The sequence below is a fragment of the Methylohalomonas lacus genome, assembly GCF_024808875.1.
Classification (GTDB): Bacteria; Pseudomonadota; Gammaproteobacteria; order Methylohalomonadales; family Methylohalomonadaceae; genus Methylohalomonas; species Methylohalomonas lacus.
Window position 1 is genome coordinate 1 of sequence record NZ_JANUCT010000017.1, and the last position, 54710, is coordinate 54710.

Annotated in this window: 61 protein-coding genes and 1 tRNA gene; 39 read left to right on the top strand and 23 right to left on the bottom strand. The window is 61.9% G+C overall.

The window, feature by feature from the left end:
• Positions 1 to 105: 105 nt before the first annotated feature.
• Positions 106 to 181, bottom strand: a tRNA-Lys gene (locus J2T55_RS10860).
• A gap of 321 nt (positions 182 to 502) precedes the next feature.
• Between J2T55_RS10860 and J2T55_RS10865 the strand changes: the two genes are divergently transcribed.
• The 7 genes from J2T55_RS10865 (at position 503) to J2T55_RS10895 (ending at position 6673) form a co-directional block, all read left to right on the top strand.
• Positions 503 to 889 carry an FmdB family zinc ribbon protein gene (locus J2T55_RS10865; RefSeq protein ID WP_259056550.1) on the top strand — a complete coding sequence of 129 codons (387 nt, stop codon included), beginning with the start codon at positions 503 to 505 and terminating at the stop codon, positions 887 to 889.
• A 9-nt stretch (positions 890 to 898) separates the two neighbouring features.
• A complete protein-coding gene (locus tag J2T55_RS10870; protein WP_259056552.1) occupies positions 899 to 1558 on the top strand; it encodes a DUF502 domain-containing protein in 660 nt (219 codons plus the stop codon).
• A gap of 90 nt (positions 1559 to 1648) precedes the next feature.
• Positions 1649 to 3430, top strand: a complete 1782-nt coding sequence (gene aspS / locus J2T55_RS10875) for an aspartate--tRNA ligase (RefSeq protein WP_259056553.1) — start codon at positions 1649 to 1651, stop codon at positions 3428 to 3430.
• Positions 3431 to 3466: 36 nt separating this feature from the next.
• Positions 3467 to 3871: a GNAT family N-acetyltransferase gene (locus J2T55_RS10880; protein ID WP_259056555.1), complete on the top strand. Its 405-nt coding sequence runs from the start codon at positions 3467 to 3469 to the stop codon at positions 3869 to 3871.
• 393 nt (positions 3872 to 4264) lie between these two features.
• A complete protein-coding gene (locus tag J2T55_RS10885; RefSeq protein ID WP_259056558.1) occupies positions 4265 to 4930 on the top strand; it encodes an NUDIX hydrolase in 666 nt (221 codons plus the stop codon).
• Between the two features lie 25 nt (positions 4931 to 4955).
• Positions 4956 to 6038 carry a quinolinate synthase NadA gene (gene nadA / locus J2T55_RS10890; protein ID WP_259056560.1) on the top strand — a complete coding sequence of 361 codons (1083 nt, stop codon included), beginning with the start codon at positions 4956 to 4958 and terminating at the stop codon, positions 6036 to 6038.
• A 113-nt stretch (positions 6039 to 6151) separates the two neighbouring features.
• Positions 6152 to 6673, top strand: coding sequence for a DUF1269 domain-containing protein (locus J2T55_RS10895; protein WP_259056561.1), 522 nt, complete (start codon positions 6152 to 6154; stop codon positions 6671 to 6673).
• 63 nt (positions 6674 to 6736) lie between these two features.
• Here the strand turns inward: J2T55_RS10895 and J2T55_RS10900 are convergent, their stop codons facing one another.
• Complete coding sequence (locus tag J2T55_RS10900) at positions 6737 to 6946, bottom strand: dodecin (protein ID WP_259056563.1); 210 nt, start codon at positions 6944 to 6946, stop codon at positions 6737 to 6739.
• 209 nt (positions 6947 to 7155) lie between these two features.
• On the opposite strand from J2T55_RS10900, the gene J2T55_RS10905 reads away from it, so the two are divergent.
• Positions 7156 to 7671: a hypothetical protein gene (locus J2T55_RS10905; protein ID WP_259056565.1), complete on the top strand. Its 516-nt coding sequence runs from the start codon at positions 7156 to 7158 to the stop codon at positions 7669 to 7671.
• Between the two features lie 12 nt (positions 7672 to 7683).
• Here J2T55_RS10905 and J2T55_RS10910 read toward each other — a convergent pair whose 3' ends face one another.
• From J2T55_RS10910 to J2T55_RS10950, 9 genes are read right to left on the bottom strand one after another with little or no spacing between them, the layout of a single operon-like run.
• Positions 7684 to 8742, bottom strand: coding sequence for a formate dehydrogenase subunit gamma (locus tag J2T55_RS10910; RefSeq protein WP_259056567.1), 1059 nt, complete (start codon positions 8740 to 8742; stop codon positions 7684 to 7686).
• Between the two features lie 10 nt (positions 8743 to 8752).
• Positions 8753 to 8923 (bottom strand): hypothetical protein, encoded by a 171-nt coding sequence (locus J2T55_RS10915; RefSeq protein ID WP_259056569.1) that lies wholly within the window; start codon positions 8921 to 8923, stop codon positions 8753 to 8755.
• Positions 8920 to 9120 (bottom strand): hypothetical protein, encoded by a 201-nt coding sequence (locus J2T55_RS10920; RefSeq protein WP_259056570.1) that lies wholly within the window; start codon positions 9118 to 9120, stop codon positions 8920 to 8922. The genes J2T55_RS10915 and J2T55_RS10920 overlap by 4 nt, the downstream gene beginning before the upstream one ends.
• Positions 9120 to 9713, bottom strand: coding sequence for a formate dehydrogenase FDH3 subunit beta (fdh3B, locus tag J2T55_RS10925; protein ID WP_259056572.1), 594 nt, complete (start codon positions 9711 to 9713; stop codon positions 9120 to 9122). Before fdh3B ends, J2T55_RS10920 begins: the two co-directional genes overlap by 1 nt.
• A 13-nt stretch (positions 9714 to 9726) precedes the next feature.
• Positions 9727 to 12591: a formate dehydrogenase subunit alpha gene (locus tag J2T55_RS10930; RefSeq protein WP_259056574.1), complete on the bottom strand. Its 2865-nt coding sequence runs from the start codon at positions 12589 to 12591 to the stop codon at positions 9727 to 9729.
• Between the two features lie 15 nt (positions 12592 to 12606).
• The gene (locus J2T55_RS10935) at positions 12607 to 12816 is read right to left on the bottom strand and encodes a formate dehydrogenase (protein ID WP_259056584.1); all 210 of its coding nucleotides are present in this window, start codon (positions 12814 to 12816) and stop codon (positions 12607 to 12609) included.
• A complete protein-coding gene (locus J2T55_RS10940) occupies positions 12803 to 13432 on the bottom strand; it encodes a TorD/DmsD family molecular chaperone (protein ID WP_259056593.1) in 630 nt (209 codons plus the stop codon). The genes J2T55_RS10935 and J2T55_RS10940 overlap by 14 nt, the downstream gene beginning before the upstream one ends.
• On the bottom strand, positions 13429 to 15081 hold the full coding sequence (locus tag J2T55_RS10945) for a 4Fe-4S binding protein (protein WP_259056604.1): 1653 nt from the start codon (positions 15079 to 15081) through the stop codon (positions 13429 to 13431). Before J2T55_RS10945 ends, J2T55_RS10940 begins: the two co-directional genes overlap by 4 nt.
• Positions 15078 to 15344 carry a DUF3306 domain-containing protein gene (locus J2T55_RS10950; RefSeq protein ID WP_259056605.1) on the bottom strand — a complete coding sequence of 89 codons (267 nt, stop codon included), beginning with the start codon at positions 15342 to 15344 and terminating at the stop codon, positions 15078 to 15080. The genes J2T55_RS10945 and J2T55_RS10950 overlap by 4 nt, the downstream gene beginning before the upstream one ends.
• A gap of 403 nt (positions 15345 to 15747) precedes the next feature.
• Between J2T55_RS10950 and J2T55_RS10955 the strand changes: the two genes are divergently transcribed.
• The 4 genes from J2T55_RS10955 (at position 15748) to ruvA (ending at position 18547) form a co-directional block, all read left to right on the top strand.
• Positions 15748 to 16431: an esterase/lipase family protein gene (locus J2T55_RS10955; protein ID WP_259056606.1), complete on the top strand. Its 684-nt coding sequence runs from the start codon at positions 15748 to 15750 to the stop codon at positions 16429 to 16431.
• Between the two features lie 167 nt (positions 16432 to 16598).
• Positions 16599 to 17345 carry a YebC/PmpR family DNA-binding transcriptional regulator gene (locus tag J2T55_RS10960; RefSeq protein WP_259056613.1) on the top strand — a complete coding sequence of 249 codons (747 nt, stop codon included), beginning with the start codon at positions 16599 to 16601 and terminating at the stop codon, positions 17343 to 17345.
• 93 nt (positions 17346 to 17438) lie between these two features.
• Positions 17439 to 17954: a crossover junction endodeoxyribonuclease RuvC gene (gene ruvC, locus J2T55_RS10965; RefSeq protein WP_259056616.1), complete on the top strand. Its 516-nt coding sequence runs from the start codon at positions 17439 to 17441 to the stop codon at positions 17952 to 17954.
• Positions 17951 to 18547 carry a Holliday junction branch migration protein RuvA gene (ruvA, locus tag J2T55_RS10970; protein ID WP_259056622.1) on the top strand — a complete coding sequence of 199 codons (597 nt, stop codon included), beginning with the start codon at positions 17951 to 17953 and terminating at the stop codon, positions 18545 to 18547. Before ruvC ends, ruvA begins: the two co-directional genes overlap by 4 nt.
• Before the next feature lie 522 nt (positions 18548 to 19069).
• Here the strand turns inward: ruvA and J2T55_RS10975 are convergent.
• Together J2T55_RS10975 and J2T55_RS10980 are read right to left on the bottom strand one after the other, a co-directional pair.
• A complete protein-coding gene (locus J2T55_RS10975) occupies positions 19070 to 19591 on the bottom strand; it encodes a type 1 glutamine amidotransferase domain-containing protein (RefSeq protein WP_259056625.1) in 522 nt (173 codons plus the stop codon).
• A 120-nt stretch (positions 19592 to 19711) separates the two neighbouring features.
• Positions 19712 to 19927: a hypothetical protein gene (locus J2T55_RS10980; RefSeq protein ID WP_259056634.1), complete on the bottom strand. Its 216-nt coding sequence runs from the start codon at positions 19925 to 19927 to the stop codon at positions 19712 to 19714.
• 38 nt (positions 19928 to 19965) lie between these two features.
• Here J2T55_RS10980 and ruvB point away from each other — a divergent pair, with 38 nt between their 5' ends.
• From ruvB to J2T55_RS11035, 11 genes are all read left to right on the top strand, one after another.
• A complete protein-coding gene (ruvB, locus tag J2T55_RS10985; RefSeq protein WP_259056637.1) occupies positions 19966 to 21012 on the top strand; it encodes a Holliday junction branch migration DNA helicase RuvB in 1047 nt (348 codons plus the stop codon).
• 32 nt (positions 21013 to 21044) lie between these two features.
• A complete protein-coding gene (gene ybgC, locus J2T55_RS10990) occupies positions 21045 to 21461 on the top strand; it encodes a tol-pal system-associated acyl-CoA thioesterase (protein ID WP_407660082.1) in 417 nt (138 codons plus the stop codon).
• Positions 21451 to 22128 (top strand): protein TolQ, encoded by a 678-nt coding sequence (tolQ, locus tag J2T55_RS10995; RefSeq protein WP_259056652.1) that lies wholly within the window; start codon positions 21451 to 21453, stop codon positions 22126 to 22128. The genes ybgC and tolQ overlap by 11 nt, the downstream gene beginning before the upstream one ends.
• A gap of 6 nt (positions 22129 to 22134) precedes the next feature.
• Positions 22135 to 22569, top strand: a complete 435-nt coding sequence (tolR, locus tag J2T55_RS11000) for a protein TolR (RefSeq protein ID WP_259056654.1) — start codon at positions 22135 to 22137, stop codon at positions 22567 to 22569.
• A gap of 17 nt (positions 22570 to 22586) precedes the next feature.
• Positions 22587 to 23648, top strand: coding sequence for a cell envelope integrity protein TolA (gene tolA, locus J2T55_RS11005; RefSeq protein WP_259056655.1), 1062 nt, complete (start codon positions 22587 to 22589; stop codon positions 23646 to 23648).
• Between the two features lie 11 nt (positions 23649 to 23659).
• Positions 23660 to 24961 carry a Tol-Pal system beta propeller repeat protein TolB gene (tolB, locus tag J2T55_RS11010; protein ID WP_259056657.1) on the top strand — a complete coding sequence of 434 codons (1302 nt, stop codon included), beginning with the start codon at positions 23660 to 23662 and terminating at the stop codon, positions 24959 to 24961.
• A 340-nt stretch (positions 24962 to 25301) separates the two neighbouring features.
• Entirely contained in the window at positions 25302 to 25850 is a 549-nt protein-coding gene (gene pal / locus J2T55_RS11015; protein ID WP_259056659.1) for a peptidoglycan-associated lipoprotein Pal, read from the top strand.
• The gene (gene ybgF, locus J2T55_RS11020) at positions 25850 to 26668 is read left to right on the top strand and encodes a tol-pal system protein YbgF (RefSeq protein WP_259056661.1); all 819 of its coding nucleotides are present in this window, start codon (positions 25850 to 25852) and stop codon (positions 26666 to 26668) included. The genes pal and ybgF overlap by 1 nt, the downstream gene beginning before the upstream one ends.
• 29 nt (positions 26669 to 26697) lie before the next feature.
• Positions 26698 to 27387: a 7-carboxy-7-deazaguanine synthase QueE gene (gene queE, locus J2T55_RS11025; RefSeq protein WP_259056663.1), complete on the top strand. Its 690-nt coding sequence runs from the start codon at positions 26698 to 26700 to the stop codon at positions 27385 to 27387.
• Complete coding sequence (gene queC, locus J2T55_RS11030; protein WP_259056664.1) at positions 27371 to 28063, top strand: 7-cyano-7-deazaguanine synthase QueC; 693 nt, start codon at positions 27371 to 27373, stop codon at positions 28061 to 28063. Before queE ends, queC begins: the two co-directional genes overlap by 17 nt.
• An 83-nt stretch (positions 28064 to 28146) precedes the next feature.
• On the top strand, positions 28147 to 28773 hold the full coding sequence (locus J2T55_RS11035) for a LysE family translocator (protein WP_259056667.1): 627 nt from the start codon (positions 28147 to 28149) through the stop codon (positions 28771 to 28773).
• 16 nt (positions 28774 to 28789) lie between these two features.
• On the opposite strand, the gene J2T55_RS11040 is transcribed toward J2T55_RS11035, so the two are convergent.
• From J2T55_RS11040 to J2T55_RS11065, 6 genes are all read right to left on the bottom strand, one after another.
• The gene (locus J2T55_RS11040; RefSeq protein ID WP_259056670.1) at positions 28790 to 29161 is read right to left on the bottom strand and encodes a hypothetical protein; all 372 of its coding nucleotides are present in this window, start codon (positions 29159 to 29161) and stop codon (positions 28790 to 28792) included.
• Between the two features lie 77 nt (positions 29162 to 29238).
• The gene (locus J2T55_RS11045; RefSeq protein ID WP_310521985.1) at positions 29239 to 30297 is read right to left on the bottom strand and encodes a M14 family metallopeptidase; all 1059 of its coding nucleotides are present in this window, start codon (positions 30295 to 30297) and stop codon (positions 29239 to 29241) included.
• On the bottom strand, positions 30294 to 31706 hold the full coding sequence (locus J2T55_RS11050; protein ID WP_259056672.1) for a glutamate-cysteine ligase family protein: 1413 nt from the start codon (positions 31704 to 31706) through the stop codon (positions 30294 to 30296). Before J2T55_RS11050 ends, J2T55_RS11045 begins: the two co-directional genes overlap by 4 nt.
• Positions 31707 to 31762: 56 nt before the next feature.
• Positions 31763 to 34009 carry a transglycosylase SLT domain-containing protein gene (locus J2T55_RS11055; protein WP_259056681.1) on the bottom strand — a complete coding sequence of 749 codons (2247 nt, stop codon included), beginning with the start codon at positions 34007 to 34009 and terminating at the stop codon, positions 31763 to 31765.
• 237 nt (positions 34010 to 34246) lie between these two features.
• Positions 34247 to 34933: an N-acetylmuramate alpha-1-phosphate uridylyltransferase MurU gene (murU, locus tag J2T55_RS11060; RefSeq protein ID WP_259056684.1), complete on the bottom strand. Its 687-nt coding sequence runs from the start codon at positions 34931 to 34933 to the stop codon at positions 34247 to 34249.
• On the bottom strand, positions 34933 to 35946 hold the full coding sequence (locus J2T55_RS11065; RefSeq protein ID WP_310521986.1) for an aminoglycoside phosphotransferase family protein: 1014 nt from the start codon (positions 35944 to 35946) through the stop codon (positions 34933 to 34935). The genes murU and J2T55_RS11065 overlap by 1 nt, the downstream gene beginning before the upstream one ends.
• A 104-nt stretch (positions 35947 to 36050) precedes the next feature.
• Here J2T55_RS11065 and J2T55_RS11070 point away from each other — a divergent pair, with 104 nt between their 5' ends.
• From J2T55_RS11070 to mgtE, 15 genes are all read left to right on the top strand, one after another.
• A complete protein-coding gene (locus J2T55_RS11070; protein ID WP_259056686.1) occupies positions 36051 to 37031 on the top strand; it encodes a calcium/sodium antiporter in 981 nt (326 codons plus the stop codon).
• 4 nt (positions 37032 to 37035) lie between these two features.
• Positions 37036 to 38046 carry a KpsF/GutQ family sugar-phosphate isomerase gene (locus J2T55_RS11075; protein ID WP_259056688.1) on the top strand — a complete coding sequence of 337 codons (1011 nt, stop codon included), beginning with the start codon at positions 37036 to 37038 and terminating at the stop codon, positions 38044 to 38046.
• Positions 38043 to 38576 (top strand): 3-deoxy-manno-octulosonate-8-phosphatase KdsC, encoded by a 534-nt coding sequence (kdsC, locus tag J2T55_RS11080; RefSeq protein WP_259056689.1) that lies wholly within the window; start codon positions 38043 to 38045, stop codon positions 38574 to 38576. Before J2T55_RS11075 ends, kdsC begins: the two co-directional genes overlap by 4 nt.
• Positions 38577 to 38593: 17 nt before the next feature.
• A complete protein-coding gene (lptC, locus tag J2T55_RS11085) occupies positions 38594 to 39205 on the top strand; it encodes an LPS export ABC transporter periplasmic protein LptC (RefSeq protein WP_259056690.1) in 612 nt (203 codons plus the stop codon).
• 3 nt (positions 39206 to 39208) lie between these two features.
• Positions 39209 to 39772, top strand: a complete 564-nt coding sequence (gene lptA / locus J2T55_RS11090; protein ID WP_259056691.1) for a lipopolysaccharide transport periplasmic protein LptA — start codon at positions 39209 to 39211, stop codon at positions 39770 to 39772.
• 18 nt (positions 39773 to 39790) lie between these two features.
• Entirely contained in the window at positions 39791 to 40555 is a 765-nt protein-coding gene (gene lptB, locus J2T55_RS11095) for an LPS export ABC transporter ATP-binding protein (protein WP_259056692.1), read from the top strand.
• A 43-nt stretch (positions 40556 to 40598) separates the two neighbouring features.
• Positions 40599 to 42092, top strand: a complete 1494-nt coding sequence (locus J2T55_RS11100) for an RNA polymerase factor sigma-54 (RefSeq protein ID WP_259056693.1) — start codon at positions 40599 to 40601, stop codon at positions 42090 to 42092.
• Positions 42093 to 42115: 23 nt separating this feature from the next.
• Entirely contained in the window at positions 42116 to 42439 is a 324-nt protein-coding gene (gene hpf / locus J2T55_RS11105; RefSeq protein ID WP_259056694.1) for a ribosome hibernation-promoting factor, HPF/YfiA family, read from the top strand.
• Between the two features lie 72 nt (positions 42440 to 42511).
• A complete protein-coding gene (ptsN, locus tag J2T55_RS11110) occupies positions 42512 to 42958 on the top strand; it encodes a PTS IIA-like nitrogen regulatory protein PtsN (RefSeq protein WP_259056701.1) in 447 nt (148 codons plus the stop codon).
• Between the two features lie 12 nt (positions 42959 to 42970).
• Complete coding sequence (gene hprK / locus J2T55_RS11115) at positions 42971 to 43993, top strand: HPr(Ser) kinase/phosphatase (RefSeq protein WP_259056702.1); 1023 nt, start codon at positions 42971 to 42973, stop codon at positions 43991 to 43993.
• Positions 43994 to 44002: 9 nt separating this feature from the next.
• The gene (rapZ, locus tag J2T55_RS11120) at positions 44003 to 44875 is read left to right on the top strand and encodes an RNase adapter RapZ (protein ID WP_259056704.1); all 873 of its coding nucleotides are present in this window, start codon (positions 44003 to 44005) and stop codon (positions 44873 to 44875) included.
• Positions 44876 to 44942: 67 nt separating this feature from the next.
• Positions 44943 to 45344 carry a PTS sugar transporter subunit IIA gene (locus tag J2T55_RS11125; protein WP_259056706.1) on the top strand — a complete coding sequence of 134 codons (402 nt, stop codon included), beginning with the start codon at positions 44943 to 44945 and terminating at the stop codon, positions 45342 to 45344.
• Positions 45341 to 45613, top strand: a complete 273-nt coding sequence (locus J2T55_RS11130) for an HPr family phosphocarrier protein (protein WP_259056708.1) — start codon at positions 45341 to 45343, stop codon at positions 45611 to 45613. The genes J2T55_RS11125 and J2T55_RS11130 overlap by 4 nt, the downstream gene beginning before the upstream one ends.
• Entirely contained in the window at positions 45610 to 47337 is a 1728-nt protein-coding gene (gene ptsP / locus J2T55_RS11135) for a phosphoenolpyruvate--protein phosphotransferase (protein WP_259056717.1), read from the top strand. The genes J2T55_RS11130 and ptsP overlap by 4 nt, the downstream gene beginning before the upstream one ends.
• A gap of 112 nt (positions 47338 to 47449) precedes the next feature.
• Positions 47450 to 48820: a magnesium transporter gene (gene mgtE, locus J2T55_RS11140; RefSeq protein ID WP_259056719.1), complete on the top strand. Its 1371-nt coding sequence runs from the start codon at positions 47450 to 47452 to the stop codon at positions 48818 to 48820.
• Here the strand turns inward: mgtE and J2T55_RS11145 are convergent.
• The 4 genes from J2T55_RS11145 to J2T55_RS11160 form a co-directional block, all read right to left on the bottom strand.
• Positions 48817 to 49236 (bottom strand): gamma-glutamylcyclotransferase family protein, encoded by a 420-nt coding sequence (locus J2T55_RS11145; RefSeq protein WP_259056721.1) that lies wholly within the window; start codon positions 49234 to 49236, stop codon positions 48817 to 48819. The genes mgtE and J2T55_RS11145 overlap by 4 nt on opposite strands.
• On the bottom strand, positions 49212 to 50177 hold the full coding sequence (thrB, locus tag J2T55_RS11150) for a homoserine kinase (protein WP_259056722.1): 966 nt from the start codon (positions 50175 to 50177) through the stop codon (positions 49212 to 49214). Before thrB ends, J2T55_RS11145 begins: the two co-directional genes overlap by 25 nt.
• 179 nt (positions 50178 to 50356) lie before the next feature.
• Positions 50357 to 50827: a DUF2782 domain-containing protein gene (locus tag J2T55_RS11155; protein ID WP_259056724.1), complete on the bottom strand. Its 471-nt coding sequence runs from the start codon at positions 50825 to 50827 to the stop codon at positions 50357 to 50359.
• 49 nt (positions 50828 to 50876) lie between these two features.
• On the bottom strand, positions 50877 to 51602 hold the full coding sequence (locus J2T55_RS11160) for an LOG family protein (protein ID WP_259056726.1): 726 nt from the start codon (positions 51600 to 51602) through the stop codon (positions 50877 to 50879).
• Positions 51603 to 51717: 115 nt separating this feature from the next.
• Between J2T55_RS11160 and polA the strand changes: the two genes are divergently transcribed.
• A complete protein-coding gene (gene polA, locus J2T55_RS11165) occupies positions 51718 to 54516 on the top strand; it encodes a DNA polymerase I (protein WP_259056731.1) in 2799 nt (932 codons plus the stop codon).
• Positions 54517 to 54710: the final 194 nt, after the last annotated feature.

A 54710-nucleotide genomic window follows, 5' to 3' on the forward strand; every position in this document is an offset into this window, starting at 1 on the left:
GGACCGGGTCGAGCCCGTCGGCTTCAACCCGTTCGCATCAAAAGTGTTACCCATGTCCTCGGAATAAAGTGTTACCGATGTGTCCGGTAAGCACCTATGGAGAAATGGTGGGTCGTGTAGGATTCGAACCTACGACCAATGGATTAAAAGTCCACTGCTCTACCGACTGAGCTAACGACCCGTTTTTCTGTCGGCAGCGGACGTCCTGTCCGCTGCCTGATACACTCAGCCCGAAGTGAATTCGGGCTTCGCTTCGCAAAGGCTGAGAGCCTTTGCGCCGTGCCTCCTGCACGGGTGAGCTTTGCGCTACACGAGCTGCTCCGGACGGGCGTCCGGACAAGGCGGGGAAGTTTACCCAACTCGAGCGCCGACGAAAACCCGGATTTGCCGCCTGATCGGTATTTTTGGCGGTTTGCCGGTATTTTTGCCGCCGGCGGGCTTGAAATTCCTCTTGTTGCACCGCATATTCCCTGCATTCTTAAGTATTTATGGGGACTCTACTGTGCCAATTTACGAATATCGTTGTTCCGACTGCGGCCATGAGCTTGAGGCGCTGCAGAAAATCAGCGATCCGAAACTCACCACCTGCCCGCAATGCGGTGCTGAGGCGCTGAGCAAGCTGGTTTCGGCCTCGGCCTTTGTGCTCAAGGGTACGGGCTGGTACGCGACCGATTTCCGCGACAAGGACAAGGGCAGCAACGCCAAGAGCAAGTCCGCCGGCGAGTCCGGCGACGGCGCCAAGGCGGATGCCGGCGAGTCGAAGTCCGAAAACAAGGCCGACAAGTCGGGCGACAGTAAGCCGGAAAGCAAGACCGATAACAAGAAGTCCGAATCCAGTGACAGCGGCAAGGCCGACAGCAAACCCGCCAAGAAAGCCGCGGCCGAATAGCCCCGGTCCATGTTGTCACTGCGCAAGTATCTGATCGCCGGATTGCTGGTCTGGCTGCCGATCGCCGCCACGGTGTTCATCATCCGGCTGTTTTTGACACTGCTCGACAACATGCTCCTGCTGTTGCCCGCCGCCTGGCGGCCGGAGGCGGTGCTCGGCTTCGAGATCCCCGGCTTCGGCCTGGTGATGGCGGTCGCCATTCTGCTGCTGACCGGGGTGTTCGCCGCCAACCTGTTCGGCCGCAAGCTGGTCGACTTCTGGGAGGGGCTGGTCAACCGCATCCCGCTGGTGCGCAGCATCTACGTCAGCGTTAAGCAGGTCACCGAAACGCTGCTGGCCGACGGCAACCAGTCATTCCGCAAGGCGGTGGCGGTGGAATACCCGCGCAAGGGCATACTCAGTCTCGGTTTCATGACCGGCCGCGCGCTGCGCACGGTCAACCGCCAGACGAAGCAACCGCTGGTGTCGGTGTTCATTCCGACGACCCCGAACCCGACCTCTGGTTTCATCATCATGGTGCCGGAAGAAGAGGTGCACGACCTCGACATCAGTGTCGAGGAGGCCTTCAAGTACATCATTTCGCTCGGCGTCATCAGTTCCGAGGACAATGGCGAGGCGGCCGCGCCGCCGCCCGACAGCGTTGCCGGCGCAGACAAACTTGCCAGATAACCAGTCGCCTCGTAACATTCCGCGCTTTACCCACGCTCCTCGCGCCCGGACCGGGTTCCGGCCGGCGCCCCTGACGACGAACTGAAAGACATGCGCACACACTATTGCGGCGAACTGAACGCCGGACACATCGACCAGGAAGTCACGCTTTGCGGCTGGGTCCAGCGCCGGCGCGACCACGGCGGCGTCATCTTCATCGATCTCCGCGATCACACCGGGGTCAGCCAGGTGGTGTTCGATCCGGACCGTGAAGACTCCTTTAATGTCGCCGACAGCGTGCGCAACGAATTTGTGCTCAAAATTCATGGCCGCGTGCGTGCGCGCCCGGAAGGGACCGTCAACCCGGATCTGCCGACCGGCGAGGTCGAGGTGCTCGGCTATGACATCGAGATCCTGAACCGTGCCAAGACACCGCCGTTCCAGCTCGACGACGACCATATCCACGAAGACGTGCGCCTGAAGTACCGCTACGTCGATCTGCGTCGGCCGGAAATGCAGCGCACCCTGCGCCTGCGTGCCAGCGTGCTGAAGGCGCTGCGCAGCTACCTTGACGACCACCACTTCGCCGAAGTCGAGACACCGATCCTGACACGGGCGACACCGGAAGGCGCGCGCGACTACCTGGTACCGAGCCGCGTCCACCAGGGCGAGTTCTTCGCGCTGCCGCAGTCGCCGCAGCTGTTCAAGCAGCTGCTGATGATGGGCGGCATGGATCGCTACTACCAGATCGCGCGCTGCTTCCGCGACGAGGACCTGCGCGCCGATCGCCAGCCGGAATTCACCCAGCTCGATATCGAGACCTCGTTCATGGACGAGGACGGCATCACCGCGATCATGGAAGACATGATCCGGCAGCTGTTCAAGACTGTACTCGACGTCGACCTGCCGGACCCGTTCCCGCGCATGGCCTATGACGAGGCGATGACCGTCTACGGCAGTGACCGCCCGGACCTGCGCAACCCGCTGAAGCTCATCGAGGTCGGTGACCTGATGGCCAACGTCGAGTTCAAGGTGTTTGCCGAACCGGCAAGGAACGACGACAGCCGCATCGCCGCGCTGCGCCTGCCGAACGGCGCCGAGCTGACGCGCAAGGAAATCGATGACTACACCAGCTTCGTCGGCCGCTACGGCGCCAAGGGTCTGGCCTACATCAAGGTAACCGAGAAGGCGAAGGGCAAGGACGGCCTACAGTCGCCGATCCTCAAGTTCCTGCCGGACGACGTCGTCGAGGCCATTCTCGAACGCACCGCTGCCGCCGACGGCGACCTGGTGTTCTTCGGCGCCGACAAGACCAAGGTCGTCAACGACGCCCTCGGCGCGCTGCGCCAGAAGCTGGCCGTCGACCGCGGCCTGCTCGAAGGCGAGTGGGCGCCGTTGTGGATCATCGACTTCCCGCTGTTCGAATACGACGACAAAGAAAAGCGCTGGTACGCGGTCAACCACCCGTTCACCGCGCCGCGCAGCGACGACCCGCAGGCGATCAAGGCCGACCCGGGCGCGCAGCTCGCCCGTGCCTACGATATGGTGTTGAACGGCAACGAGATCGGCGGCGGCTCGGTGCGTATCCACAACCCGGACATGCAGTTCGCCGCGCTCGACGTGCTCGACATCGACGAGCAGGGCGCACGCGACAAGTTCGGCTTCCTGATCGACGCCCTGCAGTACGGCGCGCCGCCGCACGGCGGCATCGCCTTCGGCATCGACCGGCTGGTGACGATCATGGCGAACAAGGATTCGATCCGCGAGGTCATCGCCTTTCCGAAAACCCAGACCGCCAGCTGCCTGCTCACCGAGGCACCCAGCACCGCCGATCCGAAGCAATTGCAGGAACTCGGCGTGCGGCTGGCCAAGCCGGCGGCCAAGTCGGAATAGGCAACATGGCCTGAACCGATCGGGCCGAACGTTACAGTGAGCACATACAGCTACAGCAGCGACCAGCCACTGACAGCCGAGCAGTTCATCGAGCTGTTGCAGCGATCCGGCCTGGCCGAACGCCGCCCGGTCGATGATCGTGGCTGCGTGGCCGCCATGCTCGAACACGCAAACCTGCTCGTCACCGCCTGGGATGGCGATCGGCTGATCGGCGTGGCGCGTTCAGTCACTGACTTCAGCTACTGTTGTTACCTCTCCGATCTCGCCGTCGACCGCGACTACCAGGGCCGCGGCGTCGGTCGCGCACTCATCGACCACAGCCGCCGGCAGCTTGGCCCCAAAGCCAGGATCATCCTGCTGTCCGCACCCGCCGCCGCCGACTATTACCCGCACATCGGCTTCAGCAAACACGACGGCGCCTGGATTCTGAAAAACGACTGACGCCGGCGATCCTTGCCGATACCCACAAACGTAAACCATGTACCCGGTTTATTCTGTAACCCATGTCCCCGGTTTGCACCCTTCTTTCCCTCCCCCTCGACGGGGGAGGGTCAGGGTGGGGGTGATTGAATTATCGAGGCTGTTTAACTCACCCCCATCCGTACCTTCCCCCATCAAGGGGGAAGGAACAAAAGATACGCTCCCTCAATCCCTCCAAGCATTTGCGTTAATTCGCGTTCATTTGCGGTTTTTTTCAGAATGCCCAGCCAGCAGACATAAAGACAGCAGTAAGCACTAACTTTTTAAACCGCGCCCACGCAACTTAAACAAATTCCAATTGCCTAAGTGTTCAGAAAACACTAAGCTTTAGTGTAGAGGTAACACTTAGCTGCCATGTACACCTACGAACATCCGCATCCGGCCGTGACCACCGACGTGGTGGTGTTCACCATCCGTGACGAGCGCCTGCAGGTGCTGCTGGTCAAGCGACGCAATCCGCCGTTCACCGGCTGCTGGGCACTGCCGGGCGGTTTCGTGAATATCGATGAGGACATCGAGGCTTGCGCGCTGCGCGAGTTGCAGGAGGAGACCGGCGTCAGTGGCGTGTTCCTGGAGCAGCTGTACACTTTTGGCGCGCCGGATCGCGATCCGCGCGAGCGGGTGATCACGGTCACCTACTATGCCCTGGTACCGCATGATCATATACGCATCGAGGCCGCCAGCGACGCCAGCGCGGCAACCTGGTTCGACTGCACGGATCTGCCGGCGCTGGCATTCGATCATGACCAGGTGATCGCCACGGCGCTGAAGCGCCTGCGCGCGAAACTGCAGTACTCGACGGTGGCGTTCCAGTTTCTGCCGGACAAGTTCACGCTCAGCGAACTGCAGCGGGTCTACGAGATCATTCTCGATCAGACCCTGGACAAGCGTAACTTCCGTCGCCGCATGCTGAGCTACGGCCTGCTGGCGGCAACCGAGGAAAAGGTCCGCAACGGCAATCACCGGCCGGCGCGGCTGTACCGGCCGCAGACACCGGGCCGGGTTGAATTCATCAAGTGAGGAGCCACCTTGAGTGGAGAGAACCATGACCAGTGCAACACAGACAATCGAACTCAAGGACTGGCGCCTGTCGCCGGAACAGATCCCGCCGACCGTCGAACCGCAGTTTGACGCCGACGAGCGCGACACGCTGCGCGAACGCATCAAGCAACAGCTCAAGGCACAGGACGCGGTCATGGTGGCGCACTACTACACCGATCCGGATCTGCAGCAATTGGCCGACGAGACCGGCGGTCATGTGTCCGACTCGCTGGACATGGCACGCTTCGGTCACGACGCCAGCGAACAGACGCTGGTGGTCTGCGGCGTGCGCTTCATGGGTGAAACCGCCAAGATCCTGAACCCGGAAAAGCGCGTGCTGATGCCGGATCTGGAAGCCAACTGTTCGCTGGACATCGGCTGTCCGCCGGACGAGTTCGCGGCGTTCTGCGATGCGCACCCGGACCGCACCGTGGTCGTCTACGCCAATACCAGCGCCGCGGTGAAGGCACGCGCCGACTGGATGGTCACCTCCGGCAGCGCCATCGACGTCGTCCGTCACCTGCAGGCGCGCGGCGAGAAGATCATCTGGGCGCCGGACAAGTACCTGGGCGAGTACGTGCAGAAAGAAACCGGCGCCGACATGCTGCTGTGGCAGGGTTCATGCGTCGTGCACGAGGAGTTCAAGGGTATCGAGCTGGCCGATCTCAAGCGCCAGCATCCCGAAGCGCGGGTGCTGGTCCACCCGGAGTCGCCCGCCAGCGTAGTCGAACAAGCCGACGTGGTCGGTTCAACCTCGGCACTTATCAAGGCGGTGCACGAGATCGACGCACCGGAATTCATCGTCGCCACCGATCGCGGCATCTTCCATAGAATGCAGCAGGCGGCACCGGGCAAGCGCCTCATCGAGGCACCCACCGCCGGCAAGAGCGCAACCTGCAAGAGCTGCGCGCACTGCCCATGGATGGCGATGAACAGTCTCGACAAGCTGGCTCATGTCCTCGAGACCGGTGCCGGCGAGATCTACGTCACCCCGGACATCATCGAGCGCGCCCGCCGGCCGATCGAACGACTGCTCGAGTTCACCGCCGCGCGCAACCAGCAGGTACTGGGCAACAACGACGCCTGACGGGGTGCCCGGGCGGCCCGCGCCCGACTGAACGGGCACGGAAAAATGCGCCGGAACTGCTATCTTTAGGGAGACAGGCAGTCAAAACGCGCCCCACGCGCTGGAGAACCCTCATGAGAAGACTTTACTTTCTCACCGGGTCCATCGACAGCGCCCGCCGGATTACCGACGAGCTGCTGCTCGAGCGGATACCTGAAACGCATATCCATATCGTCACACACACCGACGAGTTGCCCGAGGACCTGCCGGAAGCCACCAGTAACGAGCTGTCCGACTTTTTCCCCGGCCTGTTCAAGGGCCTGGGACTCGGCGCCCTGGCCGGTCTCGTCGCCGCCCTGGCACTGGCTTTTATCCCCTGGTTCGGGCTCGGCCCGGCGATGCTGATCAATACACCGTTGTTGCTTGCCATCGTCGCGTTCGGTGCGTTGCTGGGCGCATTCGCCGGCGCCATTACCGGTATCTCGGTGCCCAACCACGCCCTCGATCGTTTCGACCCTGAACTGGATAACGGCCGCATACTGGTGATCGTCGACGTGCACCGCGACCAGGCCGACGAAATTCGCCGCCGGGTGACCAAAGTGGTACCGGACACCCGTTACTGCGGTGTGGAACCGCTGAAACCGGCGTTTCCCTGAGCCGTTCGTCGGCCGGGTTGCAGCGGCCCCGCGCGGACGATCGGCCACGCGGGGCCGCGGGGCTTACTTGTCGAGCGTGAAGCCGACCTTGATGACAACCTGCCAGTGATCGATGGCGTTGTTCTCGATGTGGCCGCGCGTCTCGGTAACTTCAAACCAGCGCATGTTGCGCACCGTCTTGGCGGCAGTTGCGAGTGCGTTCTCTACTGCCGGTTCGATACCTTTTGCCGATGAACCGGTCAGTTCGATGGTTTTATAGACATGTTCGCTCATCCTCTTCTCCTTATGTTTTATATTTTAATGCCTTCAGGTTCAGCGTAGCAGGCCAGCGTCATCACCGTCAGCAAAACATGCCACCGGTCTGCGTTCAGGAACACGCTGACGATCTTTATTGTCGGCTTTTATTAAGAGAAATAAATTTATTGCCAATAGCTATTCTGCCTGGCCGCGGAATGGTTATTCATTAACCCGGGAGGTGTGCAATGCAGAGACTGTATTTTCTCACCGACTCCAACGACAGCGCTCGCAAGCTCACCGATCGGCTGTTGCTGGAGCGCATTGAAGAAGATCACATCCACATCCTGGCCAACGCCGACGACCTGCCCGATGACCTGCCCGAGGCGACGCCGGACGAGAACTCCGATTTCTGGCCGGCGCTGGGCAAGGGTTTCGGCATCGGCGCCGTGACCGGTTTGCTGTTCGCCATATTGCTGGCGCTGTCATCACTGCTGCCGGGCGGCATCGCCGATCAGGCGCCGGTCATTGCCCTGATCACGATCTTCGGCAGCGTGGTCGGTGCGTTCGGCGCGGCGATCGTCGGTATTTCGGTACCAAGCACGTTGCTGGAACGCTTCCGCCAGGAGCTGGCGCGCGGCCGACTGGTGGTCATGATCGACGTACCCGCCGAAAAGGTGCAGGACGTTTACAACGCGATCCGCCAGAACGTGCCGCGCACGCAGTATTGCGGCATCGAACCGTTACAGCCGGCGTTCCCGTAAACCGCTGACCGATCAGGCCTGCGGCGGTCGCTCGTGGCGGGGCGGGGCGGCTGCGGCGGCGGTCGTCTCCTCGAGGTGCTTCACTTTCTCGTACCAGAGATCGTGATGCTGGCGCGCCCATTCGCTACTGACCCGGCCGCTGGTCATGCCGCAGATGGCACCCTCGGTACCGAGCGTACCGATGTAGATGTGACCGAAGGCGACGCTGATCCAGAGGATCGCCAGCGCACCGTGGATCATGTTGGCCAGCTGCATGGTGTCGCGCCACTGGCCGAAGTTGGGAAAGTCGAGCACAAAACCGGAGGCGACCACCGCCACGCCGACCGAGCAGATGATCCAGAACCAGGCCTTCTCGCCGCCGTTCATGCGGCCGGCGTGCGGGTGCGTCTCACCGACCATGCCGCCGCTTTGCTTGAACCATTCCCAGTCGGTGCGGTTGGGGATGTTGTCCTTGATCCACAACACGATCATCAACGCGATGCCGATCGAGAAGAACGGTCCAACGTAGTTGTGCGTATACATCGCCAGCTCGGCATAGCCGGAGAACCAGTGCGGCCCGAGCAGCGGGATCAACACGGCACGGCCGAACAGCAGGCTCAGACCGGTAATGGCGAGAATGATGAACAGGATCGCCGTGTACCAGTGCAGTACACGTTCGCCCAGCGCCCAGCGCGGCACCGTGCGACCGGACTCGGTTTCATTGATGCGGATACGGCCGCGCCAGATGTAGAACGCCGCGATCGCACCGAGCATCAGCGCCATGATCCAGGGACCGAAATTGGCGATCCAGCCGTTGCGGATCTGGCGCCAGTTCTGACCGCCGTTCTGAATGAGAATACCGCGCTCCTGCCCCTTGACGGCGCTGTAGCCCTGCGTGCCTTCACGCACCTCGCGCCAGTAGTTGGAACGCGGGTTGGTGTCGGTCACCGGCTGGGCGAAGGTCTCCGGCATCAGCTGCGTCACGGACCAGTAGGCCATCGGCAGGAGCATGGCGCTGAGCAGCATGACCAGCAACGAGCCGCTGATTATGCGCCGCAGGCGCCTTTTGCGATTGGGATCTGTCGTCTTCATCGTCATCCCTCTAGCGATCCGTCTGGCCGCGCTCGGCGCGGTCGATCAGCTGGCGCTGTGTTTCCGGCGAGCGATTGCGCTCGTCGGCAAGCTGCTCCGGACCGCTGACCCAGGGGTCACCGATCCAGTCGCAGCCGGCCAGCGTGAGCAGTAAAGCACACGACAGGGCGACGGCCTTCATCGATCCGTCTGCCCGCGCGCCAGGCGCTGTTGCAACTGTTCCTGATGCTCGGGATCCGCTGCCTTTTCCAGGAACGGATCGTCCGGACCCTTGTATTCACCCGGTTCGTGCAGGGTTACGTCCGGCGATTCGTAGCAGCCGCCGAGCAACAGGGTGACCGTCAGTACGGCACCCGCTCTTCGGATCAGCTGCGCCATTACGACTCACCCTCCTTGTAGGCGGTCTCCCAGCCCCAGGTTTGCGGCCGGCCGCCGCGTTTCATGACGCGCTGGCGGTAGATGTCGGCGATCTCGTCGCCGTCGCCACCGAGCAGCGCCTTGGTCGCGCACATCTCGGCGCACAACGGCAGCTTGCCCTCGGCGATGCGGTTCTTGCCGTACTTCTCGAACTCCTCGGCGGAGTTGTCCTCGCCCGGACCGCCGGCACAGAAAGTGCACTTGTCCATCTTGCCGCGCACGCCGAACGCCTGCTGCTCGGGATACTGCGGCGCGCCGAACGGGCAGGCATAGAAACAGTAGCCGCAACCGATGCAGATGTCCTTGTCATGCAGAACGATGCCGTCGTCGGTGGTATAGAAGCAGTCGACCGGGCAGACCGCCGCGCACGGGGCGTCAGTACAGTGCATGCAGGCGACGGAGACCGACTTCTCGCCCTGTTCGCCGTCCTTCATGGTGACAACGTGGCGGCGGTTGATGCCCCATGGCACCTCGTGCTCGTTGTTACAGGCGACAACACAGGCGTTGCACTCGATGCAGCGTTCGGCGTCACAGAGAAACTTCATACGTGCCATTGGATACTACCTCCTAGCCCGCACGCTCGATCTGACAGAGCGTGGGTTTGACTTCCTGCATCTGGGTGACGATATCGTAACCATAGGTGGTCGCAGTATTGCAGGACTCGCCGCGCACCCAGGGCTCGGTACCCTTGGGATACTTGTCGACGAGATCGACGCCCTGGTACCAGCCACCGAAGTGAAATGGTGTCCAGACGACACCGCGGGTCACGCGCGGCGTGATCATGGCCTTGATCCTGATGCGACCGCCATTGGGCCCTTCCAGCCAGACCCACTCGTCGTCGCGGATACCGCGATCGTTGGCATCGGCCGGGTTGATCTCGACGAACATCTCCTGCTGCAGCTCGGCCAGCCAGTGATTCGAGCGCGTTTCCTCACCGCCACCCTCGTATTCAACCAGCCGGCCGCTGATGAAGATCAGCGGGTACTTCTGCGAGTAGTCGATTTGCTGGATCGAGGCATACTTGATCGGCACCCTCCAGTAGCTTTTGATGTCCTCGTAGGTCGGATATTTCTCGACCAGGTCGCGACGCGGCGAGTGCAGCGGTTCGCGGTGGACCGGCACCGGGTCGGGGAACGTCCACACCACGCAGCGTGCCTTGGCATTGCCGAACGGCGCACAGCCATGCTTGATGGCAACGCGCTGGATACCGCCGGACAGATCCGTTTTCCAGTTGCGGCCGTCGGCCTCGCGTTTTTCCAGCGGCGTCAGGTCGTCCCACCAGCCGAGCTGCTTGAGCATGTCGGCGGTGAACTCGGGATAGCCGTCCTTGATCTCGGAGTCCTTGCTGTAGACGCCGTCGGCCAGCAGGCTGTCGCCGTCGCGTTCGGTGCCGAAGCGGGCGCGGAACGTCAGGCCGCCCTCGGCCACGGACTTCGACGTGTCGTACAGGATCGGCGTGCCCGGGTGGCCCATCTCCGGCGTCCCCCAGCACGGCCACGGCAGGCCATAGTATTCGCCATCGCAGGGACCGCCCTCGGCCTTCAATGTGGTGGTATTGAATGTGTGCCGGTTTTCGGCGTGCAGCTTGAGCCGCTCCGGGCTCTGACCGGTATAGCCGATGGTCCAGCTGCCGCGGTTGATCTCGCGCAGCGTGTCCTCGATGCTCGGCTCATCGTCGACCACCTTGATGTGCTTGAACATCTCCTTGTCGAAACCGAGCTTGCGCGCCAGCCGGTATAGCACGACGTGATCCGGCAGGGTCTCGAAGATCGGGTCGATGACCTTGAAGCGCCACTGCAGCGAGCGGTTCGACGCCGTCACCGAACCGTAGGTCTCGAACTGACTCGCCGCCGGCAGCAGGTAGACACCGTCGGTGCGATCCGACACGACCGCCGCGTGGGTCGGGTAGGGATCGTTGATCACCAGCATCTCCAGCTTCTCCAGCGCCTCCTTCAGCTCCGGTCCGCGCGTCAGGCTGTTCATGGCGTGGCCCTGGAAGAAGGCGACGCGGAAATTGTCCTTCTGCGACAGGTCGGCCGGGTCGGCAAGCACGCCGTCGATCCAGCGCGACACCGGAATGCCGGGCAGATTGCGCGCCGGCTGCATGTCGCCGGTATCACTCAGATAGGATTCGGCGTCGAAACGGCCCTTGAGCCAGTCGGGGTCGACATCCCAGACCCGCGCCCAGTGGCTCCAGGCGTCGTCGGTCAGCCCGTAATAGCCGGGCAGCGAATGGCTGTTCGGACCGACGTCGGTGGCACCCTGGACGTTGTCGTGGCCGCGGAAGATGTCGGCACCGCCGCCGGCCTTGCCGATGTTGCCCAGCGCCAGCTGCACGATGCAGTAGGCGCGCGTGAAGTTGTTGCCGATGTGATGCTGGGTACCGCCCATGCACCAGACCAGCGAGCCCGGCCGGTTCTTCGCCATGGTCTCGGCAACCTCGCGCACGTCGGCCTCGGCGACGCCGGTGACGCGCTCGACCTCGTCCGGGGTCCAGCTGGCGACTTCCTTGCGGATCTCGTCCATGCCCCAGACACGCTGGCGGATGTATTCTTCATCTTCCCAGCCATTCTCGAAGATGTGCCAGAGCATGCCCCACATGAAGGCGACGTCAGTGCCGGGACGTAGCGACACGTACTTGTCGGCATGCGCGGCGGTGCGCGTGAAGCGCGGGTCGACGACGATCATCTTGGCGCCGTTTTCCTTGCCGCGCAGGATGTGCTGCATGGCGATCGGGTGCGCCTCGGCCGGGTTCGAACCGATGAACAGCATCGACTTGGCCACATGCATGTCGTTGAACGAGCTGGTCATCGCGCCGTAGCCCCAGGTGTTGGCGACGCCGGCGACCGTGGTCGAGTGACAGATGCGCGCCTGGTGGTCACAGTTGTTGCTGCCCCAGAAGGCGGCGAACTTGCGCTGCAGGTAGGCCTGCTCGTTGCTGGCCTTGGACGAACCGCAGAAGAACAGCGAATCGGGACCGGATTCGGCGCGCACCTCTTGCAGTTTGTCGCCGATCTCATCGATCGCCTGTTCCCAGCTGATGCGCTTCCACTTGCCGCCGGTCAGCTTCATCGGGTACTTGAGGCGCTTCTCGCCATGGCCGTGGTCGCGTACCGAGGCACCCTTGGCACAGTGCGCGCCGAGGTTGATGGGCGAGTCGAAATCCGGTTCCTGGCCGGTCCAGACGCCGTTCTGCACTTCCGCGAGCACGCCGCAACCGACCGAACAGTGGGTACAGACGCTCTTGCGGATCTCGGTATCGACGCCGGGCTTCGGTGGATTGACCTTGTCCTGCGCCTGGGCGCGCTGAACCATGGTCAGCGGCAGGCTGCCGGCAAGTACGCCGCCGCCGACCGCCAGGCCGGAGCGCTGCAGGAAGGTACGGCGGTCGACCACACCGCCCGGACGTTCGCTTTTACGATACAGCTTCATGGGCAACCTCCGGGTTTAGAAGCGGGCCTTGTCGTAATACTTGCGCACGTGTGCGGTCTCGGCATAACCGCGCTTTTCGGCGGGCGCCGGTGTCTCGGCCGCCGGCGCGGTGTCCTTGCCGGACTGCGGCCGGAGGACAGCCGCGGCGCCGATTGCGCCGAAGACGGTGGCAACACGGCCGAAGAAACGGCGCCGGTTCGGTGTGGTCTGGTCATGCTTGCTCATGCGATTGCCCCTCACGCTTGTGACTGCGGGTCGGAATACTGTCGATTGCCAGGAATTGCTGTTCAAATTCGAGAAAGGCCAGGCCGAGCGCGGCGACGGCGCGGTAGAAGTCCGCCGTTTCCGCCTGCTGCAGATCGCTGAAGAAGCGACCCAACCAGGGCGCCAGGTGCTGGCTGACAAACGCCTGCTGCGGCTCGATCTCGGTGGTATCGGCGCACAGCAATGCCATCGCCTGGCACAGTGCGGCGGCGTGGTCCTCGGGTTCGCTGACTGCCATGCGGCGCTCGATGCCGAGGCGCTGCAGGTCGCGGCGCAGATCGGCCAGCGGCTGTTCCATCAGCAGCCCGGTCAGATACCAGGACGCGTACGGCACCAGTTCACCGCGCCCCAGACCGATAAACAGCGCGTGGTATTCGTCGTCCAGCGCTTCCGGATCGGCGCTGCGGGCGGCGGCAGACAGTCCGCGCCAGGCACGCGGCAGCGGCTCGTCAGCCGCGCTGTCGGTCTCGACCGCGGCCAGGCGTTGCAGCAGTTCCGCCGACGGCGGCCCCGCCAGCAGATGGCCGAGCAGGCCATAGACACGGCTGCGCAGTTCCTGCGGTTCCGGTGTGCTCATGATCGATCGCCCCCCTTGCCGCCGGGCTGTTCGCCACGACGCGGCCAGACACGACTTTCCCTCACTGCCTGCAGGCCGGCCTCGTCCGCCAGTGCGTCGCGCACGCGACAGTCTTCGCACATCTTCAACCGCTGGCGGGCGCGTTCGTCCTGGAACATCCAGTGGTCCGTCAACCGGCCGAGCATGGTCTCGATCATCTTCGCCGTGGCGAACGGCTTGCCGCAGCTGGTGCAGGCAAAGGCCTGTGCTTCATGCAGGCTGCGGCGGGTCCGCGCCTGCTCGTGGTCGAATACCAGCCGCGGCTTGAGGCTGACGGCATCTTCCGGGCAGGCAACGTCGCACAGGCCGCACTGCACGCAATTGGCCTCGATGAAATTCAGGACCGGCTGATCGCCGCCGGCTTCCAGGGCGTTCGCCGGACAGACGCCGACGCAGGTCATGCACAGCGTGCAGGCATCGGCGTCGACCTCGACCGCACCGAACGGCGCCCCGGCCGGCAGGGCGGTCTCGCTGACCGGCCGACCGCAGCCGCGATACAGGTGATCGATGGCCAGGTTCAACTGCTCGCGCTTGTTGGCGAGACCTATAAAACCGGCCAGCGGCCAGTCGGGCTCGTTGAGCGGCTCGGCCAGCGTTGCCTGCAGATCGTCGCTTTCATGGATCTCGACCACGGCAAGGCGGGCCGTCGGGATGCCGAGCGCAGCGAGAATAGTATGGGCGTAGTCAAGCTGGCGGTTGAGCTCCTGGCGCGTGCACTGCGGCAGCTGCGGGCCGCCGGCCAGCAGCACGCGCGCGGCGCCAAAGGCCAGCGCCGACAGCCACGCTTCCAGGCCGACCGAACCCAGGTCCTCGACAGCGTACGGCAGCAGGCCGGGGGCTGCGGCCGGTGCCCGATCCGGGCGGTCGTGCAGCAGCAGGGTCAGCGGCTGACCGTCGCTGCGGTGCTGCTGGATCGCGCCGCGCAGGTCATCGACCAGGCTGACGCGGTCCGGGTAGTTGTAGCTGACCGCGCCGGTCGGGCAGGCCGTGGCACAGGCGCCGCAACCCTGGCACAGATACGGATCGATGCTGATCGTGTCGCCCGCCGAGCTGATCGCCTCGGCGGCGCAGACGTCGAGGCAACGGCTGCAGCCGCGCTGGCCGCTGTCGCCGTGGGCGCAGATCGACGCGTCATAGAGAAAGTACTTCGGCTTTTCGAACTCGCCGAGCATCTGCGGCAATTCCGCCAGCGCCCGTTCCAGCGCGGCATTGTCGCTCGGCGCGTAGTAGCCGGGCGGCAGGACCTCGCGCCGCAGGTGCGGCTCGGTGCTGATGTCCAGCACCAGGTCGAATTCACGGCGCTCGTGGCCGAAGCGCTCGGCGACATTGCTGGCCGCGGCCTCGGCGCCGATCTGTGCGTTTACCGCGAAGGCACCCATGTAACCGCTTACTTCTGTCAGTCGACCACGCATATGCGGCGGTCGCGGTTCGGCGGTGTCACGCGGGTCGGGCTCACCGTCGGTCAGCAGGCTGCAGTTGAGCGTCGCCGCCAACCGCCGGCCGCAGGCCAGCGCCGCGTCGGCTGGCCCGACGATCAGCAGATCGCCGGCGGAGCGGTATTCGACCGCGCCGGGCGCCGACGCCATCAGCGTGTCCGGTGCCGCGCTCATGCCTGTCGCTTCGGCCCGATGCGTGCGCCGGTGTGAACCAGGCGATAGTCCTCGTCGTAGTCGTCGAGACCATCGCGGCGATTGAATTTGGGCTTGTGGAACAGTGTCCGCAGCGCCTGGCGACGCACGTCTTCGGAGACGTCGGCACACAGGAAGCGGCTGACGTCGTCATTTTCCTGGATGTCTTCGACCGCGGGACAGGCGTCGGCCGGCGTCGCCGGGTCCTGTGTGCGCCGCGACCAGCGTTTGAGTTTACTCAGCACAGCGTTTCTCCATCATAACGGACACTCTGGCGGCGTCCTGTGGATCAGCGGGCGGCGTGGCAAACCGCCATTTTCTGTAGACTCGCATGGCACCGGTCGGCCACCGGAGTGTGATCAGCGCCGCGACAATCCGTGCCGGTAATGGCTGCTGATCAGCCTGTCATCCCCGTCTTTAGCCGGTCCGGGCTTTAGCGCCCGTGGGCCAACGCGGAAGATGCGGGCTCGGCTACAGTAATTTTTTAGCTACCTTAAACTTACTCTAGGGCGTTGCGGCGTAACATGCAATGCCATGCCGTTTTTCATCGCCTACGTCATTTACCCCGCACCATTCGATCGATATAGATTGTCCAGCTTGTGTCGCAGCGATTTGCCGTCAACCGAAGGACATGATTAGCTGAACGCCATGAACGCAAGAGCGGGCGCGCGCGAGCCGGTAATACTGGTGCACGGCTTATGGATGCCGGGATTCGACATGACATTGCTGCGGCGGCGGCTGCAGACGCAGGGCTATGAAGGCCATGTATTTCGCTACGCCAGTCTGCGGCGGACACCGCGCGACAATGCTGTACGCCTGGCCGCATTCGCCGAGCGCTTCGATACACCGTTGCTGCACTTTGTCGGTCACAGCCTCGGCGGCCTGGTCATCCGCCACCTGTTCGACTACCAGCCGCAGCGGCCGGGCCGGGTGGTCACCCTGGGCACGCCGCACCGGCCCAGCCACACCGCACAGCTGATGTACCGTGCCGCGCTGCTGCCGCTGCTCGGCATGAGCATCGACCAGGGCCTCATAGGCGGCGCACCGGCGTGGACCGGCTCGCACCCGCTGGGCTCGATCGCCGGCACGCTGGGGATAGGCCTCGGCCGCCTGCTGCCGGGCCTGGCCAAGCCCAACGACGGCACGGTGGCGGCCGGCGAAACTGAGTGTCCCGGCATGACCGATCACCTGTGCCTGCCGGTGACCCATACCGGTCTGCTGTTTTCATCTACGGTCGCCGAACAGACCGCCACCTTCCTCCGGGAAGGCCGTTTCCAGCATCAAGGCGGCAATCCGCCAATAAACGCGAATAATGGCTTTGCATGCCTGTGAGTCCGGCATGGGGCAGATTACACGGTGCTGGTCGGCTCACGGCACATTAGTTTGACGCGCCGCTTTTTCGAGATACGAGATACAAGGTACGAGATACGCGTCAGGCATGCCCCATGATAAAATTCCGACTCGGAAATCAACCTGAACGGAAATCCCCAGAGTAACCAATGGCCGGACACAGTAAGTGGGCGAACATTCAGCACCGCAAGGGCAAGCAGGACGCCAAGCGCGGCAAGCTGTTTACCAAGCTGATTCGCGAGATCACAGTCGCCGCGCGCCTGGGCGGTGGCGATGCCGACACCAACCCGCGCCTGCGTGCCGCGATCGACAGCGCGCTGGGTAACAATATGCCCAAGGACACGGTGGAACGCGCGGTACGTCGCGGCAGCGGCGAAGAGGGTATCGATCCGGTCGAGGAAGTCCGCTACGAGGGCTACGGGCCGGGTGGCGTCGCCGTCATGGTCGACTGCATGACCGATAACCGCAATCGCACCGTCGCCGACGTGCGTCATGCCTTCAACAAGTGCGGCGGCAATCTCGGTACCGACGGTTCGGTCGCCTACCTGTTCAGCAAGATCGGCGTGATCAACTTCGCCGCCGGCGTTGACGAGGACCGGCTCATGGAAGCGGCCATGGAGGCCGGTGCCGAGGATATCGTCAGCAACGACGACGGCTCCCTGGAAGTGTTGACGCGGCCGGACGAGTGGCTCGACATCAAGAACCGCCTGGTGGACGCCGGCCTGGAGCCGGAATCAGCCGAGGTCACCATGCGCGCGGCAACCGACGTCCGCGTCGAGCGGGATGACGCCGAAAAGATTCTGCGGCTGTTCGACATGCTTGACGACCTGGATGACACGCAGAACGTCTATTCCAACGCCGATCTGCCCGACGAGGTTCTGGCCGAGCAGGCCTGAACCCGTCATGCCTATACGCTTCGAGAATCCGGCAATATTCGAGTCTATTGAGCAATGCTTTCAATCGCGGATGATAATCCGCTCCCACGGTTTATGATCCGCGTCGTCGGTATCGATCCCGGCTCGCGCATCACCGGCTTCGGCATCATCGACTGCGAGGGCAACCATCTGCGCCACGTCGATCACGGCGCAATCCAGGCCGGTGACGGCGAGCTGGGCGAGCGGTTGCGGCGTATATTCAGCGAGTTGGGCGCGGCGATCGACCGCCACGCGCCCGCCGAGGCGGCAATCGAGCGCGTTTTCATGAACAAGAATGCCGACTCGGCCATCAAGCTCGGCCAGGCGCGCGGCGTGGCCATTGTCGCCGCCAGCCTGCAGGACGTGGCGGTGCATGAATACAGCGCCAACCAGATCAAGCAGGCACTGGTCGGCCGCGGCCACGCCACCAAGACCCAGATTCAGCACATGGTGAAGATATTGCTCAACTTGCGCGAGACACCCCAGGCCGACGCCGCCGACGCGCTCGCCGTCGCCGTCTGCCATGCGCACACGCGCGCCAGCCTGCAACGCATCCCCGGCCGGACGAGCCGGGCCGGACGGGTGTCATGATCGGCCGCCTGCACGGCGTCATCGTCGAGAAACAGCCGCCGCACCTGCTCCTAGAGGTCGGCGGCGTCGGCTATGAACTCGAGGCACCGATGACGACCTTTTACGATCTGCCGGAAACCGGCAGCACGGTCACGCTGTTTACCCACCTGGTTGTACGCGAGGATGCGCACCTGTTGTTCGCTTTCGGCAGCGAACGCGAGCGCCGCCTGTTCCGGACCCTGCTGAAGGTCAACGGCGTCGGTGCGCGGCTGGCGCTGGCGATTCTGTCGGGCATGGATGCGGAGGACTTCGCCCGCGTCGTCCACGACAACGACGCCAGTGCGCTGACCCGGCTGCCGGGGGTCGGCAAGAAGACCGCCGAGCGGCTGATCATGGAAATGCGCGACCGGCTCAAGGACTGGCAGCCGGCAACCGCCAGCGCCGGCAGCCCGGCCGGCGGCACCAGCGACGACACCAGCAACGACGCCATCAGCGCCCTGATCGCGCTGGGCTACAAACCCCAGGAAGCGAGCAAGTACGTCTATGCGGTGGCCGAACCCGGCATGAGCAGCGAGGCATTGATCAAGGCGGCCTTGAAGGCTTCCGTTAAATGATGGACCGCCAATTAACGCCAATTAACGCAAATAAAGATTTATAGGCGGACATTGATGGTTTGCCCGCGTCATTGCTCACTGCATACCGGCGTGCAGTCTTTCACCAGCATCACCACGAGATAAGCCCTGGAACCGGCAAGCCCCTGTTCGTAAGCCCCGGACCTATTCAGACCGCTTTAATGGCTGTATTCGCGTCCTTCGCGTTCATTCGCGGTCCATTATTAACCCACCCAATTAACCCACCCAGCGGGCGGCACTGAAGGCTTCGGCTAAACGAAGTCCGCGAATGAACGCGAAGAACGCAAATGCAAGACCCGGTCAGGAGGCTTATGCCATGTCCAAGCGGCAGACAGCTGCTGGATTCCCGCTTGCGCGGGAATGACGGCGATCCTCCCGGCAAAACCACCGGAGCAACACAGGAAAGCACCATTTGCAGAGCCAAGGCGGCAATCTGGCGGGTATCAAACTCCTTGAATCACGCTATTCATTCGCGTTTATTGGCGTTCATTCGCGGTCCGTCATTCACTCGCCCGACAATGCCGCAATGAAGATGCGGTTGAACTCCGGCAGGTCCTTCGGCACGCGGCTGGAAATCAAGTTGTCATCGCGTACACAGGCCTCGTCCAGCCATTCGGCACCGGCGTTGATCATGTCGTCCTTGATCGACCAGAACGAGGTGCAGCGCTTGCCCTTGACGATGCCGGCGGAGATCGCGACCCAGCCGGCGTGGCAGATGAAGCCCACCGGCCGCTTTTCCTCGAACAGCACGCGCACGAAATCGAGCAGTGGCTGGTGGGTGCGCATGTCATCCGGGGCATAGCCGCCGGGGATAATGACGCCGTGAAATTCCTCGCTGCTGGCGTCGGCGACGTTCATGTCCGGTTTGGCGGTAACGCCGCCCTTGGACGTATAAGCCTCCTTGCCGGTACCCAGGATCTGCACCTCGGCGCCCTCTTCCTGTAGCCGATAGTAGGGTACCCAGAGCTCACGCGGCTCGTAATTGTCTTCGACCAGGATGGCGACTTTCTTGCCGTTCAGCAGCATGGTGTCCTCCTTGTGCTTACTTGATTAATCGATGAAACCACATTACGCCCCTTCGGGTGCCACGGTCGAGCGCGAGTTCCGCGCGCCATCGCAGCGCCTGCCGGTATTTTCGGAATAGCATCAAATATCGGCAAACAGCCGCAATCCGGCGACTAAGCAACCCGAAAAGCAGATATAAGGCGGCGCGCCCGACAATCTTGCCAGAGCATTGCCAGATTCGGTCAGAATGTTGCCGCAAAATACCGATAAACTCACGATTTTCGCCGCTGCATGATTGCGACCGTACACGGATACAAGGACAATAGGCGACCACTCGCCGCGCGCAACGGTATTCAAGCACGGGCATACCAACAATGACCCGTTAATGGTTCCCGATGGCTGACAACAACCCGATCATTTCAGCAGACAGTAGTGCCGAGGATTCCGCCGCCGATCGGGCGCTGCGGCCGAAGCAGCTCGCCGATTACGTCGGCCAGCCGGCGGTGCGCGAGCAGATGGAAATCTTCATCGGCGCGGCTCGCCAACGGCGTGAATCGCTGGACCACGTTCTGATCTTCGGACCGCCGGGTCTGGGCAAGACCACGCTGGCGCACATCATCGCCAACGAGCTCGGCGTCAACCTGCGCCAGACATCCGGGCCGGTACTGGAGAAACCCGGCGACCTGGCGGCGTTGCTGACAAATCTGGAACCGCATGACGTGCTGTTTATCGACGAGATGCATCGCCTCAGCCCGGTGGTCGAGGAGGTACTGTACCCGGCAATGGAAGACTTCCAGATCGACATCATGATCGGCGAGGGACCGGCAGCGCGCGCCATCAAGCTCGACGTGCCGGCGTTCACACTGGTCGGCGCGACCACCCGCGCCGGCCTGCTCACCTCGCCGCTGCGCGATCGCTTCGGTATCGTCCAGCGCCTGGAATTCTACGGCCGCGACGACCTGGCCAGCATCGTCACGCGCTCGGCGCAGTTGCTCCATGCTGACATCGACAGCGCCGGCGCCGGCGAGATCGCCAGTCGCTCGCGCGGCACGCCGCGAATTGCCAACCGCCTGCTGCGGCGCGTGCGCGACTTCGCCCAGGTCAAGGCGGACGGCCGTATCGGCGCCGATATCGCCGAGCGGGCGCTGGACATGCTCAACGTCGACACCCACGGCTTCGACATGATGGACCGCAAGCTGTTACTGGCGATCATGCAGAAATTCGACGGCGGCCCGGTCGGCGTCGACAGCCTGGCGGCGGCGATCGGCGAGGAGCGCGACACGATTGAAGACGTGATCGAGCCATTCCTTATCCAACAGGGTTTCATGATGCGCACACCGCGCGGTCGCATTGTCACCCGCAATGCCTGGCTGCACTTCGGTCTCGATGCACCGGAACAGCCCCCCACCGAACCGGATCTGTTTGCGGATGGCCCGGACTGATGTCGATGTTGAGACACACGTCACGATGAAACCTGCCCATGACGACTGAATTTCACTGGCCTGTTCGTGTCTATTACGAGGACACCGACGCCGGCGGCGTGGTGTATCACGCCAATTATCTGCGCTTCATGGAGCGTGCCCGCACCGAGTGGCTGCGCAGCCTCGGCCACGAGCAGGACGTGCTGCGTGCCGAGGGCGTGATTTTCATCGTGCGTAGCGCCGCCCTTGAATATATTCAACCGGCGCGTTTCAACGACTTGCTGGATGTCAGCGTCAATATAAGAGAATATCGCGGCGCCAGTGTGGCTATTAAACAAACAATCAAGAACGAAAAAACCGGCGAGACACTGTGCGAGGGCAACATTCGCATCGCCTGTATCGATGCCGAGACGCTCAGGCCTCGCCCCATTCCCAAACACCTGTTTTCGGAGCTAAGCCATGTCGGCTGATCTGTCCTATACCCATCTGATTCTTGAAGCCAGCCTGGTTGTACAGCTGGTCATGTTGATGCTGGTGCTCGCCTCGGTGGTATCGTGGTCAATGATCTTCAGCAAGCGGCTCATGCTGAAACGCGCCAACCGCGATGCGGACAATTTCGAGGAGCGCTTCTGGGCCGCCGAGGATCTGGGGCCACTGTACAGCCGCATCAGCGGCAGCCGGCACAAGCTCTCCGGCATGGAAAAGATCTTCGAGGCCGGCTTCAAGGAGTTCGCCCGCCTGCGCAAGCAGGAAGGCATCAGTCCGGCGGCGGTACTCGAGGGCGCCCAGCGCGGCATGCGCATCACGCTGAATCGCGAAATCGATTACCTTGAGACCAACTTGTCGTTTCTGGCGACGGTCGGCTCGACCAGCCCCTACATCGGTCTGTTCGGTACCGTCTGGGGCATCATGAACAGTTTTCGCGCGCTCGGCCAGGTCCAGCAAGCAACCATTTCCATGGTCGCACCGGGCATTTCCGAGGCGCTGATTGCCACCGCCATGGGCCTGTTCGCGGCGATCCCGGCGGTAATCGCCTACAACCGCTTCTCCAACGACGTCGAACGTTTGATCAACCGTTACGACACATTCGTGGACGAGTTCTCATCCATTCTGCACCGCTACGCCTATCACAAGTAAGCCGTTATGCTGAACCGCGACCGCAAACGCAAGAAGCAGATGGCCGAGATCAACGTCGTGCCGTATATCGACGTCATGCTGGTCCTGTTGATCATCTTCATGGTGACGGCACCGCTACTGACGCAGGGCGTCAACGTCAGCCTGCCGCAGGCCGACGCCGAACCCATACAGAACCGCGACAACGAGCCGGTGGTGGTCAGTGTTGATCGCGAGGGCCGCTACTATGTCGACTCCGGCGAGAATCCCGACGAACCGGTCGAGCCTGACGTTCTGGTTAACCGGGTCGCCGCGTTCATCCGCAACAATCCCGAGCAACCGGTCTACATCAAGGGCGACAAGGACGTGCCCTATGGCCGGGTGGTCACCGCCATGGCGCTGCTGCAAAAAGCCGGCGTACCCAATGTCGGCATGCTCACCGATCCCGCGAACACCGATAATTGATCGTGGACCGATAATTAATGGCGATGCGCGGTAGCTGGTTCGACAAATTCCGTTCCTTCGGCCTGTCCGTGATCATGCACGTCGTGCTGCTCGGACTATTGCTGGTCGGGCTGGACCTTAATGTCGAGGCACCACCGTCACCGCCCGGCAGTGGCAATGTCATCAACGCCGTCGCCGTGGAAGAGCAGCCCGTCGAACAGGAACAGGAACCTGTAGAGGAGCGCGAGCGCCAGGAAGCCGAGCTTGAGCAACAGCGCCAGGAAGAAGCCGAGCGCCAGGCCGAGCAGGAACGCCAGGAACGCGAAGCCGAGCAGGAACGACTGGCCGAACTCGAAAAACAGCAGAAGCAGCGTGAGCAGGAACGCCAGGCCGAGCAGGAACGGCTCGAACAGCTGAGAAAGGAACAGGAAAAGCTCGAACAGCAGCGCCAGGAAGAAGAGCAGCGCCTGCAGGAAGAACGCGAACGCCAGAAGGAACTCGAGCGCCAGCGCAAGAAAGAGCAGGAACGTCAGGCCGAGCTTGAGCGCCAGCGTGAAGAGGAAAAACGCAAGGCCGAAGAAGAACGCAAGAAGCGCGAGGCCGAAGAGGAACACAAGCGCCAGGAGGAAGAGGCGCGCAAGAAACGCGAGGCGGAGGAAGAGCGCAAACGCAAGGCCGAGGAAGAACGCAAGCGCCAGGAGGAAGAAGCCCGCAAAAAGCGCGAGGCGGAGGAACGCGCACGTGCCGAGCAGGCCCTGCAGGAGCAGCTTGCAGCCGAACAGTCAGCGCGCCAGGCAGAACAGGATCGCTCACTGCTGGCGCGCTATACTGGCATTATCAAGCGCCAGGTTGCCGCGAATTTCAACAAGCAGGGCATGTCCACCGGGCTTGAGGCCGTGCTGCAGGTACGCCTGGCACCCAACGGCGATGTGCTTAATGTCGCGGTTGTCAATTCCAGCGGTAACAGCCTGTTCGACCAGCGCGCCGTGGTCGCGGTGGAGAAATCATCACCATTACGGGTACCGGAAGACAACGACACTTTCCAGCGTCTCGGCTTCCGGCAGTTCAATTTCCGTTTTACCCATCCGGATGCCAACTAGGATCAGCCGTTATGAAACCAATTCGATCAGCACTCACCATCACCGTTATCTTTCTCGGGCTTATGCTGAGCAAGACAGCGTCGGCTTTTGAAATCGTCATCGACGAGGGTGTGGAAAACGCGCTGCCGATTGCCATCGTGCCGTTTGGCTGGAACCAGTCGGCCGCCATGCCGCCCACGGATGTCGCCGAGGTCATTCGCCAGGACCTGGCGCGCAGCGGCCACTTCAACGCCCTGCCGCCGGCCGACATGCCGGCCAAACCGACGTCGTTCGATGCCATCAACTTTGCCGACTGGCGCCGGCTCGGCATGGAGCATGTCGTCGTTGGCGAGCTGAAACAACGTGACGATGGCGGCTTTGAAGTTAGCTTCCGACTGGTCGATGTTTATCGCGGCAGCCAGGTCGCCGGTTACAGCATCCGCACGCGCAAGGAGCAGCTGCGCTATACCGCCCACCAGGTGGCCGACATCATCTATGAAGAGCTGACCGGTAACCGCGGCGCTTTCGCCACCCGAATCGCCTATATCACCGTCAACAAAAAGAACGATAAAAAAGTCCACAAGCTCGAAATCGCCGATGCCGACGGCCATGGCGCCCAGGTCCTGCTGACCTCGCCGGAACCGCTGATGTCGCCGCGCTGGTCGCCGGACGGCCGGCGTCTCGCCTATGTTTCGTTTGAAGGCCGCAACTCGGCCGTTTACATCCAGAACGTCTATTCCGGCCAGCGCAAGGAGGTTGCAAGTCATTCCGGCATCAACAGCGCACCGGCCTGGTCGCCGGACGGCAACAAACTGGCCATGACGCTATCCAAGGACGGCAGCCCGGACATTTACGTGATGGACATCGACAGCGACCGCCTGCAGCGGGTGACCAACAGCTCGTCGATCGATACCGAGGCCGCCTGGTCTGCAGATGGCGACATGCTGTACTTCACCTCGGATCGCGGCGGCAGCCCGCAGATTTACAAAGTTGCCGCCAGTGGCGGCACGCCAAAGCGGGTGACCTTCGACGGCGGCTATAACGCCCGGCCGGCGCTGTCGCCGGATGGCGAAAAGCTGGCAATGGTGCGCGGCGGCGACGGCTATCGCATCGCCGTCCAGGATCTGGACAGCGGCCGCTCGCAGGTGCTGACGGACGGCAGCCTCGACGAATCGCCGAGCTTTGCCCCGAACAGCGGCATGATCATCTATGCGACCACGGTGGGTGAAAGCGGCGCGCTGGCTGCGGTTTCGGTCGACGGCCAGGTCAAGCAGAAGCTCGAGGCCACCCGCGGCGATGTACGCGAACCGGACTGGGGACCGTTCCAGGACTGATAGCGGGGTCATTACGAGACCGCCTCGACAGACTTTGTACAGACATATTCAACCGGACTGGTCAGGGGTGCTATGCTTGATGTTGCAAAGCAGCGAGCGTCCAGCGGGCATGGTGGCGGCACCACCGCGTCGCTGTTTGTTTGCACGGCGAAGCCGGGGCATCCCGGCAACAGGTTCAAGGCCACGGCAAGACACCGACAGACGTACGCAACCGGCAGGGCAGGTACGGATTGAATGTCGTTTAACGACCGGAATGCAGGGCAATCGCGGACCGGTTATGACCCGAAAATGTTGTAGCAGGACATTTTGATTTAACGAACCTTCTCAGGAGAAGTTCACAATGAAATCTTTGCAAGTCAGACATCTGTTGCTGCTGTTGGTTATCGCGCTTGTCGCCGGCTGTGGCGGCACCCAGGAAAAGGACGAACGCTCCGCCGAAGTTGTTGACGGTACCGACAGCGGCGAAAGCATGGACGGTGACGCCGAAGGCGGCGCCTCGGCCAGCGGTGCGGGCGAAGCCGGCAAGTTCAGCGGCGACGCCCTCGACGATCCGTCCAGCCCGCTGTCGCAACGCAGTATCTATTTCGACTATGACAGCAGCGAGATCCGTTCCGAGTACCGGCCGATCATCGAGGCCCATGCCGAATACTTGGCCCAAAACTCGGATACGCGGGTCACCCTGGAAGGCAATACCGACGAGCGCGGCTCACGCGAATACAACCTCGCGCTGGGTGAGCGCCGTGCCGAGTCGGTCAAGCGCCAGATGGTCCTGCTGGGTGCCTCCGCCGGCCAGATCAAGGTCGTCAGCTACGGTGAGGAACGCCCGGTGGCCGATGGCCATGACGAGGAAGCCTGGCGCCTGAACCGTCGCGTCGACATCGTATATTGATGATGTCATCCGGTCTGTATAAATCCGTATGGTGGTTGCCGGTCGTCTGCCTCGCCCTGCCGGGCGTTGCAGCGGCCGGCAATGCCGCACCCGTCGTTTCGCCGGTTTCCGAGGATGTGGTCGAACGGCTGGAACGCATCGAACGCACGCTGAACAATCAGAGCCTGCTGGATCTCTACAACGAGGTACAAAGCCTGGAGGAGCAGGTGCAGAGCCTGCGTGGCCAGCTGGAGAGCCAGCAGCATCTGATCGAGGAGATGCGCCAGCGTCAGAAAGAACTCTATGCCGACGTTGACGAACGTCTGCAGACCATAGAGGACGGCAGCGAACGTGGCGCTGGCGGCGAGGATCAGTTCAGCGATGACTTCCGTGTCGATGACAGCCTGGCCGCCGATGACAGTGACGCTGCTGATAGTGACGCCGCCAGCGACGTCCCCACCGGCAGCGACGATGCCCGGGCCGACTATGACGCCGCCTTCGACATGCTGAAGGCCGGCCGCTATGACGATTCGATCAAGGCGTTCGAGCAATTCCTCGACAACCACCCGGACAGCGAATACGCCGGCAATGCCGGTTACTGGCTGGGCGAGGCGCACTACGTCAATCGCGACTTCGAACAGGCCATCGCCGCCTACCAGCGCGTGCTGGATGATTATTCGGACAGCGCAAAGGTACCCGATGCACTGCTCAAGCTGGGCTACAGTCAGCAGGAACTGGGCAACAAGGAACAGGCACGTAACACGCTGCAGGATCTTCGCGAGCGTTACCCGGAAACCACTGCAGCCAGTCTCGCCCGGGACCGTCTGCAACAGCTGTAATCCCTGTCGCTACCGCGACTTCATGCACGATGACAGCCTCAACACTTACCACCACCCAGCCGCTGCCGGATCTGAACGCCGCGCAGCTGCGCGTCAACGAGATTTTCCTGTCGCTTCAGGGTGAGAGTATCAAGGCGGGGCTGCCGACCGTGTTCATCCGGCTCACCGGCTGTCCGCTGCGCTGCCATTACTGCGATACCGAGTATGCGTTTCACGACGGCGACAAACACTCGGTCGCGGGCGTGATCGACCAGGTCCGCGACTACCGGACGCCACATGTTTGCGTGACCGGCGGCGAGCCACTGGCACAGCGTGCCTGCCTGAGCCTGCTTACGGCACTATGCGATGCCGGCTACCAGGTATCGCTGGAAACCAGCGGCGCCATGGATATTGCCGCGGTGGATACGCGTGTGATGAAGGTGCTCGATCTGAAAACGCCCGCTTCCGGCGAGTCGGATCGAAACCTGTATGGCAACCTCGAACAGCTCGGCGCCAGCGATCAGATCAAGTTCGTGATTTGCGACCGCGGCGATTACGACTGGGCACGCGAGCAGATCGCCGGTCGCTGCCTGGATCGGATTTGCCAGGTGCTACTGTCACCCAGCCACGAACAGTTGTCACCGCGGGTACTCGCTGACTGGATACTGGCGGATCGCCTGCCGGTCAGACTGCAACTGCAGCTGCATAAATACCTGTGGGGTGATGGGCCTGGCCACTGACGGGCACAATCGCCGCGCGGTCGTATTGCTGTCCGGTGGGCTGGACTCCGCCACCACACTGGCCATGGCCGGCGCCGAGCACTTCGACTGTTACGCACTGAGTTTCGACTATGGCCAGCGGCATGGTCCGGAACTCAAGGCAGCCGGGCACGTCGCCGATCATTGCAACGCCCGTGAGCACCGTGTCATCACCATGGACCTGCGCCAGTTCGGCGGCTCGGCCCTGACCGACGACGCACTCGCGGTGCCGGCACACGGCGGCGACGGTATACCGATCACCTATGTACCGGCACGCAACACGATCTTTCTTTCCTACGCGCTGGGCTGGGCCGAGGTGCTCGGTGCCAACGATATTTTCATCGGCGTCAACGCTGTCGATTATTCCGGCTATCCCGACTGTCGGCCGGAATACATCCACGCTTATGAAACGCTAGCCAATCTCGCGACCAAACGAGCGGTTGAAGGCGAAACATTGCGACTGCATGCGCCGCTCATCGACCTCAGCAAGGCAGACATCATTCGCCGGGGTGTGGCGCTTGGCGTCGATTATGCGCTAACGGTGTCGTGCTACCAGGCTGATGCCGAGGGGCGCGCCTGCGGCAATTGCGACTCCTGCCATTTTCGTGTCGAAGGATTCAGGTCGGCCGGCATTCCCGACCCCACCCGTTACCAGTAAGCGCCGGGCAGGTATTCGTGAAGAGCGCATTTCCACGTCCCGGGTCGCAGTTCGCGGCAGCCGGGGTCTGAACGGGCCGTATCGTGCTTTCAAATCTGACGGCTCTATTCATCATCATGGCGTTACTCGCCGCGGTGCCAGGCGCCAGCGTCGTGACCATCTCGGCACGAGCGGCGGGTGCCGGCTTTGTGCACGGAGCGGTAACCACGTTGGGGGTCGTTGCCGGCGATCTCCTGTATATCCTGCTGGCGATACTCGGCCTGACGCTGCTGGTGGAAACGCTCGGCCCGGCGCTTTCTGTCATGAACTATCTGGGTGCCGTACTGCTTATCGGGCTCGGCATCTGTCTGTGGGTAACAACAACACGTCTGCAGGCGGCAAGGCATGCCGACAAGCAAGATGGCAGTGCTTCACTACTGGCCAGTTTCACGGCCGGCCTGCTCATCACTCTGGCCGATCAGAAAGCGATCCTGTTCTACCTCGGTTTCCTCCCAGCCTTTATCGATCTCGCGACGCTGACGCCAGCCCAGATCATCCTGATAATGGCCACCAGTGGCACGGCGGTTGGCGGCGTCAAGCTGGTATACGCGTGGCTCGGGGCACGTGCCGGCAACGTTTGTCGGCCGGAACACGGCAGCGTCATCAAGCGCATTGCGGCGATCCTGCTTATCATCTCGGGCGTATTCATTCTGCTGACGAACTCGCTGTGAACGGGGATCCGCCGCGCTAGCGGCGTGCCAGCATGAACACGCCCCAGACACCGGCCATGCCGGGCACGACGGCTACCATCGCCACCAGCAGCCAGAACAGCAACGGTCTGGCATTCGCCGACATGATCACATCACCCAGGCTCAACAACGACATCAGCAACGCCGCACCACCGAAAGCCAGTGCCGCATAAAGACCGGCATACAGATCGCGGCGCGCGCTCAGGGTCGATATCAGCAGATTGATGAATGCGCCCGCAAGCGCTACCAGCAGGATCAGGCCATCCATTTCATTCATCAGGCCAACCAGAAGAAAGAAGGTAGCAAGCGTACCGAGCAGAAACTGCAATACGGGCATGACAATTCGGAATCGTTTCTGTTTGCGGGTCATATTGTCATCCGGCTTTTTATAATGGACCATTCAGTGAGTGTGAATGGGACGGCAACCTGTTTAAAACCTCCGCCCGGTTACGAGCGCGGTGCCGCATCATTCCACAGCGGGGTTTCAGGCAGGGGCTTTTCGCCCCGACTCGGATCGTAGCGTTCCATCAGGTAACACAGACAGTCCTGGCGCACGATGCGTTCATTCACGGTCAGCATGGATGGCATCAGCGCCTGGCGGGTCAGCAGGCGACCATCGTTGATTTCGAAGTAGGCAGCGCCGATATCACGACCGTCCTCGTCCATGACATTGAGCGGCATGGATGGGGTTGTCACGTCCGCCAGCCGGGTGCCGGCCGGAATCTCCTCGAAGTTGAGCTGCTCGATACCGCGTATGAAGCGCACATCGGCGACTTCACCGCTGAAGCTGATACTGATGTCATTCGGCACCTTGGTTACCGCGACGGTATGGTAGAGGTCGATGTCGTCGATCAGTGCCGGATCACCCTGCAGACTGTCGGCTTCCAGCATCTGCCGGACCAGGCGTGTCGCCAGCTGAATGCCGATTTCATCACCGGGCTGGCCGCATTCCAGCGTGACCGCCGGGCACAGCCGGGCAAAGGCCAAGCTCTGTACGCCGCTCGGCCGGGTGAAATAGATGACCATGCGCGAGAAACGTCGCGCCAGTTCCAGGTAGCGCGGGTCAAGGCGGTTAACACAGGCATAGTGCGGATTGATGCCGGTGTTGTTATGAATGTCGATGCTGGCAAATACCTGCCGCTCGCGCATGCTGGCAAGCACTCCTCGCACCATGTCATGTTCGGGCGTGTCGCCGTCGGCGGCCCAGATACGATTGTAATCCGGCTGGCGTTCCAGCCGCCGCTTGCCGTATCGCGCCGCCCGGACGTTGCCGATGAAGATCGACAGTGCCCGCGGCAGGCGTTCGCCGTATTCTTCCAGAACGTTGCGGATGACGCGCCAGCCGGTGTCTTCGTTGCCATGCATGAGCACGGACACGAACAGCGGCTGCGGTCGATCGCCGGGCAGGTGGATCAGTGTCGGCCCGTCGAGGACCTCGAACAGCCTGGTCGCCGGCCGCCTGAGAACGTCCGCCGGCAGATCGTGACGGATGCTCAGCAGACTCATAGCGGCCACTCGTGTACCGGCCGACCGGATTCCTGGTTTTCGTAACAGGCGCGCGTCAGTGCTGCCATATCACGTCCGTGCCGGGCCACCCATTGTCGCTGCCAGCCGGCACCATTGCGGCCACTGGCAACGCGCGCCTCAACCAGGCCGATGTAATGATCGATATCATCCGCAGCGATGGCCAGCTGTTGCAGGCCGGCACGTGCCTGCGGCAAAAGATCGTTCAGCAACAACGTCTGGATGCTGGAGTCGCGTCCATCCTGCCAGATGACATTGGCCTGCAATCCATGACGCGCGCATTGATAGAAATTGCCACGTGCGGTCTGGAAGTCGATATGTTCGCTGAGCACTGTAGCGTCGCTGGCCCAGTACTGGACCAGACCGTAAAAGACCGCGGCATTGGCGATGCAGTCGACCACGCTCGGTCCGGCCGGTACCACGCGGTGTTCGATGCGCACGTGTGCCGGGTCCGTCTCGACACCGATCAACGGCCGGTTCCAGCGCCAGATCGTACCGTTATGGAAGCGCAGGTGCGGGTACGGCTCGCTGCTGTCCGCAAGATCGATCGGCACCAGTACCGGGTAAACGTCAAGATTTTCACGAAAGCATTCGTACAGGGATTCACGGGTATAGCCCTTGCCAAAGGTAACCCGGCGCTGCTTCGGTGAGCCAACCTCCACCGCCTGTTCGAACAACGCGATGCGTGTTTCGTCCCAGAGGTCATGGCCGAACAGGTAGGGCGAATTGGCCGCCAGTGCCACCATGGGGGCCGACAGGATCTGCGCCAGATTCATATAATCATGCGCACTGACGCTTGGCACCTGCAGGTGTATCTGCAAAGAGGTGGTGCCGGCCTCCAGCATGACATCGTGGTGCGTCAGTTGCAGTGTCTCGCGGCCATCGATATGCAGATGTATCGGATCGCCATGACGCAACAGGAACACCTGTTCATTCAATGCCCGATAACGCGCCTGGGCCGACATGTTCCTCAGGCTCAGCTGCGTTTCCACCACGCTCGGCAGAATGCCGGTCATCAGCAACGCGGCATCGAGTGTGGCGGCCGTCTCCTGGCACGTGCGCCAAGTTGCCTGCAGCTCCCGCTCCATTGCCGACAGGGCATCGGCCTGCAGTTTGACTGGCCGGCTGTTGAGTTCAACATTGAAGGCCGCCAGTTCCGGCACGACCAGCGGGTTGTTGATGCGTTCCAGGAATTGCTGGTTGACCGCCGCAGGGTAACCATCACGATCGATCAGCCAGGCTTCGAGTTCAAAGCCACCGATATTCGCGTCCTGGGATAAGGTTTGTTGCTTGAAGTCCTCACCCAGTTGCCGGGTTTCCTCGTTCAAGCGATGCAGAAACCGGCTGAAATCCTGTGCGGTGAACCGGCTGGCTTTGATTTCCTGACCCATGTTCTGGCCCTGTCTGTCGATGCTGACAGGATAGCAAGCACATGCCGGTCAGGCGATCAGGTATCGTGGCTTACGGCGCGACTGTCACGCGCAGCATACTGTGCCAGCCGGGTCAGGCGTACATAGCTGTGATAACGCGAACGGATCTCGCGCACGTAGGCGACCGGCTGACCGCAACTGCAGGTCGTGTCATTACGCATGGTCAGCATGGCCTTTTCGACGTTATCGAACCAGCGGTTGGCATCCAGGCCCATTTCGCGAGCGCGTTGTCGGGCCTGTTCCACCCGGCTGTAGCCGGCATTGTAAGCTGCCAGCGACAACCAGATCCGATCTTCAAATGCCAGCGCCTCATCAAAACGCTTATACAGGTAGTTCAGGTAACTTACCCCGGCGTGGATGGACGATTCGGGCTGATATAATTCGGTGAAGCCAAGATCGTCGGCGGTTGTCGGCAGCAGCTGCATCAGGCCGATGGCACCGGCACTGGATTGTGCCGCCGGATCAAAACGGCTTTCCTGGTACATCTGCGCGACGATCAGACGCCAGTCGAAACCGAATTCGTCAGCGTAACGCCGGACCAGCTCGTCGTAGGGCGACAGTTCCCCGCCCAGCGCCAGCAGCCTGTCGGTGCTTTTTTCCAGCGGTGTGTACCTGATCGGTTGCTCGAAGTAGCGCGCATACAGAACATTATAATCGCGGCTGCGATAGGTCTCGGCCAGATAGTCATTCACGGCCATCAGCAGCTGCTGATCATCGTCACGCATAAGCCAGCCATGCGGCAGCGGTTCGCTGATCGGGAAGTGCGCCTGCGTTTCCTTGTCAGCCGCCAGCAGTGCCTGTGACTTGTGACTGTCGACCACGGTGAGATCATAAATACCTTTCGCCACCCGCTGCAGGATCTCGCCGAGAGACTGGTTGTCGTCGGCGGTGACGACGTCCACCGCGATACCGCGTTGCTGATAACGTTCCAGCAAGCGCTTGTGCGGGCTACCGGCCGGCAGGACGATACGCCGGCCATCAAGGTCGCGGGCATCAAGCAGCGTGTCGTCACTGTCGCGCCCCACGATCAATGGCGCGGCATAGTTATAGGGACGCGAGACACTCAGTTTCGGGTTGTTGCGAACGCTGGCCGCCGGTACCGACGCGGCGATCAGGTCACCGCGGCCTTCCAGCAACCAGCGCACCATATCCTGTTGTGACGGTGCCACGACAACCTCGACACGCAGGTCGTGCTCGCGGGCGAAGCGGCGAATCAGATCGTATTCAAAACCACGCAGTTCGCCGTTGTCGGCGAGATAGTAATTCGCCGGGCTCTGATAGGTGATGACGCGTAGCTGGCGCCGTTCGGTGATCCCCGGCAAATCGTCAAAGCGCACGTCCGCCACACTGCGCGACAATGCTTCTCGACTCAGGTAACTGTCGATGGATTGACGCAGATCATCGGCCTCCGGGTGTACCGCCCAGGCCAGGTTCTGGGCCTCGGGCAGATCGAAGGCCACATCCAGCTGCGGCTGGTGCGGCAGGTAGTCGGCAAGCACGGCGCTGTCGGCAACGGCCATGTCGTATTCACCCTGCACAACCTTGCGCAGCATATCGGTGGACGTTTGCCCGGTGTCAACGACAACTATGTCCAGTTCGGCATGCTCGGCGGCATGATTTTGCAGCAGCGGACGCGCCGGCGAACTCGCCGGCACGGCAATACTGCCGGCGGTCAGCTCGGCCAGGCTGGCCAGCTCCGCGCCATCGCGATGTATCACCAGCCGCTGGCGTGACACGCTCCACGGCTGGGTTAGCTCGGCCGCGGTCAGCGTGCCCGTATTCAGGTATTCATGCTGGCCGGCGATCAGATCGCCTTGGCCGGATTGCAGGGCGGGCACCAGTTCGCTGGCGCTGTCGACCAGTATCCAGACCAGCTCACGATCGACCGCTGCGGCATAGTCTTCCAGCAGCTGGATTTCGCCGCCGGCAAGCGCCGGTTGTTGCGGTTGGCCGGGCCGGCGCTGTGCCAGCACGCGCAACCTGTCGTCCGCCGCTGCCAGCGCTGCCGTCACGAGCGGCAGGATACGGCCGGAAACCTGCGGCGGCTGGTGCCGGGCGTCATCGAGGCTGTTGGCGAAATTGCTGTGGGCGGCGGTTTTGGCGGTTGCGACCGAGCCCTCGGTATAGCTGCCGGTCGACAGCATGAGGCCAGCCTGACCCAGTGTCAGTACGATGCCGAGCAGGCATAGCGCAACGATCGGGCGAACGTGATCGTTCGGCACGAAGCGATGCAGCAGCTTATTTGTCAGATTGTTGCTCAGCAAAACTTGCCCTCCCTGCACGACCACGACCGCCAGCAGCTTCAATTCAGTAACGGATCGAACTGTGATAGCGGTCGGTACGAACGTGCGCCCTGGACTCTAGCGCTATATATTGGGCATGCAGGTGTTAATTATACAATATATTGAGAATACTGCCTAAACAGGGGCACAGCATAACAAGCTTTATGCTGCACCGCAATGTAGACGTCTGTCTATGGGACAGGCCGACGGACGTTCGGTTCAGGCGGGTGGATCACCGGCGCGCAGGGCGGCATCCAGGCTGCGCAGGCGCTCTGGCGTGCCGACATCGATCCAGACACCGGCATAGTGCTGACCGCTGACCCGGCCGGTAGCGGCGGCCTCGCGCAGCAGCGGTGCCAGCGGGAAGGCACCGGCCGGCTGGTCGGCGAACAGCGCAGGCCGGTAAAGACCGATGCCGCTGTAGGTATAGCGGCGGCCGGGGACGTCCGCGGCGTACCCCACACGACCGTCGGCGAGCGCGAAATCGCCGGCATTGTTGTGGCCGGGATTGTCGACCAGCAACAGGTGCGCAAGCGTTTCGGCCGGCATGGCGAGCTCGGCGAACGGAAAATCCGTGTAGACGTCAGCGTTGACGACGAGGAACGGATCGCTGTCGATAAGCGCCAGCGCGTTGCGGATACCGCCGCCCGTTTCCAGTGGCTGGTCGCCCTCGGCAGAATAGTGAATGCTTACACCGAAAGCGTTGCCGGAGCCCAGTCGCGCCTCGATCTGATCACCGAAACGGGCGTGATTGATGATCAGATCGCGCACGCCGGCCGCCGCCAGGCGCTCGACGTGATACTGGATCAGCGGCTTGCCGGCCACCTCCAGCAACGGCTTCGGCGTCCGGTCGGTGAGCGGCCGCATACGCTGGCCGCGCCCGGCAGCAAGGATCAGCGCCTGCATCAATGCACCGCGGGCAGGATGCGTTTCGCAAACAGTGCAGCCAGCGGCGCGAGCTCCGGGTAGCGCGGTGCCACCTGCAGGATGTACTCGAAAAAGCGCGGCGCGTCCTCGAGATACTGCGGCTTGCCGTCGCGGTGACGGATGCGGGCGAAGATGCCGAGCACCTTTAGATGGCGCTGCACACCCATCCAGTCGACGTCGACCTGGAAATCCGCGAAGCGCGGTGGCAATGGCACGCCGCGCGCGCGTCCCTGCTGCCAGTACTCGTGCAGCCAGTCGCTGACGCGCGCCGCCGGCCAGCTGATAAAGGCGTCACGGAACAGGCACACGGGGTCGTAACTGACAGGCCCGACCACGGCGTCCTGGAAATCGAGCACGCCCGGGTTGGGCTGACTGACCATAAGGTTGCGTGGCATGTAGTCGCGGTGCACGAACACCTGCGCCTGGGCCTGGGCACGCGTTATCAGCGCTTCGAACACGGCGGCCAGATCCGCGGCTTCGGCCGCGTCCAGCTCGATCTGCAAGTGACGACCGAGATACCAGTCGACGAACAGGTTCAGCTCGCGCAACAACAGCGCCCGGTCGTAGGCCGGCAGACCACTGGCATCGGCATCGGCCTGCATGGTCACCAGCGCGGCGATGGCATCGGCGAACAACGCATCGGCATTGGCCTCGTTCAGCACCGCCAGATAAACCGTGGTGCCGAGATCGCCGAGCAGCAGAAAGCCGCGTTCGAGATCCGCGGCCAGTATCCCGGGTACGTGCAGGCCGGCGCGCTGCAGACGCGCGGCGATATCGACGAACGGCCGGCAGTCTTCGTGTTCCGGTGGCGCGTCCATGACGACATAGCTGCGGCCGCCCTGATGGAAACGGAAATAGCGACGAAAACTGGCGTCACTCGAAGCCGGTTCGAGCGTGACGATACCGAAGCGCGGCGCCAGCCAGTCATGCAGCGCGGCCAGGCGCGGGTCGGTTGCGGCGGTCGATTGCGGTGTTGCCATCATCGGCGACATTATAAATTGTCACATCCATGAATGCGCCGGTTTTGCCGAATCGCCGGCATCTGGCATGATTGCGCCTCTTTCCGCCAGCCCGGTACTGGAGTCCGTAACCGACTATGCTACTAGCCTGTCTCGCCGTCATCGCCGGCCTGGTGCTGCTGTCCTACGGTGCCGACCGCTTTGTCCTCGGCGCTGCAGCCACGGCCCGCAATGTCGGCGTAACGCCGTTCGTGATCGGCCTGACCGTGGTCGGCATGGCCACCTCGTTACCGGAGGTGCTGGTTGGCTCGGTCGCCGCGCTGGACGGTCATATTGAAATCGCGATCGGTAATGCCATCGGCTCGAACATCGCCAATGTCGCACTGGTACTGGGCGCCAGCGCCGTGGTGCTGCCGATCGTCGTCACCTCCAACTCGGTACGCCGTGAATACGGACTGATGGCTCTGGCCATCGGTCTCGCCGGCCTGCTGTTGCTCGACCTCGACCTGACACGCGCCGATGGCCTGATCCTGATTGGCGCGCTGGTTGCCGTGATGGCCGCCATCATTTACATCGCCCGCCGCGTCGCAGTCAGCGGTGACGATGACCCGCTGATCGCCGAGAGCGACCAGGAATACCGTGCCGAGATGGCGCCGTTGCGCGCCGCCGTGTATCTGGGCATCGGCCTGTTGCTGTTGCTCGGCGGTGCTGAACTGTTGGTTCGCGGCGCAGTTTTCATCGCTGCAGCGTTCGGCATCAGCGACCTGGTCATCGGCCTGACGATCATCGCCGTCGGTACCAGTCTGCCCGAGCTGGCGGCGTCAATTGCGAGTATCATGAAACGCGAGGCCGACATTGCGATAGGCAATATTATCGGGTCAAATATGTTCAACATGCTGGCCGTATTGGGCGTGCCAGCGCTGCTCAATCCGGACGCCTTTCAGGTCAGCGTCATCGCCCGCGATTTTCCGGTCATGGTCGGCTTAAGCGTATTGATGGGACTGATGCTATTCACAAGACAACGCGGCCGTATCGGCCGGCCGGAAGGCCTGCTGCTGCTTGCCTGTTTTATCGCCTATCAGGCCTGGCTGTTCATCGACCCGGGCACACACGTCTGACGCCATGACCAGCAAGAACCGCGACCTCCGCCACCTGCACGAATTCGATGCCGAGCGCCTGATTACGCTGGGCCGGGCCGTGATCGAGACCGAAACCGCGGCCATCGCCGCGCTGGCACCGCGCATCGACGCCGAGTTCGCGCGCGCCTGCCGTTTCCTGCTCAACTGCCAGGGCCGCACCGTCGTCCTCGGCATGGGCAAGTCCGGCCATATCGGCGGCAAGATCGCCGCCACGCTGGCTTCCACCGGTACGCCGGCGTTTTTCGTACACCCGGGCGAGGCCAGCCACGGCGACCTCGGCATGATTACGCCCGATGACGTGGTGCTGGCACTGTCGAACTCCGGCGAAACCGACGAGATCGTCGCCCTGTTGCCGGTCATCAAACGCCTCGGCGTACCGCTAATCGCCATGACCGGCAAGCCCCGGTCAACGCTGGCCCAGGCCGCGGACGTCAGCCTCGACATCAGCGTCGACAAGGAAGCCTGTCCGCTGGGTCTGGCACCGACTTCAAGTACCACGGCAACGCTGGCCATGGGCGACGCCGTCGCCATCGCCCTGCTCGAAGCGCGCGAGTTCAGCGCCGAGGACTTCGCGCTGTCACATCCCGGCGGCACGCTCGGCCGGCGACTACTGCTGCATGTCAGCAATATCATGCATACCGGCGACGAAATGCCGGTAGTAACGGAAACCACCACGCTCAGGGAGGCGCTGCTGGAAATGACCCGCAAGGGGCTCGGCACCACCGCCGTGGTCGACGCCGACAATCGTGTCGCCGGCGTGTTCACCGACGGTGACCTGCGGCGCACCCTGGATGCCGGCATCGACGTGCGCAGCGCGCCCATTGCCGAGGTGATGACACGCCAGTGCAAGACCACACGCGCCGAGGCGCTGGCGGTGGAAGCACTGAGCCTGATGGAGGATCACAAGATCAACGCCCTGCTGGTGGTCGACGACCAGCAGAAATTGATCGGCGTTCTCAATATGCACGACCTGCTGCGTTCGGGCGTCGTATGAACACGGTGACCGCCAAGGCCGAACGCGTCAGGCTGGCGATCTTCGACGTCGACGGCGTGCTTACCGATGGCCGCCTGATCCTCGGCGACGACGGCACGGAACATAAGGCATTTCATGTGCGCGACGGCCTCGGCCTGGTGCTGATGCGCGAAGCCGGCCTCAAGGTGGCGATCATCTCCGCGCGCCAGTCCCAGGTTACCGCCGAACGCATGGCCGCGCTCGGCATCGAATACGTCTACCAGGGCAGCCAGGACAAGGCGCAAACCTACAGCGCACTATTGGATGAACTGGACCTGCCGGCAGCGGACACCGCCTACGTCGGCGACGACCTGGTCGATCTGCCGGTACTGAACCGCGCCGGGCTGGCGGTGGCGGTCGCCGACGCCCACCCACTGGTACGCGAACGCGCCGACTTCGTCACAGCGGCCGCCGGCGGCCGCGGCGCGGTGCGCGAGGTGTGCGAACTCATCCTCGATGCCCAGCAACGGCTGGCGCCCCTGCTGGCGCGCTATACGGATGCCGCCAACTAGGCGGATGCCGGGCAACCATGTCGCTGCGCTGGCGCCTCATTCTTTTGCTCTTGCCGCTGACGGCGGTCAGTTTCTACGTTGTCTACCAGCTTGAGCACGACCAACAGGGCGACGAGCGTGCCGCCGAACGTGTGCCGGATTACACCATGACCGACCTCGACAGCCTGAACATGGACGTCGAGGGCGACCCGGAAACGCGCCTGCGCGCGGATTTTATGGCGCATTTCGAGGACCAAGGGGAGACGGAACTGACTGGACCGCGGCTTGAGATGTTCCGGCCCGGCCGCCCGCCACTACACGTGCGCGCCGATCGGGGCTGGGTGACATCCGGCAATGAGGTTATCCTGTTGCGTGACAACGTGCGTTTCTGGGAACCGGGTGAAGCCGACACGCCGGTGTTCGAGATCACGACCAGCGCGGCGACGGTTTATCCCGAGCGCGACATGGCCGAAACCGACCAGCCGGCAACGCTGACCACACCCGAGTCGCGCACCGACAGCGTCGGCATGCGCGCGTACATGAAGGAAGGTCGCATCGAGATGCTGAGCCGGGTCAAGACCGTCCTTGAGGCCAGCCAGACCCGTCCGGATCGCGAGACCGGACGCAGCGAACAACCCGAACCGGAATAGACTATGAAATATATGACCGCCAAGCATTATGTGCCGTTACTCGGCAGCCTGCTGGCAACACTGTTGTGGCCAACCAGTCTGCCGGCACTGTCCTCCGATAGCGACAAGCCCATGGAAATCGTCGCCGACAGCGCCGAACTCGATGACCAGAAAGGCACCACGGTGTATCGCGGCGACGTCGAGGTCACCCAGGGCTCGCTGTTCATGTCCGGTCATACACTGACGGTGTATTACGATGAGAACAAGGAACTCGACCGCGCCATCCTTGAAGGCGACCGCGCCTACTACAAGCAGTTGCCCGACGACAGCGACGTCTACGACGAGGCCTGGGCGCAGCGCATGGAGCGCTACTTTAACGACGGCATGATCATTCTTATCGATGATGCCAAGGTGGTACAGGAAGATGTCACCTTCACCGGCCGGCGTATCGAATACGACACCATCAACAGTCGCGTGGTCGCCAAGAGCACACCGGAAGGCAAGGACGCGCCGGTCACGGAGGAGGGCGAAGACGGTCGCGTACGCGTGATCATCACGCCGAAAAAACAGTCCGGCGACAGTGAATAGGCGGTGTCGGTGAGCCCAATGGCAGTCAGCGCCGAGGCCAGCGTGACCGCGGCGCCGGGCAGCGAACTGAGTGTTCGCAACCTGTCAAAAACGTTCAAGTCGCGGCCGGTGGTGAAAGACGTCAGCCTGAACGTGCACAGCGGCGAGATCGTCGGCCTGCTGGGGCCGAACGGCGCCGGCAAGACCACAAGCTTTCACATGATCGTCGGCCTGATCCCGGCCGATACCGGTAGCATTTTCCTCAACGACACCGACCTGAGCCGTCTGCCGATCGACCAGCGCGCGCAGCTGGGGCTGGGTTATCTGCCGCAGGAACCATCGATCTTCCGCAAGCTGACGGTTGCCGACAACATCATGGCGATCCTGCAGACGCGCCCCGACCTGAGCCCCGGCGACCGCGAGCAACGGCTTGAGGATCTGCTGACGCAGTTTCATGTCGCCCGTCTGCGCGACAGTGTCGGCGCGAGCCTGTCCGGCGGCGAACGCCGGCGCGTCGAGATCGCCCGGGCGCTGGCCATGGATCCATTGTTCCTGCTGCTGGACGAGCCGTTTGCCGGCATCGATCCGATATCGATCAGCGATATCCAGGCCATCATCCGGCGCCTGAGCGAGGCCGGTATCGGCATCCTGATCACCGATCATAATGTGCGCGAAACGCTGGGCACCTGCCACCGCGCCTATATTGTCAGCGATGGCCAGATCATCGCCGCCGGTGAGCCGGATGAAATTCTCTCGAATAATCAGGTGCGTGAGGTCTACCTGGGCGAACACTTCCGGCTCTAGAGTCACCTACAAGCGGTCGAATTTCAGTTAGAATAGTCAGTATATGAAACCCTCGCTGCAATTACGCATCGGCCAGAGCCTGACCATGACGCCGCAGCTGCAACAGGCCATACGCCTGTTACAGCTATCGAGTCTGGAGCTGCAGACCGAGGTCCAGGAAGCACTGGAATCGAACATGATGCTGGAGCTGGACGAGGATGAGGGCGAGGAGGAAGCCCCGGCAACGAACGGCGAGGCGGAAACAACCAGCAACAGCAGCGAAGCCGGGACTGAAGCCGAAAGCGGCCTGCAACAGGAGAATATTCCCGACGACCTGCCGGTCGACAGCGTCTGGGACGATATTTACGACCCGCTCAGCTACCAGGGCGCCACGGGCAGTGCCGATCCGGATCTGAACGGCTACGACAATCAGAGCGGTCCGGGCGAATCACTGCATGACTACCTGCGCTGGCAGCTCAACCTGACCCCGACCAGCGAAACCGACCGCGCCATCGCGCTGGCCATCATCGACGCCCTCGACGACGACGGCTATCTCACCCTGAGCCTCGAGGAAATCCACGAATCCCTGAGCACGGACATCAAGGGCGAACCCGATGACGATAATACGGACACGCTCGGCCTGGACGAGGTGCGTGCCGTGCTGCATATCATCCAGGCCATGGATCCGCCCGGCGTTGCCGCTACTGACCTGCGCGAATGCCTGCTGATCCAGCTGCACCAGCTGCCCGGCGATGTCGCCTGGAAGGACGCGGCGCACCTGGTTGTCGACCAGCACCTGCAGCTGCTCGCGGCGCACGATTACAATGCGCTGATACGTCAGACCCGGCTCAGTCGCGACGAACTGCAAGAGGTTCTGAACCTGATCCAGTCGCTCAACCCACGCCCGGGTGGCCAGGTACAGAACACACAGCCGGAATACATCATTCCGGACGTCTATGTGAAGAAGGACAAGGGCGTCTGGCGAGTGGAACTCAACGGCGAGGCAATTCCGCAACTGCGTATCAACAGCAGTTACGCGCAGATGGTTCGCCGCGCCGACAACAGCAACGACAACAATTCGCTGAAATCGCATCTGCAGGAAGCGCGCTGGTTCATCAAAAGCCTGCAAAGCCGTAGCGAGACGCTGTTACGCGTCGCCTCCGCCATCGTCGAGCGCCAGCAGGCTTTTCTCGAACACGGCGAAGAGGCAATGAAACCGCTGGTCCTGCATGATATTGCCGAGGCCCTGGGCATGCACGAGTCGACCATCTCGCGGGTAACAACCCGCAAGTACATGCATACGCCGCGTGGCATTTTCGAGCTGAAATACTTCTTCTCCAGCCACGTCAGCACGACCATGGGGGGCACGGCCTCGTCGACCTCGATCCGCGCCCAGATCAAGAAGCTGATCAGCGAGGAACCCCCGCAGAAACCCCTGAGCGACAGCAAAATTGCCAGCATTCTTTCCGATCGCGGCATTGAAGTGGCGCGACGCACCGTAGCCAAGTATCGTGAGGCCATGTCCATACCGCCGTCGAACGAGCGCAAGCATCTATAACCAGTCCCCTAAAGGAGGCCGCCATGCAAATCAATATCACCGGTCAGCAGATGGACGTCACACCTGCCCTGCGCGAGTATGTGGAAACCAAGTTCCAGCGCCTGGAGCGGCACTTCGATCAAATCACGAATGTGCATGTCATACTCAGCATCGAGAAAGAGCGGCACAAGGCCGAGGCCACCATCAGCGTCAGCCGCGGCGAGCTGTTCGCCAACACCGAGCAGGAGAGTATGTATGCTGCGATCGATGAGTTGATGGACAAGCTGGATCGGCAACTGAAAAAGCACAAGGAAAAAATGACCGACCACCACCGCAGCGAAGGTGGCCTGAAATCCCAGAGCCTGTAACCCGAAGTGATATCATTCAAGGGATCGAGCAGGCGCATCGCAGACAGCCACATAAGCCACAATGTAAGTCACATGCAAATCTCCGAAATACTCTCTCCCTCCCGTATCGCGGGCAATGTCGACGTCTCCAGCAAAAAGAGTGTCCTGGAGCTGCTCGCCAACCTGATCGCCGACGATACGCCGGACCTGACGCAGACGGAAATATTCGACAGCCTGTGCGCGCGCGAACGGCTTGGTAGCACCGGCCTCGGTCATGGTGTCGCCATACCGCATGGCCGTCTGCGTGGCAGCAAGCAAACCCTGGGGGCCTTTATCCAGCTCAACGAGGGTGTCGACTACGATGCCGTCGATCAGCAACCGGTGGATCTGTTATTTGCCCTGCTGGTGCCGGAGGCGTCAACCGATGAACACCTGCAGGTGCTGGCACGACTGGCAGAAATGTTCAGTGACTCGGAGCTGGTCACCAGGCTGCGCCAGGGCGGGTCGAATACAGCGTTGTACGAACTGCTGAAAGAATAAACGGGTGCCGCCATGACCGACCAGATTAGCGTCACCGACCTGTTCAATAATCATGCACAAAAGCTGATGCTTGAATGGGCCGCTGGTCAGGAAGGTGGCAAACGCATTATCACACCGGAAGAGTCCAGCCTACGGCCGCAGGACTATGCTGCCGACGAATTCGACACGCATGGCAACAATCAAGGCCCCCGGATCAAGACGCCCACTAACAAGTCACTGGTCGGTTATCTCAACCTGATCCACCCGCACCAGATTCAGGTGCTCGGCAAGATCGAACTGAACTATCTCGAAAGCCTGCGCGACATCTCGCGCCAGGACGCCATCCGCCAGTTGTTCAGCCATCAACCGGCATGCCTGGTCATCGCCGAATCACAGATACCGCCGACCCTGCTCAAGCGTCGCTGTAATGAACAAAGCATCCCCATGTTCACGACGCCATTGTCGAGTACCAAGCTGACCGAGTCGCTGCATTATTACCTCAGCAACCTGTTTGCCGATGTCGTCGTATTACATGGCGTATTCATGGAGGTCATGGCGATCGGGGTATTGATCACCGGCCCCAGCGGCATCGGCAAGAGCGAGTTGGCACTGGAACTCATCACCCGTGGTCACCGGCTGGTGGCCGACGACGCGCCGCAGTTCTCGCGCATCGCGCCGGACATCATCAATGGTTATTGCCCGGAGTTGCTGACCGATTTTCTTGAAGTGCGCGGACTCGGCATCATCAATGTACGCGAGCTGTTCGGCAACAACGCCATCAAGGGCAATAAATACCTGCGCCTTATCATTCGCCTCGAACCAATGGACAAGGACCGACTGCTCAAGCTTGATCGTCTCGAGGGCAGTTATCGCACGCAGCGTGTCCTGGAAGTGGATGTGCCGGAAATCACGGTGCCGGTGGCGCCGGGTCGCAACCTTGCTGTACTGGTCGAATGTGCCGCACACAGTCATCTGCTGCGCATGAGCGGTTACAACGCCTCGCAGGACTTTGCCGATCGCCAGCGCCAGCTGATCCAGCAAACCGCCAGCAAGTGAGTCGCGACAATGACTGAGGCCAAGCAACGTCGAGTCATTATTGTCAGCGGCCTGTCCGGGGCCGGCAAGACCGTGGCGCTGAACACGCTCGAGGACCTGGACTACTACTGCATCGATAATCTGCCAGCCAGCTTGCTGGTATCGATCCTTGATCGACTTGAACAGGGCTATCCGTTGTTTGCCAACCGCCTGGCGCTGGGTATTGATGCACGCAACCCCGAACAGGAGTTGACCACGCTACCGGGTACCATTCAGTCCCTGCGTGAACACGGCATCAGCACCGAGCTGATCTTTATCGAAGCGACGGATGACGTGCTTACCCGGCGTTTCAGCGAGACACGGCGCAAACACCCACTGTCTTCGAACCAGGTCAATCTCACCGAGGCCCTGCGCAAGGAGCGCGGCCTGATGGGGCCATTATCCGAGGCGGCCGACCTGCGTATCGACACCAGTCACACACAACTACATGAACTGCGTGACCTGGTCCGCGAACGTATTGCCCGGCGCGCGCCCAATGCGTTGTCCCTGCAACTGACCTCATTTGGTTACAAGCTCGGCCTGCCACGCGATGCCGACTTTGCCTTTGACGTACGTTGCCTGCCAAACCCGCACTGGAACCAGGAACTACGGCCCTATACCGGCCGTGATGATCCGGTGATCCAGTTCCTGGAGGCGCAGCCACAGGTCGAAACCATGCTGCAACAGATACGTGGGTTTCTGGAGACCTGGATCCCCCAGTTCGAAGCTGACAACCGCAGCTACCTGACGGTGGCTATCGGCTGCACCGGTGGCCAGCATCGTTCGGTCTACATGGTGGAAAAACTGTCACGTTTTTTCATGGAACAGGGTAAAACGACGCTGGTGCGCCACCGCGATATCTAGTCCTGTTTATGATTTTATACTGGATGAACATATGCCGGGGCTCTGTTGAGTCGTTCGGAGAAAAACCATGAGTGTCGGCCTGTTAATCATCAGTCATAGCGGTATCGGTCCGGCGCTGCTCGGCACGACCACGCACATGCTGGGCGGTTGCCCGATGAACGCCAAACTGTTAACGGCCTCGCGTGAAAGCGAACCGGAAGACCTCATGGCCGATGCACAGGAACTGCTCGATTTGCTCGATGAGGGAGATGGCGTACTGGTACTTACCGACTTGTTCGGTTCCACGCCCAGCAACATCGCCAACCGTCTGGGCGAGTTTCACCAGGTACGAATTATCAGCGGCATGAATCTGCCCATGCTGGTACGGGTACTCAACTATCCGCAACTGGATCTCGACGCACTGGCACAAAAAGCCGTGACGGGGGGGCGCGACGGCGTTTTCATGGCCAGGGATGATCATCAAGCATGACTGAAAAAACCCAGATCAATATCGTCAACAAACTCGGCCTGCATGCACGTGCAGCAGCGCGCTTTGTACAGACCGCTTCCGAATACCAAAGCGAAATAACGCTGATCCACAATGGCAGGCGTGTCAGTGGTAAAAGCATCATGGGCGTGATGATGCTGGCCGCAGGCAAGGGCAGCTGTATCGAGATCGAGGCCGACGGCAATGATGCCGAGGCAGCGCTCGAGGCATTGACCGAGTTAACCGAGAATCGGTTCGGAGAGTCTGAATGAGTTTTGCCTTGCACGGCGTTGGCGTATCACGTGGCATTGCCATCGGCAATGTGCATATCATCGAGCGCAACCAGCTCGAAATCCCCGAATACAACATCACGCCGGATGATGTAGAGGCCGAGGTCAAACGTTTCGAATCGGCCATCTCAAGTGCGCGCCAGCAGCTGCGTGCAATCCGTAATCATGTGCCGCGTGAAGTGGGTTCGGATATTGCCGCGTTCATCGATACGCACTTGTTGATGCTTGAAGACGTCGCGATTACCGAGGAACCCGGCAAACTGATTCGCGATATGCAATGCAATGCCGAATGGGCTTTGCGTATGCAGCGTGACGCGCTGGTCAATGTGTTCGAGGAAATGGACGATGCCTATCTGCGCACGCGCAAGGATGATGTCGTTCATGTCATCAATCGTATCCAGCGCATCCTGCTCAAGCACACACCGTTGCGCCACGAGGAGCCGGATAGCCGCCTCAGTGGCTATATCGTCCTGGCTGATGACCTGACGCCAGCAGACACCGTGTTACTGCAGTACCAGGGTATCGTCGCATTTGCCACCGAGTTCGGTGGCCCGACCTCGCATACTGCCATCCTTGCCCGTAGCCTGGGCATTCCCGCCATCGTTGGCGTTCACCAGGCGCGTCGTTATGTGCGCGAGGACGAGCAGCTGGTTATCGATGGCACCCGGGGTGTACTGCTTGCCAATCCCGACAAACGTACGCTGAACCATTACAAACGCCGTCAGCGCGAAGAAAAGCGTTATCTCACCGACCTCAAGAAGATCCGGCTGGCACCAACGGTTTCCCAGGACGGCGTTACTATCGACCTGCAAACCAACATCGAACTACCGCGTGATTTTGAAAACGTACGCGAGGTCGGTGCCAGCGGCGTCGGTCTTTACCGCACCGAGTTCATGTACATGAACCGCGAAACGCCACCGGACGAAGAAGAACATTATGAAACCTATGCCAGCGTCATTCGTATTCTCGACGGCCTGCCGCTGACCATTCGCACTCTGGACCTGGGCGCAGATAAGCAGGTTGACGGCGGCCGTCAGAGCGGTCCGGTGCAGTCAAACCCGGCACTGGGTCTGCGCGCAATTCGGCTATGCCTGAAAGAACCAGCGCTATTCCGGCCGCAGGTGCGTGCGATCATGCGCGCCTCGGCACTCGGACCGGTACGCATGATGATCCCGATGCTGTCGAATGTGCACGAGATGGAGCAGGTGTTGCAGATGGTCACTGAGCTCAAGCAGGAGCTCAGCGATAAGCGCATTCCGTTCGATCACGATATCGCCGTAGGCGGCATGATCGAGGTACCTGCAGCGGCCGTGTGCGCCGATATCTTTGCCAAACACCTCGACTTCCTGTCCATCGGCACCAACGATCTGATCCAGTACACGATGGCCATCGACCGGGTGAATGAGGAAGTCAACTATTTATACGATCCGTTACACCCGGCTGTTTTGCGTCTTGTCCACCAGACGCTCCAGGCCGGTGAACGCGCCGGCATACCGGTCGCCATGTGCGGCGAGATGGCTGGTGAAACGGAATATACACGCCTGCTGCTGGGCCTGGGTCTGCGTGAGTTCAGTGTTCACCCGGCCGTGCTTCTGGAGGTGAAACAGATCGTCATGCACAGCCGTATTCGCGATCTGGAGAAGCTCGCACGCAAGGCGCTACAGGCCTGTAGTGGCGGTGATGTCCTGCAATTGATGCAAAGCTAGCCGCGATTCGGGCACGCAAGATTTACTGACCCGGCGATTATTTCGCCACCGGGATCTTACCCGCCTTAAGTGCGCTTGCTACACTGCCAAGTTGCAAGCAACAGGGGTGATCATGACCGATCCCGAAACCACATCCCAGGACACCATCGAACAGCCGACGCTCGAGCAGCTGCGCGAGGCGCTGGACAACGAGGATCCGGCCGCTATTCGCGAGTTGCTCGCGAATATCCACGCCTCCGAGGTCGCCGATCTGCTGGAAAGCCTGCCGAACCAGGATCGCCAGCGCGTCTGGTGGCTGATCGATCCGGATAGTGCCGGTGACGTCCTCGCGCATGCCCAGGAGTCCGTCCGCGTCAGCCTGCTGGAACTGATGCAGCCGCAGGAAGTGGTGGAAGCCACCCGCTCCCTGGATACCGACGACGCCGCCGACATTCTCCAGGACCTGCCGGAAGCATTGATCGAAAGCGTGCTGCTCGCCATGGACGAGCAGAATCGGCAGCGTCTGGCCTCGGTGATGTCCTACCCGGAAGACACCGCCGGCGGCCTGATGGACCTGGATGTCATTCCGATACGGGCCGATGTCACCCTCGATGTGGTCAACCGTTTCCTGCGTCGGCGCAGCGAAATTCCCGATAACACCGACTCGCTGGTGGTTGTGGATCGCGACAACAGGTTTCTCGGCGTTCTGCCATTGACCGCAATGTTTCTGAACGATAGCGAACGCACTGTTGGCGAATGCATGAATACCTCGGCCGAGCCGTTACCGGCAACGCTGCCTGCTGCCGAAGTGGCCAAAAAGTTCGAACAACGCGACTTTGTTTCGGCACCGGTAGTCGATGAGGAAAATCATCTGCTGGGGCGGATCACCATTGACGACGTGGTCGACGTCATTCAGGAAGAAGCCGAACAGACGTTCAGGCGCATGGCCGGCATCGAGGAAAACGACCTGTTCGCACCGATCTGGTCAAGCACGCGCCGCCGCGCCGTCTGGCTGGGCATCAACATCATTACCGCCTTTGTCGCTGCCGCGGTTATCGGCCGCTTCGAGGCGACCATTCAGCAGCTTGTCGCCCTGGCCGTGCTGATGCCGATCGTCGCCAGCATGGGTGGCGTCGCCGGTAACCAGACCCTGACGATCATGGTACGCGGCCTGGCGCTGGGCCAGATCGGCAAATCGAACATCCAGCCCTTGTTGCGCAAGGAATTGATCATCAGCTTTCTGAACGGCCTGCTCTGGGCGCTGGTTGTCGGCGTGATCGCCTACCTGTGGTTCGGCAATCACCTGGTCAGTCTGGTAATCGGCGCCGCAATGGTGATCACGCTGGCCTCCGGTGCACTGGCCGGTGCGCTGATTCCCCTGTTACTGAAACGGATTGGCGTCGACCCGGCCATCGCCGGCGGTGTGCTGCTGACCACGGTAACTGATGTGGTGGGCTTTCTCAGCTTTCTCGGTCTGGCCGCGATCGTGCTGGCACTGGTCTAGCCCCGGCGTCTGGCCCAACGCCGCCAGCGATCCAGGTCCCAGTCGCGCGGATCGATGAGATGCCGTCGGGCCTGTGGAATGACGTACACATAGGCGCGCTGGCGGCCGGCTTCGCTGTCCACCTCCAGCAGACGGCGTTCGTAGCAGCTGTCTTCGTAACGATCCAGCGCCGCCAGCGTACGCGCATCAACATCCAGCAACTGGCCGACGACCTCGGCACCGGGCTCGGCGACGATACCCGGGTAAGGGAGGTTACGCAGCCGGTAGCGCCGGTAATCAGGCAGTCGCGCCGGCGCTGCCGGCACCGACCGGCCGCAGACCTCGCAGCGCAGATCCGCATCGAGCAACGTGCCGTAGACAAAAACGCCGTAACGCGACATCAAGAAGTCCTTCAGGCACTGACGGCGGTCTGCCACATGGCGCGCAACTCGTCATCGACGCCGATGCGGCTGGTGAGCACATCACGAAACACGTTCGGATCCTTGATATGCGTGATCTCGCCGGGCCGCGGAAAGTGCATGTCCCGGAGGCGCGACAGCCAGAAGCGCAGGGCGGCACCGCGCAGCATCGCCGGCCAGACATCGATCTCCCGCGGCGTCACCGTACGGAAACGCTGATAACCGCCGAGCAGGTGCGCGGCATTGTCACTGTCGACAGCACTGTCGCCACTGTTACACCAGTCGTTGACCGTCACCGCCAGGTCATAAATCAGGTAGAAATTGCAGGCGTAGTAAAAATCAATGATACCGGTCAGGCGTTCGCCGACGAACAATGCGTTGTCACGAAACAGGTCGGCATGGATGATGCCGAACGGCAGATCACGCGTGTCGACGGCGGCCTGGAATTCCAGCTCGGCCCGGAGCAGGGCCTGGTCCGAGTGGCTCAGCTTCGGCATCACCTCGGCAGCTGTAGTAACCCACCATTTCGGTCCGCGCACCGGGTCGCGGTGCATGCCGAACTGATCGCAAGCGACATGCATGCGTGCCATCTGTTCGCCAATGGCGCGGCACTGCGTCGGCGTCGGCAAATCCACACTGGCACCGTTGAGCCGCTGCACCAGCGCCGCCGGCTTGCCGTTGAGCCGCTGCAGATACATACCGTTGCGATCCGGTACCGGGTGCGCGCTGGGGATATCATGCTCGGCCAGGAACGCCATCAGTTCGAGAAAATAGGGCAGCTCGTCGGCCTGCAGAACCTCGAACAGCGTCAGAACGTAATCGCCGGTGCTGGTGGTGACAAAGTAATTGGTATTTTCTATACCGTTGCTGATGCCGACGAACTGTTCGAGTTCGCCCAGATCATAGCCGGCCAGGAATTGCTTGAGTTGTTCTGTCGTTACGACCGTATAAACGGACATGCTGCGATCGCCGTCAACAAGCCAGTCCGGTGGTAGACCGGGCGGCGTGATTAGTTATTTTAATGGTTAAGCCCCGTAACCGCTGCTGCCACACCGGATTTCGTCCCGGTATGGCCACATGGACGCATGGCTGTCCGTCTATTGTGCCCGCTGGCGCCGGCGGCGTGAAGTTTTAACCGCTACCAGCTGAAAATCACCCATTGCGGCACGATGGGATCGTCCTTGATGCCGCTGATGCGCGATTCCATGTGGCCGTCACCGTCGCGATCGACCAGGTAATAGACCGGCCCGTTGCTGGGCTTGACCTTGACCATGTACAGCCGGCCGTTGACGCGGTATTCCTCGATCTCGGCATCCTCGCGCTGGATGATCGTCACCTCCGGCTCGATCGGCTCGCCGCTTTCCATGCGCTCCGGCAGTTCCGGCGGCGCCGGTACCGCCGCGGCGCCATCATCATCACCGGCTTCCTGCCGCTGGCGGGCCTGTTCTTCCTGCTGCGCCTGCCGCGCTTTCTCTTCCTCCACCCGCGGCGGCGGCTTGGGTTCGGCCATGGCCGGATCCTCTGGCATGCCCGGCACTTCGCCGGTCTGCGCCAGTGCGGGCATGTGCCATACCAGCGCCAGGCTCAGGGCGAATAATGTTCGCAACATCGTCTTGGTCTCCTGCATCATGAATCCTCCGGGCCTGCCGCGCACCTCACTACAGGTGCAGCTGCTTTTCCTGTTCCTCGGCTGTTGGCTCGAAACCGCGCTGTTCATAGTAACGAAAAATCTCTTCGAGCACCTGCTGCGGCTCGCTGACGATCTGCAGAATATCGAGGTCGTCACGGTCAATCATACCCTCTTCGACCAGCGTATCGCGGAACCAGTCCACAAGTCCTTCCCAGAATTCGGGGCCGACCAGAATGACGGGAATGCGGCGGCTGGTGCCGGTCTGAATCAGGGTCAGGATTTCAGCCAACTCATCGAGCGTGCCGAAGCCGCCCGGCAGCACCACGTAGGCGGTCGCGTACTTGACGAACATCACCTTGCGGGCGAAGAAGTGTTTGAAATAGAGGGCAATATCCTGGTAGGCATTGCCGCTCTGTTCGTGCGGCAACTGGATGTTCAGGCCAATGCTCGGCGCGCGCCCGGTCACCGCACCCTTGTTGAACGCCTCCATCAGGCCCGGACCGCCGCCGCTGACCACCGAGAAACCGGCGTTGGACAGGCGCCCGGCGATGTCCTCGGCCAGCGCGTACCAGGGATGATCCGGCGGCAAGCGGGCCGATCCGAACATGCTCACCGATGGCCGGATGCCGGCAAGCTTCTGGAAGCCCTCGACGAACTCGGCCATGATCTGGAACACCTTCCAGGATTCACGCGTTAGCGCGGCGTCATCGGCTTCGGTACGAACATGATGTGAAGTTGTCGGGCGATCATTCATAATGGGCAGGCTTCCGGCGCAACGCGCCGGCCGATTCAGGCTTGTTATCGAGCAAGCGTTCATTGTTGCACAGTTGGCCCGGCGCCAACAGCACGACGCATCAGTATCCATCGCCATGACCCAGCGCAAGACCCAGTCCCGCAAGGCCCGCGCCAGCGACAATACGCTGGTGCTGGTCGACGGTTCCTACTACATTTTTCGCGCCTACCATGCCCTGCCGCCGCTGACCAATCCGCAGGGCGAACCGACCCACGTGGTCTACGGCGTCGTCAACATGCTGCGCAAGCTGCGCCGCGACTACGAAAGTGCGTATTTCGCGGTCGTCTTCGACGCCAGCGGCAAGTCGTTCCGCAACGATCTCTACGCCGAGTACAAGGCCAACCGACCGCCGATGCCGGACGACCTGAAGGCGCAGATCGAACCGCTGCACCGGCTGATCAAGGCACTCGGCATTCCCATGCTGGTGATCGACAACGTCGAGGCCGACGATGTCATCGGCACGCTGGCCAGACAGGCCACCGACGCCGGCATGCACACGGTCATCTCGTCCGGCGACAAGGACCTGGCGCAGCTGGTCGACGACTCGATCACGATCGTCAACACGATGAACAGTGCCGTCTACGACGAAGCCGGCGTACGCGAGAAGTTCGGCGTCAGTCCGAACCAGATTATCGACTATCTCACCCTGGTGGGCGACAGCATCGACAACATCCCCGGCGTGCCCAAGGTCGGACCGAAGACGGCGGCCAAGTGGCTGGACCAGTACGGTTCGCTGGACGCAATCATCGAACATGCCGACGAGATCAAGGGCAAGGTCGGCGAGTACCTGCGCGCCTCGCTCGATCAGCTGCCACTGTCGCGCGAGCTGGTCACGCTCAAGTGTGACGTCGAACTCGATTTCCGGCCGGCGGACCTGATGCCGGGCGAACCGGATCCGCAGACCATCCGGCCGCTCTACGAGCAGCATGGTTTCAACGCGCTGCTGCGCGAGATGGACAGCGGCGACGCGCCGGAACAGCCCGACCACGGGGGCGGCGACAGCAAGACCGGCACAGGCGATTCCAGCAGCGACGCGCAACAATCGGCGCGCCGCAGGCAGCAGCCGGCGCGAAATTACCAGACCGTCCTCGATCAGGCACTGTTCGATGACTGGCTGCAGCGCCTGCAAAAGGCGGAACTGTTCGCCTTCGATACCGAAACCACCAGTCTCGACTACATGGCGGCACGCATCGTCGGCCTATCGTTCGCAATCCAGGCCGGCGAAGCCGCCTACGTGCCGCTGACGCACGACTATCCCGGCGCACCGGCACAACTTGATCACGACACGGTACTGCAACAGCTCAAACCGCTGCTGGAAAACACCGGCGCGGCAAAGGTTGGCCACAACCTCAAGTACGACATGAACGTGCTCGCCAATCACGGCATCGAACTGACCGGCGTGCAGCACGACACCATGCTCGAATCCTATGTATTGAACAGCGTCGCCAGCCGCCACGACATGGACACGCTGGCCGAGGCCCATCTCGACACCCAGACTACCAAGTACGAACAGGTCGCCGGCAAGGGCGCCAAGCAGATCACCTTCGACCAGGTCGCGATCGACGACGCCGCACCGTACGCCGCCGAGGACGCCGACATCACGTTGCAGCTGCACGAGACCTTCTGGCCGCAGCTCGAGGCCGACGCCGATCTGAAAAACCTCTACGAAACGATCGAGATGCCGCTGGTGGTGGTACTGTCGCGCATGGAACGCAACGGCGTCGCTATCGACGCCGACCTGCTGAATACACAAAGCGCGGAGCTCGAGGACAAGATGCAGGCCATCGAGCGCCAGGCGCACGACGAGGCCGGCCAGGCGTTCAACATCGGCTCACCGAAACAGATCCAGACCATTCTCTACGACAAGATGCAGATCCCGGTGACGGCCAAGACACCCAAGGGCCAGCCGTCCACCGCCGAGTCGGTACTCGAGGAACTGGCCGAGCAATACCGGCTGCCACAGCTGATCCTGGATCACCGCGGACTCAGCAAGCTGCGCTCGACCTACACCGACAAGCTGCCGAAGCTGGTCAGTCCGGACACCGGCCGCGTGCATACCTCGTACCACCAGGCGGTCACCGCCACCGGCCGGCTGTCGTCGTCGGACCCGAACCTGCAGAACATCCCCATTCGCACCGAGGAAGGCCGCCGTATTCGCCAGGCCTTCATCGCGCCGTCAGGCTACAAGATCCTCGCCGCCGACTATTCGCAGATCGAGCTGCGCATCATGGCGCACCTGTCCGGGGACGAGGGGTTGCTGGAGGCGTTCGCCGCCGGCGAGGACATTCACCGGGCGACGGCCAGCGAGGTCTTCGATACCGCGCTCGACCAGGTCGACAGTGAGCAGCGCCGTGCCGCCAAGGCGATCAACTTCGGCCTTATCTACGGCATGTCGGCCTGGGGCCTGGGCCGGCAGCTCGGCATCGAGCGCAACGCCGCGCAGGCCTACGTCGATCGCTACTTCCGCCGCTACCCCGGGGTCAAGCAGTTCATGGACAACACCCGCGCCCAGGCGCGCGACCGCGGCTACGTCGAAACCGTGTTCAAGCGCCGCCTGTACCTGCCGGACATCCGCTCGAAAAACGGCAACCGCCGCCAGTACGCCGAGCGCACCGCGATCAACGCACCCATGCAGGGCACCGCCGCCGACATCATCAAGCGCGCCATGATCCGCATCGACGAGTGGATCGCCCGTTCGAAGCTTGACATACGCATGGTCATGCAGGTTCACGACGAGCTGGTGTTCGAGATCGCCGCGGGCGATGTCGACAGCGCCCGCTCACAGATCCGCAAGTTCATGACCGAGGCGGCCGAACTGCGCATTCCGCTGGAAGTCGAGGCCGGCGTCGGTGACAACTGGGACGAGGCGCATTGATGACGGGTGATGGGTAATGGGTGAATGGTGATTGGCTGGGCCTGATGATGGGGCCGGGCCCCATCCCGCCCGATGGTTCGCGGATTTCAACCCGTTTCCGAGCCTGTAAATCAAATTGTGTAACTGCCCATTGGTGCTAGTGTACAAGAGGAGCCCATCAATGGCAGAGACAATGGATCAGGACAAACTGAAGG

What these genes read in the sequence shown, in the direction of transcription:
- J2T55_RS10975 (WP_259056625.1), bottom strand. Translation starts at nt 19,591, where the DNA reads ATGCTGCTGAACGGCAAGAAAGTCGCCATCCTGGTCGAAGACAATTAC.
- J2T55_RS11045 (WP_310521985.1), bottom strand. Translation starts at nt 30,297, where the DNA reads ATGAGTCTGCTGAGCATCCGTCACGATCTGCCGGCGGACGTTCTCAGG.
- J2T55_RS10945 (WP_259056604.1), bottom strand. Translation starts at nt 15,081, where the DNA reads ATGAGCGCGGCACCGGACACGCTGATGGCGTCGGCGCCCGGCGCGGTC.
- queC (WP_259056664.1), top strand. Translation starts at nt 27,371, where the DNA reads ATGGGCCTGGCCACTGACGGGCACAATCGCCGCGCGGTCGTATTGCTG.
- J2T55_RS11065 (WP_310521986.1), bottom strand. Translation starts at nt 35,946, where the DNA reads ATGTCGCCGATGATGGCAACACCGCAATCGACCGCCGCAACCGACCCG.
- hpf (WP_259056694.1), top strand. Translation starts at nt 42,116, where the DNA reads ATGCAAATCAATATCACCGGTCAGCAGATGGACGTCACACCTGCCCTG.
- J2T55_RS10935 (WP_259056584.1), bottom strand. Translation starts at nt 12,816, where the DNA reads ATGAGCAAGCATGACCAGACCACACCGAACCGGCGCCGTTTCTTCGGC.
- tolA (WP_259056655.1), top strand. Translation starts at nt 22,587, where the DNA reads ATGGCGATGCGCGGTAGCTGGTTCGACAAATTCCGTTCCTTCGGCCTG.
- J2T55_RS10960 (WP_259056613.1), top strand. Translation starts at nt 16,599, where the DNA reads ATGGCCGGACACAGTAAGTGGGCGAACATTCAGCACCGCAAGGGCAAG.
- polA (WP_259056731.1), top strand. Translation starts at nt 51,718, where the DNA reads ATGACCCAGCGCAAGACCCAGTCCCGCAAGGCCCGCGCCAGCGACAAT.
- pal (WP_259056659.1), top strand. Translation starts at nt 25,302, where the DNA reads ATGAAATCTTTGCAAGTCAGACATCTGTTGCTGCTGTTGGTTATCGCG.
- J2T55_RS10940 (WP_259056593.1), bottom strand. Translation starts at nt 13,432, where the DNA reads ATGAGCACACCGGAACCGCAGGAACTGCGCAGCCGTGTCTATGGCCTG.
- J2T55_RS10910 (WP_259056567.1), bottom strand. Translation starts at nt 8,742, where the DNA reads ATGAAGACGACAGATCCCAATCGCAAAAGGCGCCTGCGGCGCATAATC.
- fdh3B (WP_259056572.1), bottom strand. Translation starts at nt 9,713, where the DNA reads ATGGCACGTATGAAGTTTCTCTGTGACGCCGAACGCTGCATCGAGTGC.
- J2T55_RS10870 (WP_259056552.1), top strand. Translation starts at nt 899, where the DNA reads ATGTTGTCACTGCGCAAGTATCTGATCGCCGGATTGCTGGTCTGGCTG.
- J2T55_RS11130 (WP_259056708.1), top strand. Translation starts at nt 45,341, where the DNA reads ATGACTGAAAAAACCCAGATCAATATCGTCAACAAACTCGGCCTGCAT.
- J2T55_RS10920 (WP_259056570.1), bottom strand. Translation starts at nt 9,120, where the DNA reads ATGGCGCAGCTGATCCGAAGAGCGGGTGCCGTACTGACGGTCACCCTG.
- kdsC (WP_259056689.1), top strand. Translation starts at nt 38,043, where the DNA reads ATGAACACGGTGACCGCCAAGGCCGAACGCGTCAGGCTGGCGATCTTC.
- tolB (WP_259056657.1), top strand. Translation starts at nt 23,660, where the DNA reads ATGAAACCAATTCGATCAGCACTCACCATCACCGTTATCTTTCTCGGG.
- ruvC (WP_259056616.1), top strand. Translation starts at nt 17,439, where the DNA reads ATGATCCGCGTCGTCGGTATCGATCCCGGCTCGCGCATCACCGGCTTC.
- tolQ (WP_259056652.1), top strand. Translation starts at nt 21,451, where the DNA reads ATGTCGGCTGATCTGTCCTATACCCATCTGATTCTTGAAGCCAGCCTG.
- mgtE (WP_259056719.1), top strand. Translation starts at nt 47,450, where the DNA reads ATGACCGATCCCGAAACCACATCCCAGGACACCATCGAACAGCCGACG.
- J2T55_RS11050 (WP_259056672.1), bottom strand. Translation starts at nt 31,706, where the DNA reads ATGGGTCAGGAAATCAAAGCCAGCCGGTTCACCGCACAGGATTTCAGC.
- J2T55_RS11155 (WP_259056724.1), bottom strand. Translation starts at nt 50,827, where the DNA reads ATGTTGCGAACATTATTCGCCCTGAGCCTGGCGCTGGTATGGCACATG.
- J2T55_RS10955 (WP_259056606.1), top strand. Translation starts at nt 15,748, where the DNA reads ATGAACGCAAGAGCGGGCGCGCGCGAGCCGGTAATACTGGTGCACGGC.
- lptB (WP_259056692.1), top strand. Translation starts at nt 39,791, where the DNA reads ATGGCAGTCAGCGCCGAGGCCAGCGTGACCGCGGCGCCGGGCAGCGAA.
- aspS (WP_259056553.1), top strand. Translation starts at nt 1,649, where the DNA reads ATGCGCACACACTATTGCGGCGAACTGAACGCCGGACACATCGACCAG.
- tolR (WP_259056654.1), top strand. Translation starts at nt 22,135, where the DNA reads ATGCTGAACCGCGACCGCAAACGCAAGAAGCAGATGGCCGAGATCAAC.
- murU (WP_259056684.1), bottom strand. Translation starts at nt 34,933, where the DNA reads ATGCAGGCGCTGATCCTTGCTGCCGGGCGCGGCCAGCGTATGCGGCCG.
- J2T55_RS11070 (WP_259056686.1), top strand. Translation starts at nt 36,051, where the DNA reads ATGCTACTAGCCTGTCTCGCCGTCATCGCCGGCCTGGTGCTGCTGTCC.
- J2T55_RS11075 (WP_259056688.1), top strand. Translation starts at nt 37,036, where the DNA reads ATGACCAGCAAGAACCGCGACCTCCGCCACCTGCACGAATTCGATGCC.
- ruvB (WP_259056637.1), top strand. Translation starts at nt 19,966, where the DNA reads ATGGCTGACAACAACCCGATCATTTCAGCAGACAGTAGTGCCGAGGAT.
- J2T55_RS10885 (WP_259056558.1), top strand. Translation starts at nt 4,265, where the DNA reads ATGTACACCTACGAACATCCGCATCCGGCCGTGACCACCGACGTGGTG.
- ybgF (WP_259056661.1), top strand. Translation starts at nt 25,850, where the DNA reads ATGATGTCATCCGGTCTGTATAAATCCGTATGGTGGTTGCCGGTCGTC.
- J2T55_RS10915 (WP_259056569.1), bottom strand. Translation starts at nt 8,923, where the DNA reads ATGAAGGCCGTCGCCCTGTCGTGTGCTTTACTGCTCACGCTGGCCGGC.
- thrB (WP_259056722.1), bottom strand. Translation starts at nt 50,177, where the DNA reads ATGTCCGTTTATACGGTCGTAACGACAGAACAACTCAAGCAATTCCTG.
- rapZ (WP_259056704.1), top strand. Translation starts at nt 44,003, where the DNA reads ATGACTGAGGCCAAGCAACGTCGAGTCATTATTGTCAGCGGCCTGTCC.
- J2T55_RS11160 (WP_259056726.1), bottom strand. Translation starts at nt 51,602, where the DNA reads ATGAATGATCGCCCGACAACTTCACATCATGTTCGTACCGAAGCCGAT.
- J2T55_RS11100 (WP_259056693.1), top strand. Translation starts at nt 40,599, where the DNA reads ATGAAACCCTCGCTGCAATTACGCATCGGCCAGAGCCTGACCATGACG.
- lptA (WP_259056691.1), top strand. Translation starts at nt 39,209, where the DNA reads ATGAAATATATGACCGCCAAGCATTATGTGCCGTTACTCGGCAGCCTG.
- queE (WP_259056663.1), top strand. Translation starts at nt 26,698, where the DNA reads ATGACAGCCTCAACACTTACCACCACCCAGCCGCTGCCGGATCTGAAC.
- lptC (WP_259056690.1), top strand. Translation starts at nt 38,594, where the DNA reads ATGTCGCTGCGCTGGCGCCTCATTCTTTTGCTCTTGCCGCTGACGGCG.
- ptsN (WP_259056701.1), top strand. Translation starts at nt 42,512, where the DNA reads ATGCAAATCTCCGAAATACTCTCTCCCTCCCGTATCGCGGGCAATGTC.
- J2T55_RS10930 (WP_259056574.1), bottom strand. Translation starts at nt 12,591, where the DNA reads ATGAAGCTGTATCGTAAAAGCGAACGTCCGGGCGGTGTGGTCGACCGC.
- nadA (WP_259056560.1), top strand. Translation starts at nt 4,956, where the DNA reads ATGACCAGTGCAACACAGACAATCGAACTCAAGGACTGGCGCCTGTCG.
- ruvA (WP_259056622.1), top strand. Translation starts at nt 17,951, where the DNA reads ATGATCGGCCGCCTGCACGGCGTCATCGTCGAGAAACAGCCGCCGCAC.
- hprK (WP_259056702.1), top strand. Translation starts at nt 42,971, where the DNA reads ATGACCGACCAGATTAGCGTCACCGACCTGTTCAATAATCATGCACAA.
- J2T55_RS10900 (WP_259056563.1), bottom strand. Translation starts at nt 6,946, where the DNA reads ATGAGCGAACATGTCTATAAAACCATCGAACTGACCGGTTCATCGGCA.
- ptsP (WP_259056717.1), top strand. Translation starts at nt 45,610, where the DNA reads ATGAGTTTTGCCTTGCACGGCGTTGGCGTATCACGTGGCATTGCCATC.
- J2T55_RS10905 (WP_259056565.1), top strand. Translation starts at nt 7,156, where the DNA reads ATGCAGAGACTGTATTTTCTCACCGACTCCAACGACAGCGCTCGCAAG.
- J2T55_RS11125 (WP_259056706.1), top strand. Translation starts at nt 44,943, where the DNA reads ATGAGTGTCGGCCTGTTAATCATCAGTCATAGCGGTATCGGTCCGGCG.
- J2T55_RS11040 (WP_259056670.1), bottom strand. Translation starts at nt 29,161, where the DNA reads ATGACCCGCAAACAGAAACGATTCCGAATTGTCATGCCCGTATTGCAG.
- J2T55_RS10895 (WP_259056561.1), top strand. Translation starts at nt 6,152, where the DNA reads ATGAGAAGACTTTACTTTCTCACCGGGTCCATCGACAGCGCCCGCCGG.